The 55,756-nt window shown below is 56.4% G+C and carries 46 protein-coding genes and 1 tRNA gene; 16 read left to right on the forward strand and 31 right to left on the reverse strand.

Translation table 11 applies throughout. The features are described from left to right. Positions 1-158: 158 nt before the first annotated feature. From rlmB to ispD, 4 genes are all read right to left on the reverse strand, one after another. Complete coding sequence (gene rlmB, locus HMPREF3164_RS06070) at positions 159-1,145, reverse strand: 23S rRNA (guanosine(2251)-2'-O)-methyltransferase RlmB (RefSeq protein WP_070449617.1); 987 nt, start codon at positions 1,143-1,145, stop codon at positions 159-161. 61 nt (positions 1,146-1,206) lie between these two features. Continuing rightward, complete coding sequence (cysS, locus tag HMPREF3164_RS06075; protein ID WP_070449620.1) at positions 1,207-2,637, reverse strand: cysteine--tRNA ligase; 1,431 nt, start codon at positions 2,635-2,637, stop codon at positions 1,207-1,209. 78 nt (positions 2,638-2,715) lie between these two features. Further along, positions 2,716-3,240: a 2-C-methyl-D-erythritol 2,4-cyclodiphosphate synthase gene (ispF, locus tag HMPREF3164_RS06080; protein WP_048751420.1), complete on the reverse strand. Its 525-nt coding sequence runs from the start codon at positions 3,238-3,240 to the stop codon at positions 2,716-2,718. Between the two features lie 35 nt (positions 3,241-3,275). Next, positions 3,276-4,046: a 2-C-methyl-D-erythritol 4-phosphate cytidylyltransferase gene (gene ispD / locus HMPREF3164_RS06085; RefSeq protein WP_070449623.1), complete on the reverse strand. Its 771-nt coding sequence runs from the start codon at positions 4,044-4,046 to the stop codon at positions 3,276-3,278. A 286-nt stretch (positions 4,047-4,332) separates the two neighbouring features. On the opposite strand from ispD, the gene HMPREF3164_RS06090 reads away from it, so the two are divergent. Further along, positions 4,333-5,037, forward strand: coding sequence for a hypothetical protein (locus HMPREF3164_RS06090; protein WP_070449624.1), 705 nt, complete (start codon positions 4,333-4,335; stop codon positions 5,035-5,037). A gap of 90 nt (positions 5,038-5,127) precedes the next feature. Here HMPREF3164_RS06090 and HMPREF3164_RS06095 read toward each other — a convergent pair whose 3' ends face one another. The 5 genes from HMPREF3164_RS06095 to HMPREF3164_RS06115 form a co-directional block, all read right to left on the reverse strand. After that, positions 5,128-5,814 (reverse strand): response regulator transcription factor, encoded by a 687-nt coding sequence (locus tag HMPREF3164_RS06095; protein WP_004006589.1) that lies wholly within the window; start codon positions 5,812-5,814, stop codon positions 5,128-5,130. A gap of 41 nt (positions 5,815-5,855) precedes the next feature. After that, positions 5,856-7,013, reverse strand: coding sequence for a sensor histidine kinase (locus tag HMPREF3164_RS06100; protein ID WP_070449626.1), 1,158 nt, complete (start codon positions 7,011-7,013; stop codon positions 5,856-5,858). A 169-nt stretch (positions 7,014-7,182) separates the two neighbouring features. Beyond that, positions 7,183-7,920 carry a phosphoglyceromutase gene (locus tag HMPREF3164_RS06105; RefSeq protein ID WP_070449686.1) on the reverse strand — a complete coding sequence of 246 codons (738 nt, stop codon included), beginning with the start codon at positions 7,918-7,920 and terminating at the stop codon, positions 7,183-7,185. Positions 7,921-8,121: 201 nt separating this feature from the next. Continuing rightward, positions 8,122-8,457, reverse strand: coding sequence for a DUF2516 family protein (locus HMPREF3164_RS06110; protein ID WP_004006586.1), 336 nt, complete (start codon positions 8,455-8,457; stop codon positions 8,122-8,124). Positions 8,458-8,464: 7 nt separating this feature from the next. After that, the gene (locus tag HMPREF3164_RS06115) at positions 8,465-9,658 is read right to left on the reverse strand and encodes a trans-sulfuration enzyme family protein (protein ID WP_070449628.1); all 1,194 of its coding nucleotides are present in this window, start codon (positions 9,656-9,658) and stop codon (positions 8,465-8,467) included. Positions 9,659-9,790: 132 nt separating this feature from the next. Between HMPREF3164_RS06115 and tmk the strand changes: the two genes are divergently transcribed. Together tmk and HMPREF3164_RS06125 are read left to right on the forward strand one after the other, a co-directional pair. Continuing rightward, a complete protein-coding gene (tmk, locus tag HMPREF3164_RS06120; protein WP_239664713.1) occupies positions 9,791-10,552 on the forward strand; it encodes a dTMP kinase in 762 nt (253 codons plus the stop codon). Further along, positions 10,549-11,688: a DNA polymerase III subunit delta' gene (locus tag HMPREF3164_RS06125; RefSeq protein ID WP_070449629.1), complete on the forward strand. Its 1,140-nt coding sequence runs from the start codon at positions 10,549-10,551 to the stop codon at positions 11,686-11,688. Before tmk ends, HMPREF3164_RS06125 begins: the two co-directional genes overlap by 4 nt. A gap of 119 nt (positions 11,689-11,807) precedes the next feature. Here the strand turns inward: HMPREF3164_RS06125 and HMPREF3164_RS06130 are convergent, their stop codons facing one another. The 6 genes from HMPREF3164_RS06130 to manA form a co-directional block, all read right to left on the reverse strand. After that, positions 11,808-13,163 (reverse strand): PFL family protein, encoded by a 1,356-nt coding sequence (locus HMPREF3164_RS06130; RefSeq protein ID WP_013398474.1) that lies wholly within the window; start codon positions 13,161-13,163, stop codon positions 11,808-11,810. Between the two features lie 17 nt (positions 13,164-13,180). Beyond that, positions 13,181-13,450 carry an ACT domain-containing protein gene (locus tag HMPREF3164_RS06135; RefSeq protein ID WP_004006581.1) on the reverse strand — a complete coding sequence of 90 codons (270 nt, stop codon included), beginning with the start codon at positions 13,448-13,450 and terminating at the stop codon, positions 13,181-13,183. Between the two features lie 152 nt (positions 13,451-13,602). Beyond that, positions 13,603-16,062 carry an RNA ligase gene (locus HMPREF3164_RS06140; protein WP_070449631.1) on the reverse strand — a complete coding sequence of 820 codons (2,460 nt, stop codon included), beginning with the start codon at positions 16,060-16,062 and terminating at the stop codon, positions 13,603-13,605. Positions 16,063-16,232: 170 nt separating this feature from the next. Further along, positions 16,233-16,565 (reverse strand): HepT-like ribonuclease domain-containing protein, encoded by a 333-nt coding sequence (locus HMPREF3164_RS06145; RefSeq protein ID WP_070449689.1) that lies wholly within the window; start codon positions 16,563-16,565, stop codon positions 16,233-16,235. A gap of 2 nt (positions 16,566-16,567) precedes the next feature. Then, positions 16,568-16,858 (reverse strand): nucleotidyltransferase family protein, encoded by a 291-nt coding sequence (locus HMPREF3164_RS06150; protein ID WP_013398471.1) that lies wholly within the window; start codon positions 16,856-16,858, stop codon positions 16,568-16,570. Positions 16,859-16,940: 82 nt separating this feature from the next. Continuing rightward, on the reverse strand, positions 16,941-18,122 hold the full coding sequence (gene manA, locus HMPREF3164_RS06155) for a mannose-6-phosphate isomerase, class I (RefSeq protein ID WP_070449632.1): 1,182 nt from the start codon (positions 18,120-18,122) through the stop codon (positions 16,941-16,943). 150 nt (positions 18,123-18,272) lie between these two features. Here manA and HMPREF3164_RS06160 point away from each other — a divergent pair, with 150 nt between their 5' ends. Further along, a complete protein-coding gene (locus tag HMPREF3164_RS06160; RefSeq protein WP_070449635.1) occupies positions 18,273-19,676 on the forward strand; it encodes a phosphomannomutase/phosphoglucomutase in 1,404 nt (467 codons plus the stop codon). Positions 19,677-19,824: 148 nt separating this feature from the next. On the opposite strand, the gene HMPREF3164_RS06165 is transcribed toward HMPREF3164_RS06160, so the two are convergent. The 3 genes from HMPREF3164_RS06165 to HMPREF3164_RS06175 all read right to left on the reverse strand — a co-directional run bounded on the left by HMPREF3164_RS06165 (position 19,825) and on the right by HMPREF3164_RS06175 (position 24,221). After that, the gene (locus tag HMPREF3164_RS06165) at positions 19,825-20,994 is read right to left on the reverse strand and encodes an FAD-binding oxidoreductase (protein WP_048753340.1); all 1,170 of its coding nucleotides are present in this window, start codon (positions 20,992-20,994) and stop codon (positions 19,825-19,827) included. A 504-nt stretch (positions 20,995-21,498) separates the two neighbouring features. Next, on the reverse strand, positions 21,499-22,011 hold the full coding sequence (locus tag HMPREF3164_RS06170) for an RrF2 family transcriptional regulator (protein WP_070449638.1): 513 nt from the start codon (positions 22,009-22,011) through the stop codon (positions 21,499-21,501). A gap of 359 nt (positions 22,012-22,370) precedes the next feature. Next, positions 22,371-24,221 (reverse strand): phosphoenolpyruvate carboxykinase (GTP), encoded by a 1,851-nt coding sequence (locus tag HMPREF3164_RS06175; protein WP_048754571.1) that lies wholly within the window; start codon positions 24,219-24,221, stop codon positions 22,371-22,373. Positions 24,222-24,703: 482 nt separating this feature from the next. Here HMPREF3164_RS06175 and HMPREF3164_RS06180 point away from each other — a divergent pair. The 5 genes from HMPREF3164_RS06180 (at position 24,704) to HMPREF3164_RS06200 (ending at position 29,259) form a co-directional block, all read left to right on the forward strand. Further along, a tRNA-Arg gene (locus HMPREF3164_RS06180) sits at positions 24,704-24,776 on the forward strand. Positions 24,777-25,282: 506 nt separating this feature from the next. Continuing rightward, positions 25,283-26,629 carry a hypothetical protein gene (locus HMPREF3164_RS06185; RefSeq protein WP_070449640.1) on the forward strand — a complete coding sequence of 449 codons (1,347 nt, stop codon included), beginning with the start codon at positions 25,283-25,285 and terminating at the stop codon, positions 26,627-26,629. 21 nt (positions 26,630-26,650) lie between these two features. Beyond that, positions 26,651-27,838, forward strand: a complete 1,188-nt coding sequence (locus HMPREF3164_RS06190) for a cell wall biosynthesis glycosyltransferase (RefSeq protein WP_070449642.1) — start codon at positions 26,651-26,653, stop codon at positions 27,836-27,838. A 217-nt stretch (positions 27,839-28,055) separates the two neighbouring features. Next, positions 28,056-28,376: a 2Fe-2S iron-sulfur cluster-binding protein gene (locus tag HMPREF3164_RS06195; protein WP_004006570.1), complete on the forward strand. Its 321-nt coding sequence runs from the start codon at positions 28,056-28,058 to the stop codon at positions 28,374-28,376. A 1-nt stretch (position 28,377) separates the two neighbouring features. Beyond that, positions 28,378-29,259, forward strand: a complete 882-nt coding sequence (locus tag HMPREF3164_RS06200; protein WP_013398462.1) for a DUF4232 domain-containing protein — start codon at positions 28,378-28,380, stop codon at positions 29,257-29,259. A 291-nt stretch (positions 29,260-29,550) separates the two neighbouring features. Here the strand turns inward: HMPREF3164_RS06200 and HMPREF3164_RS06205 are convergent, their stop codons facing one another. From HMPREF3164_RS06205 to HMPREF3164_RS06215, 3 genes are all read right to left on the reverse strand, one after another. Beyond that, positions 29,551-30,207: a malonic semialdehyde reductase gene (locus HMPREF3164_RS06205; protein ID WP_244864654.1), complete on the reverse strand. Its 657-nt coding sequence runs from the start codon at positions 30,205-30,207 to the stop codon at positions 29,551-29,553. Between the two features lie 183 nt (positions 30,208-30,390). After that, positions 30,391-30,975, reverse strand: a complete 585-nt coding sequence (locus HMPREF3164_RS06210) for a malonic semialdehyde reductase (protein ID WP_070449646.1) — start codon at positions 30,973-30,975, stop codon at positions 30,391-30,393. Between the two features lie 323 nt (positions 30,976-31,298). Further along, positions 31,299-31,883: a malonic semialdehyde reductase gene (locus tag HMPREF3164_RS06215; RefSeq protein ID WP_070449648.1), complete on the reverse strand. Its 585-nt coding sequence runs from the start codon at positions 31,881-31,883 to the stop codon at positions 31,299-31,301. Positions 31,884-32,073: 190 nt separating this feature from the next. Here HMPREF3164_RS06215 and HMPREF3164_RS06220 point away from each other — a divergent pair, with 190 nt between their 5' ends. Continuing rightward, on the forward strand, positions 32,074-37,665 hold the full coding sequence (locus HMPREF3164_RS06220) for an Lhr family helicase (RefSeq protein ID WP_070449653.1): 5,592 nt from the start codon (positions 32,074-32,076) through the stop codon (positions 37,663-37,665). A gap of 97 nt (positions 37,666-37,762) precedes the next feature. On the opposite strand, the gene HMPREF3164_RS06225 is transcribed toward HMPREF3164_RS06220, so the two are convergent. Beyond that, positions 37,763-38,389: a TetR/AcrR family transcriptional regulator gene (locus HMPREF3164_RS06225; protein ID WP_070449657.1), complete on the reverse strand. Its 627-nt coding sequence runs from the start codon at positions 38,387-38,389 to the stop codon at positions 37,763-37,765. Positions 38,390-38,756: 367 nt separating this feature from the next. On the opposite strand from HMPREF3164_RS06225, the gene HMPREF3164_RS06230 reads away from it, so the two are divergent. The 4 genes from HMPREF3164_RS06230 (at position 38,757) to HMPREF3164_RS06245 (ending at position 43,203) form a co-directional block, all read left to right on the forward strand. Continuing rightward, positions 38,757-39,851, forward strand: a complete 1,095-nt coding sequence (locus HMPREF3164_RS06230) for a pseudouridine synthase (RefSeq protein ID WP_070449661.1) — start codon at positions 38,757-38,759, stop codon at positions 39,849-39,851. A gap of 76 nt (positions 39,852-39,927) precedes the next feature. After that, a complete protein-coding gene (locus HMPREF3164_RS06235; protein ID WP_070449665.1) occupies positions 39,928-41,190 on the forward strand; it encodes a glycoside hydrolase family 76 protein in 1,263 nt (420 codons plus the stop codon). 185 nt (positions 41,191-41,375) lie between these two features. After that, positions 41,376-42,677 carry a tRNA guanosine(34) transglycosylase Tgt gene (tgt, locus tag HMPREF3164_RS06240; protein ID WP_048754561.1) on the forward strand — a complete coding sequence of 434 codons (1,302 nt, stop codon included), beginning with the start codon at positions 41,376-41,378 and terminating at the stop codon, positions 42,675-42,677. Positions 42,678-42,702: 25 nt separating this feature from the next. Further along, on the forward strand, positions 42,703-43,203 hold the full coding sequence (locus tag HMPREF3164_RS06245; protein WP_048753498.1) for an SRPBCC family protein: 501 nt from the start codon (positions 42,703-42,705) through the stop codon (positions 43,201-43,203). A gap of 145 nt (positions 43,204-43,348) precedes the next feature. On the opposite strand, the gene HMPREF3164_RS06250 is transcribed toward HMPREF3164_RS06245, so the two are convergent. From HMPREF3164_RS06250 to HMPREF3164_RS06285, 8 genes are all read right to left on the reverse strand, one after another. Beyond that, on the reverse strand, positions 43,349-44,059 hold the full coding sequence (locus tag HMPREF3164_RS06250; protein WP_070449668.1) for a hypothetical protein: 711 nt from the start codon (positions 44,057-44,059) through the stop codon (positions 43,349-43,351). Positions 44,060-44,346: 287 nt separating this feature from the next. Continuing rightward, a complete protein-coding gene (locus HMPREF3164_RS06255) occupies positions 44,347-45,183 on the reverse strand; it encodes a hypothetical protein (RefSeq protein WP_070449671.1) in 837 nt (278 codons plus the stop codon). A gap of 415 nt (positions 45,184-45,598) precedes the next feature. Continuing rightward, on the reverse strand, positions 45,599-46,393 hold the full coding sequence (locus HMPREF3164_RS06260; protein ID WP_246822623.1) for a DUF6318 family protein: 795 nt from the start codon (positions 46,391-46,393) through the stop codon (positions 45,599-45,601). A 171-nt stretch (positions 46,394-46,564) separates the two neighbouring features. Next, positions 46,565-47,758 (reverse strand): MFS transporter, encoded by a 1,194-nt coding sequence (locus HMPREF3164_RS06265; RefSeq protein WP_070449678.1) that lies wholly within the window; start codon positions 47,756-47,758, stop codon positions 46,565-46,567. Positions 47,759-48,028: 270 nt separating this feature from the next. Further along, positions 48,029-48,529 (reverse strand): acyl-CoA thioesterase, encoded by a 501-nt coding sequence (locus HMPREF3164_RS06270; protein WP_070449680.1) that lies wholly within the window; start codon positions 48,527-48,529, stop codon positions 48,029-48,031. Between the two features lie 494 nt (positions 48,530-49,023). After that, positions 49,024-50,568, reverse strand: coding sequence for an amino acid permease (locus tag HMPREF3164_RS06275; RefSeq protein WP_070449683.1), 1,545 nt, complete (start codon positions 50,566-50,568; stop codon positions 49,024-49,026). Between the two features lie 188 nt (positions 50,569-50,756). Then, entirely contained in the window at positions 50,757-52,211 is a 1,455-nt protein-coding gene (locus HMPREF3164_RS06280; RefSeq protein WP_070449692.1) for an amino acid permease, read from the reverse strand. Positions 52,212-52,577: 366 nt separating this feature from the next. Further along, positions 52,578-53,303: a queuosine precursor transporter gene (locus HMPREF3164_RS06285; protein ID WP_013398444.1), complete on the reverse strand. Its 726-nt coding sequence runs from the start codon at positions 53,301-53,303 to the stop codon at positions 52,578-52,580. Positions 53,304-53,502: 199 nt separating this feature from the next. On the opposite strand from HMPREF3164_RS06285, the gene HMPREF3164_RS06290 reads away from it, so the two are divergent. After that, entirely contained in the window at positions 53,503-54,396 is an 894-nt protein-coding gene (locus tag HMPREF3164_RS06290) for an alpha/beta hydrolase (RefSeq protein ID WP_048754553.1), read from the forward strand. Between the two features lie 142 nt (positions 54,397-54,538). Continuing rightward, the gene (locus tag HMPREF3164_RS06295; RefSeq protein WP_048754552.1) at positions 54,539-55,225 is read left to right on the forward strand and encodes a TetR/AcrR family transcriptional regulator; all 687 of its coding nucleotides are present in this window, start codon (positions 54,539-54,541) and stop codon (positions 55,223-55,225) included. Positions 55,226-55,345: 120 nt separating this feature from the next. Here the strand turns inward: HMPREF3164_RS06295 and HMPREF3164_RS06300 are convergent, their stop codons facing one another. Next, positions 55,346-55,654: a type II toxin-antitoxin system VapB family antitoxin gene (locus tag HMPREF3164_RS06300; protein WP_004006550.1), complete on the reverse strand. Its 309-nt coding sequence runs from the start codon at positions 55,652-55,654 to the stop codon at positions 55,346-55,348. Between the last annotated feature and the right edge of the window lie 102 nt (positions 55,655-55,756).

The following is a 55,756-nucleotide window of genomic DNA, read 5'->3' on the forward strand; positions in this document are numbered from 1 at the left end:
CCACCGCAACCCAGTGGGTGATGAGATAGAACACCAATAAAAATACTAGTCAGACGCGTCATTTATTTAGGTTTGCCACTATAGCCTCATATTCACCGCGAATGCATAAGCATGTGGGGAATCCGAATAGGTTCCACACGCACATCGGATAAGAGCGTTTAGTGAGACTCGGCGCGATGGCGGGATACGTCATAGAGGGTAATGCCCACTGCCATTGCGGCGTTAAGAGATTCCATAGCCGAATCAATAGGAATCGATACGATCTGATCGCAGGTCTCCGTCACCAAACGCGAAAGGCCCTTACCCTCGGAACCAACCACCACGCACAGAGGCTCAGAAGCGAGCTGTAGATTCGGCAGGTCTATGTCTCCCCCACCGTCCAAACCAATCACAAAAATACCCTGCTCTTTTGCCTGCTGCAGCACGCGCGTCAGATTCGTTGCCATCGCCACCGGAATACGGGCCGCCGCACCCGCACTCGTTTTCCAGGCGCCCGCAGTCACCGCAGCAGAGCGACGCTCGGGAATGATGACCCCATCGCCGCTAAAAGCCGACACACTACGAATAATCGCGCCCAAATTTCGAGGATCGGTAATACCATCCAAAGCTACGAAAAGCGGGGGTGACTTGAGTTTACCGGCATGCCAGCGCTCCATGACGTCCAGCACCAAATCGGTAGCATCCGGATACTGGTAAGGCGGAATCTGCATTGCGATCCCCTGATGCACGGCGCCATCCGTAAGACGGTCCAGCTCGCTGCGGGGAATCTCCAGCATGGGCAGGTTTTTCTTATTCGCCGTCGTCATAATGTCGCGTACGCGGTCATCGACCTCAATACGGCTCATCACGTATAGGTGCTTCGCTGGAATATTGGTGCGAAGTGCCTCCAGAACCGCGTTGCGACCGGTAACAAGTTCATCACTCACGCGCTTGCCGCCCAGACGAGTCTGGAACTTACGGTTCGTACCGGTAGCCGCACGGCGCTCCGCCGCGCGCTTCATCTTATACGCCTTGTGGTAAACGCGGTCCTCAGCCTTCGGGGTAGGGCCCTTACCTTCCAACGCACGCCGACCGTGACCGCCGGTGCCCTTCGTTGCACCCTTTTTCTTTGCGGTAGCGCCGGGGCGCGAACCTGCCTTAGCCATATCTGTATCCTTTAGTTCAACATCTGTCATACCCGCTTCGGAGCGAGTTTTGGGGGATGTGTTATGCGTTAAGGCTCCACGTAGAGCCCTGCGCGCCGTCCTTGACCGTAATGCCTGCGGCGGCAAGCACATCGCGCATCCTGTCGGCGGTCGCCCAATCCTTCTCGGCACGGGCACTCGCGCGCTGTTCCAAAATAGTATGAATAAGCGCATCTAATGCCTGATGCTCCGCACCGGAAGCCCCCGAACCGTCAAGATTCATGAGCGAAATCAGCCCCAGCACATTCACCATAGCCCACACCGCATTTGCAAATTCAGAGGCGTCCGAACCGGCGGCAAGCGCGGCGTTACCGGCGCGAGTCTGCTCGTGAAGCACCGCAAGCGCACGCGGAATATTCATATCGTCATCGAGCGCATCCGCAAAGTCCTGCGGTACGCGACGTTCCTGCGGATTCGGGGTCATAAGCTCCAAGGTGGCGGCGAGGAACGCCTCCACACGCTCGATAGCAACCCGTGCCTCTTCTAATGAAGTGGGACGGTAATCCAGCACCGAACGATAATGCGCCGAACCCAAATAATAGCGCACTACCAGCGGGCGAGCCTGCTGCAGCATTTGCACGGGAGAAATGGTGTTGCCTATTGACTTCGACATTTTCTCGCCTTCGTAGGTGACCATACCGTTGTGCATCCAGAAGTTAGCGAAATCATCGCCCGCCGCCGTGGACTGCGCCAGTTCATTCTCGTGATGCGGAAAACGCAGATCCAGCCCGCCACCGTGGATGTCGAACCGCTTCCCCAGATATTTACCCGCCATCGCAGAGCATTCCAGATGCCAGCCGGGACGACCGCGACCCCACGGCGAATCCCACGCTGCGGTCAGCGGTTCACCTTCCTTATACCCCTTCCACAGGGCAAAATCGCGGGGATCACGCTTACCGCGCGGGTCTGCGTCGGCGGAATCCTGCATATCATCCACGCTCTGGCGGGTGAGCGCGCCATAGTGTTCCCAAGAACGCACATCGAAATAGACATCCCCAGAATCATCAAGCGCCGGGTATGCATGCCCGCGGTCGATAAGACGCTGAATAAGCTCAAACATCTCAGGAATGTGACCGGTCGCGCGCGGCTCATAGGTTGGCGGGTCAATACCCAACGTCGCATATGCGCGCGCAAAAACTTTCTCGTATCGATACGCGAGTGCCCACCACTGCTCGTTGGGGTGTTCCCCAGTGTAGGTGGACTGTGCAGATTCAACGGACTTCGCCAGAATTTTATCGTCAATATCCGTAACATTGCGCACGGTGGTGACTTTGAGCCCGCGGTAGCGCATCCACCGCGCAAGCTGGTCGAAGACCAGGGCGGAACGGATATGCCCCACATGCGGTTCGCCCTGCACGGTGGCACCGCAGTAGTAGATGCGTGCCTCGCCGGGGACTACCGGTTCAAAATCTCGGATGCTTGATGTTGCTGAATCATAAAAACGCATAGTCACAGTACCTAGTTTACGGGGTATAGCACCCGAGCGGCGGGTACCGCCGGATTCTCATTTAATAATCTTCCGTCAGGGGAACTACACCACCGGGTAAAGGAGTGCGGTGGCAACGGCTGCAACGCCTTCGCCGCGTCCGGTCAGACCCAAACCGTCGGTCGTGGTCGCTATAACAGTCACCGAAGCCCCAGCCGCTTCACTCAGAACACGATTGGCTTCTGCGCGGCGCGGCGAAAATTTGGGGCGGTTACCGATCAGCTGCACGCTGATGTTGCCGATCTCGAAACCTGCCGCTCGCACGATTGCCGCCGCCTCCGAGAGAATACGCACCCCGGATGCGCCAGCCATATCTGGACGATCCACCCCGAAGTTACTGCCCAAATCTCCGGTACCGGAGGCGGCAAAGAGCGCATCGGCGGCCGCGTGCGCAACGACATCGCCGTCGGAATGCCCGCTGAGCCCGCGTTCGTCCGGCCAGTACAGCCCCGCGATCCACAGCTCGGTGTTTTCCTCGCCAAAGGCATGTACGTCTACGCCGGTTCCTACGCGGGGTATGACCGGCTCTTGGGAACCGGGGCGGTTCTGCGTGCTGGGAATATCTGTCATGAAGGTGCCTTTCATCGCGGTTTTGTGTTTAGCCTTTAGGAGCCGGCGGATTCCGGGGCGGTTGGGTAAAGTGCGCGCGCTATGCGAAGGTCGAGCGGGGTCGTGATTTTGAAAGCGTCGGTATGCCCAGTCACGGTATGTACCTGTTCTCCGTATGCCTCGACCGCCATCGCATCATCGGTAATCTGCTCGGCGACTGAAGCCTCAAGCGTGCGACTGTGCTCGTGTGCGGCGCGCAGGGTATCAAGCCTGAAGCCTTGCGGGGTTTGTACGGCACGCATAAGCGCGCGGGAGAGGGTGCCGGTGACGGTGCCGTGCGCATCTACGGTTTTAATGGTGTCGATCACGGGAACGACGGGGATAACGGCCCGATGCCCGGCAGTCAGCGCTTGGGCGACCGTGCGGAAAACCTGGGGAGGCGTAAACGCGCGGGCGCAATCGTGAATAAGCACCCGCTCGATGGATGGGTTTTCGGCGGCGAGCGCATCGAGGGCGGCGATGACCGATGCGGTGCGGGTGTTGCCGCCTTCCGTAACGAGAGCATCAAATTCGGCAGCATCGGCCAGTAATTGCGGGCACCGGTGTGCGCAGTCAGTCGGAACTGTTACGACGATACGTTCTGCAATACCCGAGGCACGCGCGCGCTCAAGCGCCCAGTACAGCAGGGTTTTTCCGTGCACATCGACGGCGGCTTTGGGCATCTTTTCTTTGAGGCGGCTGCCGGAACCCGCGCCGAGCACGACGATGGCGGTGCGAGCTGTCGGGGAAGCATTCGTGGCTAGAGCCTCTGGATAGTTTTCAGTCACATCTAAGAGGGTACCCGATAGCGTGCTTCTGAGGTTTTGAGATGTTTGCGCAGGTTTATGACGCTGAGCGAGACTCGCAAAGTTCCACGGTGTTTTCCCGAGGACGGCATAAAACCGGCGTCATGTGCAGGTCTCATACTGACGATTTGTCATCACATTGCTAAACTAGAGTGCGAGAGTCAAATCTTGTGTCGCTTCTGTGCGCTCGAAGGACTGCGCGTGCAAGGCGGCTTTATATGCACGCACACAGAGTCGCAGGGCTCATCAGAATCTAGGAGGACGCGCCGTGAAGTTCGCCGTTTCCCACTCTCTTAAGCGCGCCGGTGCGGGTGTGGCTATTGCAGCCGCGCTCATATCAGCAACCGGCTGCGGTTATATCTATACCCAGCCGACAACCCTGCAGTATGCTGCATCCGACGGGGTTAAGGCCGATCTTAACGGCGTTGAGCTTCGCAATATCATGATGGTTTCATCCGGCAAAGGTGCGGATGGTCGTCTGCTCGGCACTATCCTGAATAAGAGCGATCACGATATTACCGTTACCTTCGCGTTCCCCAGCGGCGAGAAATCCGTCAAGGTTGCCAAGGGTCGGCAGATACGTTTAGAAAGCAATGATTCTCAGGTGATCGTGCCGAAGATTTCGCAGACTCCCGGTGAGACCCTGGCGAATACTCAGGTTTCTTCGAACGATCAGTCCACAAACCTGAATATTCCGATCTTAGACGGAACTCTCAAGGAGTACGCTTCCTATATGCCGAATGCGGCGAGCTCGCGTGCATCCTCGCAGTCTTCTCATGCGGCGACTCCCAGCGCCAGCACGCCTGCGAAAACCCCAACGCCGAGCGCATCGGCAACTGCCGTTCCCACGAATACGGCGACCGCTGTGCCTACGGCTCCTGAACCGGCAGAGACTCCTTCATACGACGAATCTGAGGAAGTCCCAGCCCCGGCCCCTACGGCGAGCGTGCCCGTCTACGAGAACGTGCAGTAGCGCTGGCGAGGGGTTCGCGCCTCTCAAGGTACAGGAAAAGGCTCTTTATGTCATATAAAGAGCCTTTTCCTGTATGGAGATGGCGATTCTCTACGCCTCAAATTTATAGCCCAGCCCGCGCACCGTAATCACATAGCGCGGGGAGGATGCCTTCGGCTCGATCTTAGAGCGCAGGCGTTTAATGTGCACATCTAATGTCTTCGTATCGCCCACATAATCCGCGCCCCAGACCCGCTCAATCAGCTGGGCGCGCGTCATCACGCGACCGGTGTTGCGAAGCAATATCTCTAAAAGTTCAAACTCTTTCAGGGGCATGGAAACTTCCTCACCGTCCACAGTGACGACGTGACGCTCCACATCCATACGCACCGGACCAGCCGCCAAGGCTTTCTGATCCTGCTCATCGCCGTGGTCTGGGCTCTGCCTCCGCAGCACCGCCCGGATGCGCGCCATCAGCTCTCGCGAAGAGTACGGCTTGGTCACATAGTCATCAGCCCCCAGTTCAAGCCCGAGTACCTTGTCAATTTCGGAATCCTTAGCGGTCAGCATGATGATCGGAACCGAGGAGGATGCGCGAATTTTCTTGCACACCTCCATACCGGACATTCCGGGAAGCATCACGTCAAGGAGTACTAGGTCTGGGTCTTCTCTCTCAAAGGCAGGCACCGCATCCAGACCATTGTCGACTACAACGGGCGTAAAACCTTCGCGCCCGAGCAGGAAAGACAGCGGGTCATAGAGCGCCTCTTCATCCTCAACAAGCAGAATTTTCGTCATCGTTACCTCTGTTTTATGTCCTGTAGCTAGTGTAGCTCAGCTCACGAGTTATCGGCGGATTCCAGGATCTCAGGGGTCGAGTGATCTGCCTCGGCAAGCGGCAGACTCAGCGTAAATGTGGAGCCCTCCCCCAGGGTCGAACCCACGGTGACCATGCCACCGTGCTGCGCCATCACGTGCTTGACGATGCTCAGCCCCAGACCGGTACCGCCGGTTTGCCGTGAACGGGCCGGGTCTACGCGATAAAAACGCTCAAAAATACGTTTCTGGTCTTCCTCAGAGATTCCGGCGCCCTGATCTGTCACCGAAATCAGCAGGTTCTCCTGCGAGGTTTCGACCGTGACATCAACGCGGGTATCTTCGGGAGAATACCGCACCGCGTTCTCAATGAGGTTGTGCACCGCGATCCCAAGCAGTTCGGGGTCTGCATAAACCTCACGGTCGGCGTGGGCATCCGTGTGGATGGTGATGTTCTTGGCTTCGGCGGCGAGATTGGAACGATCAACCGCCTCCCCCACCAGGCTGTTGATTGATACTAATTTTCCGCTGCCGATCACATCGGCGGACTGCAGGCGGGAAAGTTCGATAATATCGCGGACCAGCGCGGTCAGACGCTTTGTTTCTTTGTGCAGACGACTCGTGAAATAGTCGATAGATTCCGGGTCATCGCGGGCTTCTTCAATGGCTTCTGCGAGCAGGCTAATTGCCCCTACCGGAGTTTTCAGCTCATGCGAAACGTTCGCCACGAAGTCGTTGCGTACCCGTTGCACACGCGAGATTTCGGTGCGGTCATCGGCGAGCACCAGAATATATTCGTTTCCCACAGGAGCCACGCGCAAGTCGATCACCAGGGATTCGTCCTCGCCCCGGGCGATCTCAAGTTCTTTTTCCACGAAAATACCGCGGTGCCGCACGGTGCGGATCATCTCGGCAAGCTCAATCGAAAGCACGGTGTGCCCGCGCACCAGCCCCATGGCGTAGGCGCCCGGCGAAGCCTGCACGACGCCTCCGACCTCGTCTACCACCACATAGGCACGCCCAATAACCGCGAGCACCTGCGCCGCTCCATCGCTCAGAGCAGGTTCGGCAACGGTCGTGCGATGTCGTTCACGCTCGAACCGCCTCAGAATACCCATGCTTAAAAGACCTAGAGCCAGTCCGAGAACGCCGGAGGAAAAAGCGATAAGACCTGCGTTCAACGGGCTATTCCTTCCTAAAAGTGCCTATCTGATGGGCGGTGTCGTGTGTCTTGAAGCGAAAACCTGGCCGCCGCAGTGCCGAGGCAATCTGAAAACGATGAGAACCCACCGCCCCGGTCAGTTCAACACTACCGGAACGATGGGTTCTCCTACCATGCGCGTTAAATAATTACTTACCCTGGTTTGCGACAGCCGCGATAGCATCCTTCGCAGCTTCAGGGTCAAGGTACTCGCCCGGCTTGAGAGGCTTAAAGTTCTCGTCCAGCTCATAGTACAGCGGAATGCCGGTCGGAATGTTCAAACCAGCGATATCCTCATCGGAGATGTTCTCCAAATGCTTCACGAGCGAGCGCAGGGAGTTACCGTGCGCCGCGACCAGCACAGTCTTACCGTCGGCAAGGTCGGGCTTAATATCTGATTCCCAGTACGGAAGCATACGACCGAGAACATCCTTGAGGCACTCGGTGCGGGGTGCGTTCTCAACATCCGCATAGCGGGGATCGTTTGCCTGCGAGTAGGGGTCGCTATCGTCCAGCGGCGGAGGTGGCACATCGTAGGAACGACGCCAAGTCATGAACTTCTCGTCACCGTATTCTTCACGGATCTCAGACTTGTTCTTACCCTGCAGAGCGCCGTAGTGACGCTCGTTCAGACGCCAGGTACGCTTGACCGGAATCCAGAGGCGGTCGGCCGCATCCAGGGCAATATTTGCGGTGTTGATAGCGCGGCGCTGCAGCGAGGTGTGCACGATATCGGGAAGGATGCCGCGCTCTTTCAGCAGTTCACCGCCGCGCTGAGCCTCAGCACGACCCTTACCAGTCAGATTAACATCGACCCAGCCGGTGAACAGGTTCTTTTCGTTCCACTCCGACTGGCCGTGACGCAGGAGTACTAATTTGTATGTCATAGCTTCTATTTTTTCATGCGGGCGGCGGTTTGTCATGCTTATGCCAGCAACACCACACCGCCATCTTGCCCTACATCTCGCGGCAGAAGACGAATCGGTACGCGGCACACCCCTGCATAGATGCGCCACGCGCCGAAAAGGTCAAAGTCACCCTATACTCGGGTGAAAGATACGGGCTGCACGCCTTGACGAAACGAGCGCCTAGTAGCGGCGGTTACCGCCCACAGCAGGCCAGACTCCCGCTAGGAAAACACTCGAAATAGTGGCGGCGACCAGTTGGAAAAGTACCACGCTGCTCGTAGCGCTGGGGTTATATGTAAAGCTCAAGGCGCTCCAAACCCCCAGCAGACCAACCGCAGCGGAACCACCGGTCATAGCCATCCAGAAATTCTTGGAACGTTTGCCGTTGAACGTGTACATATTCGCGGGTGCCATGACGGACCGCACAAAGGCAAGAATACAAATCCACGCCACCACGAGGGCAAGCAACCCATCAATAATCAGGGTGGCATAAAACAAAAGCTGAGGAGCAGTCATATTTTCCTTACTGGATGACCTGCTCGATGGCGGTCACCAAATCCTGGTAGAGATCATCAACATTCTCAATGCCGACCGATAAACGCAGCAGCGACGGCGGAATGGAGTCGGGTTCGCTCCCGTGCCGACGACGGCGTTCAATCAGGGATTCTACACCACCAAGGCTCGTTGCCGGAGTCCACACGCGCAAAGCCTCTACCACACGCTGCGTTTGTTCATCGCTGGCACGCAAGACCACGCACAGCACCGCGCCGAACCCGCCGTGCATCTGCTTCTTAGCCAGCTCATGCCCATTACTGCCGGGCAAACCGGGGTACCGTACCTCTTCTACCGCCGGATGCTCACTCAAGCGCTCAGCCAGCCTCTGCGCGTTGTGCACCGAACGCTCAACGCGAAGCGCCAGGGTTCGCAGACCGCGTAAGCCGAGCCACGCCTCCACGGGTCCGGGAATAGCCCCGTTGGTGATGCGATGGTGCAGCATTGCCTGATAGAGGTCCTCGTTCGAGGTGACCGTAATGCCCAGGAGCACATCCGAATGCCCTGCCAGGAACTTGGTCGCAGAGTGAACCACCACGTCAGCACCGAAGGAGAGAGGCTTCTGCAAAATCGGGGTGGCGAAGGTGTTATCGACAGCGGTCACCACACCCAGACGTTTCGCCGCAGCGCAAATAGTAGGCAGGTCGGCTACCTCAAGCATGGGGTTCGTGGGGCTCTCCAGCCAGGCGAGTACCTTCGGAGCTGCATAATCCACGGTTTCGGGGGTTACACCGGTGCGGGCAGCAGCATCTTCGAAGGCGGCGATCACCGAAGCGGTATCTTCCAGATCGATGCGCACGACCTCAGCAATACCGCGTTTCTGCAAATCCTTGCTCATAGTGATAGAGGCCATGTAGGCATGTTTAGGAATGAGAATAACCGACCCGACCGGTACCAAATCCAGAATCGAGGCAATCGCTGCCATGCCCGAAGGGAATAAGAGACCGTGTGTGCCACCTTCCAACCCGGCGACAACCTCTTCCATAGCTTCCCAGGTGGGGTTGGCGAACCGCGCATACACTTTATCGGAGACGGTATCAACGGTACCGGCTCCACGGTAGGTTGAGGACAAAATAATCGGTGGGTTCACCGGCGCATCATGCTCATGCGCGGGACGGCCACCGCTCACCACATAGGTCTCTGCTGACATCTTCTCTTCACTCATGCTTTTAAGAGTGGCACAGCGAAGGCTCACATGCACGCCGAACACCGCAGAAAGTCATGTTCTGGCTCGGCAACGCCGTGAAAACGTTCGCCTTCCTTTATCGCGTTCGGCAGGCACGGTACCCTTAGTAGGGTGAACGATTCCCTGCACTACACGCCACAGAGTACGCCCGCGCAGCCGGGTTCAGCGCCCGATCGCCGCGGGCTTTTTATCGTCTTCGAAGGCGGTGACGGTGCGGGCAAAACTACCCAGCTTGCCCGGCTTCAAACCGCTCTAGAGGCTCAAGGCTACACCGTGATTGCTACCCGAGAACCAGGCGGAACACCCCTTGGCGAGGCTCTGCGGGACCTCGTTCTTAAACACGGTTCCAGCGAGGTCGATGCTCGTGCCGAGGCACTGATTTTTGCTGCATCCCGTGCGGCGCATGCGGCGCAGAAGATTCGTCCCGCGCTCGCTACCGGGACGGTAGTACTCAGCGACCGTTATCTCGATTCTTCCGCAGCCTACCAGGGCATTGGGCGTAATCTGGGCAAAGATACCATCACGGATTTAAGTCGCTGGGCAACCGAAGATCTGATACCGCACGCCACAATTCTGCTGGATGTTCCCCTCACCGATGAGTCCCAGCGCATGAGCGACCGCGGCACCGTAGACCGGATTGAGGCGGAAGGCGCTGATTTCAAAGCCCGCGTGCATGCTGCTTTCGCTGATATTGCGCAGCAGAACGCCGACGGTGCGCATTATGTAGTGGATGGTTGTGGAAGTGTGGATGCGGTGCACGAACGGGTGCTTGAGGTTGTTCGCCCGCTCTTGAAATCCCGAGAGTTAGCCCGCGATAACGGTGATACCGATGAGAATCTTACCCCCGGTGGTTTCGGGGAGGACGCCCTATGAGCCTGTGGGATGAGCTGATTCTGCCCGCGGGCACGCTTGACCAACTGCGCCGCGACGCATCCGCCGAACGCCCCACGCATGCCTGGCTTTTTACCGGGGCGGCGGGGGCACCGCATCGGCGAGCTGCCCTTATTTTCGCGGCGGCATTGCTGTGTGAACAGCCCGATCCTGCCGATCGCGGGTGCGGCACCTGTAAGGGCTGTGTGACCGTGCTGAACGGTTCGCACTCGGACTTTACGCATTTTCGTACCGAGGCGGTCAGCATCAGCATTGACGATGCCCGCGACCTTGTGATGAAGGCGCAGGATAGGCCGTCGGTCGGGCGGTGGCGCGTGATCCTTATGGAAGACACCGAACGCATGCCCGAGCGCACCTCTAACGTGCTCTTGAAGGCTATCGAGGAACCGCCGCCGCACACGATTTGGCTGCTGACGGCTCCCTCCCCCACCGATGTGCTCGTGACGATTCGTTCGCGCTGCCGTCCCGTACAGCTGCCGGTTCCCGCCATCGCCGATGTTGCAGCCAAGCTCGCTGCCGACGGGGTTGAGGAAACGTTGGCACGCCACGCGGCAACCCTCGCGCAGGGTGATGCTGAGGTCGCCGCCCGACTGGCACACGACCCCACAGCCCTGCAGCGGCGCGAAACCCTGCCGCTTCTCATTATGAACATTCGTTCTATTTCTTCTGCATATGCGGCAGCGGACAGGCTTATCACGCTCGCGGAACAGGACGCCGCCGAAGCCGCTGCAGCGCGCGACGAGAAGGAACGCGCCGAACTATTGGCGATCCTGGGCATCACCGAAGGGGCGCGCATCTCCCCCAGCCTGCGCTCGCAGGTGCGGCGGCTAGAGGACGAGCAGAAACGGCGTGCGAAGCGCATCCAATCGGATACGCTGCTGCGGTCGATGACGGAGATTCAGACGGTGCTGCGCGATGTGCTCACCCTGCAGCTAAACTCCGGGTCTGCCCTCATGAATGAGCACGCCCGAGATGCGCTCGCCGAGTTCGCCGCACGCACGAGTGCCGCGCAGACCCTGGAACATGTGCAGGCGCTTGAGGTTGTGCTCGGCAGGCTGCGTACTAATGCGAACGCACGCCTGCTCATTGAAGGGTTTATGGGTAGGTTTGTTCACTAGCTAGCCGTGTCCCGTCCCCTCATAGCAAGAGCCTTGGCGTGAAAAAGCGAATTTTCTAACGCTTTATTCACTACCAAGGCTCTTTTTAGCACCGGAAAGAACGGAAGTCGCAGACGCTCCTAGTTCCTAAACCCATGCACCGGCGAGGGTATCCTGCCGCAGCGAGCGATGAACGCCTCCGAAGATGGGGTATGCACCGGCATAATCGGGGCGCGCCCCAGCAGCCCGCCGAATTCGACGGTATCGCCCACGCCCAGACCGACGGCTGGAATCACGCGCACGGCGGTGGTTTTGTGGTTCATCACACCGATAGCAGCCTCATCGGCAATCATGGCGGCAAGCGTCGCGGCGGAGGTATCGCCCGGCACCGCAACCATATCCAGCCCGACCGAGCAGATCGCGGTCATCGCCTCCAACTTATCGAGTGTAATATGCCCGGCGGCAGCAGAATCGATCATGCCAGCATCCTCAGAGATCGGAATGAACGATCCAGAGAGCCCGCCCACATGCGAGCAGGCCATGAGCCCACCCTTCTTGACCGCGTCGTTGAGCAGGGCAAGCGCCGCCACGGTACCGTGAGTTCCCACAGTTTCCAGACCCATTTCTTCAAGGATATGCGCGACTGAATCGCCGATCTCAGCAGTAGGCGCCAGCGAAAGATCCACAATATTGAAGTACACGCCCAAGCGTTCGGCGGCTAAATGACCGACCAGCTGACCCACGCGAGTAATCTTGAAAGCGGCGCGTTTGATAGCCTCGGCGCACGCATCAAAACGCTCGCCACGCACTTGCTGTAGGGCACGCTGCACCACACCGGGGCCGGAAACGCCCACCGAAATAGTGGTGTCCGCCTCCTGTACTCCGTGGAAAGCGCCCGCCATGAAGGGGTTGTCGCTCACGGCGTTGGCGAAGACCACAAGTTTGGCGCACCCGAAGCCGTTGGTATCTGCGGTGAGGTCAGCGGTTTCACGAATGATTTCGCCCATGCGTTTAACGCCGCTCATGTTAATACCGGCGCGGGACGAACCAATATTCACCGACGAACACACGACATCAGTCTCAGCGAGCGCAGCGGGAATAGAATCCATGAGCACGTTATCGGAGGGGGTAGCACCTTTGTCGATCAGCGCGCTGAATCCGCCGATAAAGTTCACGCCCACGGCTTTTGCTGCGGCGTCGAGTGTGCGAGCATACTCAAGATATTCGCTCTCTCCGCTGGCCGCCGCTACCACGGAAATTGGGGTTACGGCAATGCGCTTATTTACAATCGGTATGCCCAGCTCAACTTCGATACCTTCACATACGCTCACCAGGTTTTTAGCGCGAGAGGTGATTTTGTCGTAGATTTTGCTGCGTGCCACATCGCCGTCAGAGTCGGCGCAGTCCAGGAGCGAGATACCCATGGTAACGGTGCGGATATCGAGTTTTTCTTCCTCGATCATGCGGATGGTTTCGAGTATTTGGTCGTTCATCATAAAGGTTATCCCGCGCCTTAGATGCTGTGCATCGCTTTGAAGATAGTTTCCGCTTGAATACGGATTTGCACCTTTTGGGCGTGTTCGACGGCTGTCATAGACTCCTGCAGGTCGATGAGGTTCTGTTCGGTGTCGTCAAAGGAGCAGTGCATAATCATGGTGAAGTACTCGCCCATAATGGTTTGAGAAACGTCAAGCACATTCACATGGCGTTCCGTGAGCTTGGTGGTGACGGCGGCGATAATGCCTTCGTGATCGATTCCGGTTACGGTCAGAATAATTTTCACGGTGATTCCTTTACTCGTGTAAGCCCGGTATTCGCACGTTTGCTGGCACGAATGCTTGTTTAGGAATTGTAACGCACGTATAGCTATGCAGACCCGCGCAACATGCTTGAGGCGGCGCTCACGTTCTCGCGGGCGCCACCTCAGCTTGTGGGCTAGTCCAGCCGTCCGTGCGTGTTAACGCCGTGCAGCAGGTCTTTCAGATGCGGTGCCAACCGCGGTAAATCCCATGCGCGGTGCCTGCTAATGGTGGAGACGATATAGTCGCTGAGGTTCAGCCCCAGGCGTTCGGCGTTGCGTTCCAGCTTCTCACGGTCGGCCTGGGTGCCCCTGCGCTGTTCGGATGGCTCGCGCAGGTAGTCCACCAGTGCGGGAATTGCGCGGGCGCGTTTCGTGGTGGAGTACCCGGGCGCCTTGATTTTAACCATATAGCCCGTAGAGTCACGGATAACCCAGCCCTCAGCGTCGCTTGTACGCGCATCCTGAAGCAGGCGGGTGAAATCGGCGTCGTCTTTGAGGGGAATTTCTTCGACCGTAGAGATACGTACGGAGCCGTAGTCTTCGGTGGGGCGCGGCTGCGCGAAGGCTTTCGGGGAGAGCCACAGGTCTTCAAAGCGAGCCGGTTTCACTCTGAACTGCGCGGTGTTTGCGATCATATCGAGCAGATAGAGTGTGACGTGTTCGTAGGGCACGATGTGCGGGTCGCGGAACGGATCGACCACCTCAACGGTTAGGGATGAATCCATGCGGGTGAGCGCTTCAGTGAGCCGGGCGCGTTCTTCCTGGGTGAGGACCGCGTGCAGGATGCTTTCGGCGTGGCGGCTGTAGGCGGTTACCCCACTCTTGCTGTAGACGGTGAGCATACCTTCGAAGACCGTGATAATCGCTAGATATCCGTTTTCTTTGGCGCGTGCAATGGCCGGGTAGGCGAGGCGTTTGCGAACGTGTGCCTCGCTTTCATGCCCGGGCTCGTCCATATTGAAGAATTTTTCGTACCCGCGCCCCACAATTTTGCCGGTTTCGGCGTGGATAAAGAGTCCGCGCGCTTTGGCGGTGGTCTTATCCCAGGCGCCTTTGTAGAAGGCTTTACGCGTGAAGTTGCACGCGAGCACGCCTGCAGGTTCGGTGGCGCGCACGTTCACGTTGGGGTTGGCGCGCATCTCCTCTAGCAGGCGATGCCCGTCGTTGAGAGGTTCTGTGGCACCGTCTGCGGTATTTTTCGAGGCGCCCACCGCTCTACTCCCCGAGGCGTAAGGGTCGGGGACGAGGGAGCTCGATGGAATTTTCACGATTTCGCGCTTCCACACGGCTTTTTCGGGTGCACCGGTTGCGCTGTCCTCGCGGCTGAACACCACGGCACTCAGCTCGCCGCCGGTAAATTCAACGCTGCTTTCTAACGGAATGAGATTACTGTATCCTTCCGAACCGAGTGCCGCCGGGCGGTGACCGTAAATTTGGGTGATACCGGCGGCCCGGCTTAGGTCGTTGAGCGTGTCTTCGTAGCCTGCGTACTGGGTTTTACCCGCCCGCGCCTGCGAGTACGGATTAGAACCCAAATAGAACGTTTCATCTGCATACAGCCCCGTGAGGTACCCCTCTCCCACCCCTTCCAGCGTGCGATGGGAATCCGCGAAGAGCTGCGGTGCAACCCCGGCGTGGGTCACGAAATAACGCTCCTGCCCAAGAGTAAAGGGCATCATATTCACGGCAGTGTTGAGCATGGCGATCACTCGGCTGTTGTACACGCCGTGGGCGGCGAGCGCATCCAGGGTTTCGCGGGCGTCACGGTAGCGGCGCACGCCCCTAATAGTGTGCATGATGGAGCGTTCGTGGTTGCCCATCACCAGGTGCACATTAGGCAAGGTACCAAGGGCAGGTTCAAGGATGTCAAAGACTTTTTCGGGGTTTTGCCCGCGATCGAAGAGGTCACCGGCGAATATCCAGCAGATGTTTTCATCGCTCAGCCCGGTTTCGGGTGAGAGGGCGCTGATAAGCTTTTCGAGTTCACCACCCATGCCCTGAATATCGCCGACCACGACTACTTTATGGTAGTTATCGAGCGCACGCACCGGGGTAAAGAGCTCGGCGAAAACCTGGTCGGGGGCGATGTACCCGGCGACCACATCCCGGTAGTTTTTGAGGGTGCTGCGCCAGTTCTCGCGCAGCTCACGGTGGTTGTTGTAGGCGGTCTCAATAACCTCTTCGGGTACGCGCTTGGTGTATTCGCGGGTTCTGTTGCGCGTATACAGCTCGTCGAGGGTGAGTTCGCCTTGAAAATCGACGAGGTATGCGGTGTAACAGTATTTGCGCGCAAATTCGAGGAAAGTTTTCATGTTACGCAGCAGCACGTTCATATTGTCGATAAATACGGTGTTGCCGTGCCGCATATTCTCTTCCACACAGTCATTCACCCGGCGGATAGCCTTCGACTCGGCGCTGGTGTTTTGCGATAGGGCTAGTGCGGGCTGATTATCGAGCGTGTAGGTGATGTATCCGCATTTGCGGCGCTCGGCATCCCAAGAATGCGTCAGGTCTGCAAGTTCGGGATGCGCGGCGATCCAGGTGCTCTTACCGGAACCCGCCGCACCGGCTAAGAGGAAGATTTTACGTGCCATCGGTGCTGTCTTTCGTCGTCGGAGGTTGTGGTTGGGTAATTTATGTCAGGGTTTTGCCGGATATTCCATTCCTGTATCTCTGAAATATTTATATGTTACATCTGAAGGTGCACCGAGGCACAAAAGAATATATCTAAAAATTATATTCTTAATATTTTAGTTCTATGAAGCTAAAACTCTTGTTCCAGCAGAGAAGGTAACCAATTTTTTACAGTATCCCACACGATATCGAGGTTTATATCAAAGTACCCATGAGCCAACCGGTTCCTCATATTTCGCATGCTGCGCCACGGGACCTCAGGAGTCGTACGAGTATAGTCTTCGTAATTATCCATGATTTTTGTTGCAGCTTCGCCGATAATAATAAGATTTAGGATAACTGCCTGTTGAGTCTTTTTATCTTTTAAAAAATCTTGATGAGTCATATTTTCCGTAAAAGAATATGCATCACCGGCTGCCTGTTGTATGTGCTCTATGTAATCAGAAAGACGATTTTTGCTCATCATTACACCGGCTGAGCCTCAGCAAGTACGCGTTCACGGAATTTATGGGGCAAATCTTGGGGAGTGAGAACTTCTACTCGGGTTCCAAGCGCCTGCACCAAATCTGCTTCCAGATCTCCGAGATCTAGAAGAGTAGCTCCAGGCAGAGCATCCACGAGGACATCAAGATCGCTCTCCTCATGATCGGTACCATGTAGAACAGAGCCAAAAACACGGGGATTTACTGTAGGATATTTTTTCACAATCTCGCGTATAGCACGCCGATGTGTTTCAAAAGCTAACGAAGGCCGCATAGCGCTACTCCTTTCTTAAGATACAAGTCTTATAGTAAATACTCACAAACTTGCTCTCAATATTCCCCACACAATAAACACGCTACACATACCGGGCGATATACAGTTCGCCTTCCCCCGTGATGGTGACGGAGGTGGCATCCCCAGCGTGCAGTACCGACTCGGTGCCGCGCAGCGTTATGTTCTGCTCGCCCACAGAAATTGTGACCGAACCGTCCACCACCAGCGCGGCAGAGGTGCCTTCAAAGGTGTATCCAACCGGGTTGTCAGCGAGCACCCGTATATGCTGCACACTCATGCGTTCATCCCACATGGCGTATTGTTCCACGCCCGATCCGTTCGCCGCCGGGCGCTGTACTACCGGCACATCCTGATGCTCTCCGAGCACCTTAATAAGTTCTTCCGTATCAATATGCTTTGGGGTAAGACCTGCGCGCAGCACATTATCCGAGGGATTCATGAGCTCAATCGCCGTACCAGAAACATATGCATGCACCTGACTATCCGGAGTAAAAGCAGAGTCCCCCGGCGCAAGATTCATCAGGTTCATCACAAACGCGACGAGTAGCCCCTTATCACCCGGATACTTCTGCGCCACCAGGTTCACCAGGTCGGCTGCATCCGATACCGTTGCAGAGACACCATCCTGTGTCATCAGCTTTTGCGCCGCAGTTACCAAACCCGCTATGGCGCGGTCAGCGGCATCCTGCGGAAGACGAATAATCTCGGTCAGCAATTGTTTTGGGCTCAGCTGTACACGAGAACTCAGCCAATCGGCGCCAAAAGCTTCAGCCAGCTCCCGCAGCTCGCCCTGCGGGCGCACGCCCGTCAGTACCTTCATGGGGGTTAAGGCAATTACGTTCTCAGGTTTAGAGTACCGGTCTTTATAGTTACGATGCGGCGCATCAGCCGGAATCCCGCGCGCCTGCTCATCCTCGAACCCGGCGACGGCCTGCTGCGGCGTAGGGTGAACCTGAATCGACAGAGGAGCATCAATAGCCAAAATCTTAAACAGGAACGGAAACCAGTCGCTCGCGCGGTCAGGGCGCAAAAAACGGTCCGGATGCGCCGCCACCAGCTCGTTCAACGGCGACACAGACCCACCGACCATGGCCTCAGACGGAGCCGCAGGATGCGCCCCCACCCAAACCTCAGCCTCCGGCTTTTCTGTGGGTACGGGCACACCGCGCATGCGACCCAGAACTTCGTGCGAACCCCACGCATAATTCTGAATCTTATTCTTCAACGGAAAAATTTCGCCCATGTCGCCTTGGCCTTTCTAGGAACTTTTACACGCAACATCACCAAAACTACGGCATACGTGATATAAAACCCATAAAATTCAGGGAATTCTCTGGATACTCCCACCAATTATAGAGGTACATTTCGAAGATATACCCGCTAAAATAAACGAGTGACTACTATTAACCTCAAAGACTCATTTAAGGCGTACGACGTTCGCGGTATCGTCGGCGAAACTATTACCCACGAAACTGTGCGTGCAACCGGTGCCGCTTTTGTTGATGTGCTCGGTCTGGCTGGTCAGACCGTTTTGGTGGGCGGTGACATGCGCCCCTCCTCCCCCGAATTCATGGATGCATTCGCTGAAGGTGCCACCGCACGCGGCGCAAATGTCCAAAAAATCGGTCTCATTTCAACCGACGTGCTCTACTTTGCATGCGGTATTGAGAATGCGGCAGGCGTTACTTTCACCGCAAGCCACAACCCCGCCGAATACAATGGCATGAAAATGGCTAAGGCCGGGGCGGTTCCTGTATCCTCCGAAACCGGTCTTTTCGATATTCGTGATCTTGCTCAGAAGTACCTTGACGAAGGCTCTATCCCTACCGTTGAGAATCCCGGCGTCGTCACTGAAAAGGACGTTCTCAAAGCCTACGCCGAGTACTTGCGTAAGCTCGTGGACCTCTCCAATATTCGCCCCCTCAAGGTTGTTGTGGATGCAGGTAACGGCATGGGCGGTAAGACCACACCCGCCGTCTTGGGGGATGCTCTTCTGCCCGCGCTTCCACTTGAGATCGTGCCCCTCTACTTTGAGCTTGACGGCACTTTCCCGAACCACCCGGCTAACCCGCTTGAACCCGCTAACCTTGTCGATCTGCAGAAAGCAGTTGTTGAGCACGGCGCAGACATCGGCCTTGCCTTTGACGGCGATGCCGACCGCTGCTTCGTGATTGATGAGAAGGGTAACGCGGTCACCCCCTCCGCCATTACCGCGCTCGTGGCAGAACGTGAAATCGCGCGTGCTAAGGCGGAAGGCAATGAGCAGCCGGTTATTATTTATAACCTCATCACGTCCAAGGCCGTACCCGAGCTCGTCGAAAAGCTCGGTGGGCGCGCTGTGAAAACCCGTGTGGGTCACTCCTTCATCAAGGCAGTCATGGCTGAAGAATCCGGTATTTTCGGCGGTGAGCACTCCGCGCACTACTATTTCAAGGACTTCTTCAACGCAGACACCGGTATGCTCGCCGCGATGCACGTGCTCGCGGCCCTCGGCGGCGGTAACCAGGCGCTCTCCGAGATCAGCGCCAGCTACTCCCCCTATGTCGCGTCCGGTGAGATCAACTCCGAGATTGAGGACAAGGCAGCCGCGGTAGACCGTGTACGCGCGCACTACGCTGGCGCGCCTGTCAAGGTCGAAGACTCCGACGGTACCACCTTCACCAACACCGAAGAAGGCTGGTGGGCAAATCTGCGGCCTTCCAATACTGAGCCGTTCCTGCGTCTGAACCTTGAAGCACCGGATATCCCCACGATGGAGCGCGTGCGCGACGAGATTCTGGCTCTGGTGCGCCAGTAGTTCTTTGAGCTCACATTATTTTGGGCGGATGCCGATTATTATCGGTATCCGCCCTTCTGCTATGCATTGGCGCTGGGTTATACAATCGCCTTACAGCCCTGGCGCGTTCCCTATTCCGTATCCAAACTTTTACACGCCAAAATAGCCTTTATGAGCGCAGCATCCACTGGTCCGGACCAAAGATCTCGTAATTGATATTCTGCGCCGGTACACCTGCATCCACGAGAGCGGAACGCACGCCCTTCATGAACGGCAGCGGACCGCACAGGTATACGTTCGCCTCCGCAGGTATGCCCAGCTTTGCGATGTCCACACGGCCACGGTAATCGCCAGTTTCTTCGTCTTCTATGAACGAGATGAGCTTGCCGTGAGGAAGTTTTTCGATCAGCTCGGTCATTTCCTCACGCAGCGGCCATGTATCAAGGCGACGGTCAGCGTGAACCACGGTTACCTGACGTTGAGAACCGGACTCAATCAGCTCATTGAGGAAGCTAATCATAGGGGTTACGCCGATACCCGCTGAGAAAAGGTAGAGGGGCGCATCCGCAGAGCCGAAGCCCTCCAAGGTGAGGTCACCATAAGGGTTGGAAATCTCGACGACATCGCCAATCTTGAGCCCGTGAATGATCGAAGTCATTTCGCCGTTCGGATCGAGCTTCACTCCGATACGACGCTGGTTTTTATCGGACGGAAGCAGGGTGTATTGGCGGGGCTGGCGCAGACCATCACGTGCCTTCGTAATAATGGAAATGTACTGGCCTGCTTTCGCCTCAGTCATAGGGGTGTTATCGGCAGGTTCAAAGGTCAGCACGACCACGTTATCGCCGGTTTCTTGGCGATCAACAACTTTGAAGGGCGCGTGGGTAACATTATTTGCCTGGGATGCATAGAGTCCCTTTTCGATCTTGATCAGGGCGTTCGCCATGAGCCAGTACACTTCGCTCCAGGCGTCCACAACCTCTTCAGTTGCGGCTTCGCCCAGATCTGCGGCAATCGCCTCAAAAAGATACTTGTAGACAGTTGGGTATTCATTCTCTTGAAGCCCTAAGGATGCGTGCTTATGCGCCACACGGGAAAGCACCTCATCAGGGTAGGAATCGGGGTGCTCCATAATGTAGGAAGCGAAGACCGCGATGGACCCAGCAAGCGCCTTCGGTTGGGTGCCTTCGAGCTGAGACGACCGAGAAAAGAGACCATCCATCAGGTCGGGACGGGCGGCGAACATACGCTCGTAGAAGTCTGGTGTAATGTGCCCGATACGCTCTGCGACAATCGGCAGGGTCGCCTCGATAACCGGGCGTGATTTTTCGGAAAGCATGAGGGGTATGCGCCTTTCTTCCTTGGACTTTAGCGATACTTTGTCTGTAAACCTTTTTACACTATCACCATTTACTGTTCGCTAAGACGATGTTTTCTTGCGGCTTGAAATATTGAGAATAGCCTTGTGACAGGCGGTAACTTTTGTATAGTAGCGTTTACGTGAATATTTTCGCCGTGATATACCGTGATGTGAATAAAAATAATTTTGCACCCTGGCACTAGGTTTCACGCAGGGTGAACAGAAGTATCGTTCTATAACGCATAAACCGGTGCACCAGTCACCTATCCCTCTTACGGAGGCGGTCTCAGGTTACATATCTGCCTTCTTAAGCGGACACCGGACACATACGGTCAATGTATATTCTTACGGTGCCAACCCTTGACAGAGGCAAGCTATCAAAAGAGAAAACTCCACGCTTTCACGGTTTATCCGCGTACTTTCTCTCGCACAGTGCATCTACTCTCTGAGCAACAAACAATTTGCCGCCCAGAGACTTTGTCTTTACCGCAACGCTACGACAGTCCGGGGAGGTACGGGCGGCAGCTCTCGCTCCGTAGGCTCGTGCACGAGCGGCCCCAACCCCAGTTCCACAAAAACGGGTCCAGCAGGCCGCGCCCCAGCGGGAAGTTCAGAGATAACAACGTCGTCAACAGAAGCGTAGAAAGCTTCACGGGCGCGGGCTAAAACCGTTCGCAGACGACAAAAACTATCTAGGGGGCAGTTGCCGTTTTCGTCTTCGCATTCGATCATAGGAATATCGCCCTCGGTACTACGAAGTACCTGCCCCACGGTCGCTTTGCGCCCCGTCTCCGATAGCAGGACGCCGCCGGATCGCCCACGGGTAGATTCAAGCAGCCCTTGATTGACGAGGAACGCCACAGATTTTGCGACGTGATTATAAGGGGTTCCGACTCCCTCCGAGATCTTCTGGGTCGAGAGTTTTTCCCCTTCCTGCAAGGAAGAAAGAAGCATCATAATACGTAGTGATACGTCTGAAAAAGCCGTCAGGCGCATGCTTCGTATCTCCTTTCAACAGTTTATTGAGGGCTAATAATATAGGGTTTGTCCGTTCTACCGGAAAATTCTAGTCTTCGCACCACCCGCACGAAAATTAGGTATGGCTTTACTGCACACAAAATGCGGAGTCTGTATAGCAATATTTTAAGGCATTGGTGGATATTTACACCTTTTCTGCATAAACTGTGCACCATCCCACACACCCGAGTATGCCATATCATGCTGTACGCGCTGCACACCCGATCGGTGGGATGTATTTTGCAACAATGTAAGAGCAGGCTTTCACAAACGGTGGGGTGGGATACGCATTGTCAGCGCATCCCACCCCACCATGGTGTCATATTGCCGAATGTTCCTTAGTCTTCAAGAGACTTTGCCAAGGCGTCACGCTCAGCTTTGACCTCTGCGGGGAGCTTATCGCCGAACTTCGCTAACCATTCGTCAATGCCGGGCAACTCGGCCACCCACTCGTCCTTTGAAACGGCGAGTGCTGCGTTAAGTTCTTCATCGCTGATGCTCAGACCGGTTAGGTCGAGATCTTCCTTCGTGGGTACGGTGCCCAGGAAAGTCTGCGTGCCGCCGCCCTTGCCGTCGAGGCGGTCGAAGATCCACTTGACCACGCGGGAGTTTTCACCAAAGCCGGGCCATGCGAAGCCACCGTCGGGGGTGCGGCGGAACCAGTTCACGTAGTAGACCTTCGGCATGTTCTCGGCACCGTGCTTCTTACCCAGGTCGATCCAGTGCTGGAAGTAGTCGCCCGCGTTGTACCCGATGAAGGGAAGCATTGCCATGGGATCGCGGCGAACCACGCCGACGGCGCCCTTTGCAGCTGCTGTGGTCTCAGAGGAGAGGGTGACCGCGCGGAAGACACCTTGTTCCCAGCTATCGGATTCGGAGACCAACGGCACGGTAGTCTTGCGGCGACCGCCCAGCACGATGGCGCTCAGCGGCACACCCTCGGGGTCGTAGTACTCGGGGGCGAGCATATCCACCTGGGATGCGGGGGTGCAGAAACGCGAGTTGGGGTGCGCTGCGGGACGCCCCGATTCAGGAGTCCAGTCCTTGCCGGTCCAGTCGGTCAGGTGCGCGGGTGCCTCGTCGGTCTTACCTTCCCACCATACGGAGCCGTCATCGGTGAGCGCCACGTTGGTAAAGATAGTATTGCCCTTAGAGATTGCCTTCATGGCGTTGGGATTAGTGGAGTAACCGGTGCCGGGCGCCACGCCGAAAAGCCCCGCCTCGGGGTTAACGACGCGAGCCTGGTGATTCTCGTCAAATTCGATCCACGCGATATCGTCGCCGACCATTTCGGCTTTCCAGCCGTCGATGGTGGGGTCCATCATCGCGAAGTTGGTTTTACCGCAGGCAGAGGGGAACGCAGCGGAGATGTAGCGGGTAACGCCCTCAGGGTTGGTGACCTTGAGGATGAGCATGTGCTCAGCCATCCAGCCCTCATCATGACCGATAACCGAGGCGATACGCAGTGCATAACATTTCTTGCCCAGCAGTGCATTGCCGCCATAACCCGACCCGAAGGACCAGATTTCGCGGGTCTCGGGGAACTGCACAATGTACTTCTCGGGGTTGCAGGGCCAGGACACGTCTGCCTGCCCGGGCTCAAGCGGAGCGCCTACGGAGTGAAGCGCCTTCACGAAGAAGCCCTGAGTTTCGTCCAGTTTCGCGAGCACATCCTTGCCGATAGTTGCCATAATGCGCATTGAGCACACCACATAGGCGGAGTCGGTAATTTCGACCGCCATCTTGGGGTTCTTTGCTTTCAAAGAGCCCATGACGAAAGGAATGATGTACATGGTGCGCCCGCGCATCGAACCTTTGAAAAGACCGGTGAGCGTCTGCTTCATCTCCACGGGGTCACGCCAGTTGTTGGTAGGACCAGCGCCTTCTTCGGTCTGTGAGCAGATAAAGGTGCGCTCTTCCACACGTGCCACGTCGTCGGGGTCAGAGAACGCTGCATACGAGTTGGGGAACTCATGATCGCTTAGCCGTACGAAGGTACCTGCATCGACCAGTTCTTGGGCGAGTCGGTTGTACTCCTCTTCGGAACCATCAACCCAGTAGATACGGTCGGGCTCGGTGAGTGCTGCAACATCGCGCACCCAGGCTAAGAGCTCGGGGTGGGTTGTGGGAGCGTTCTGCAGGCTCTTTTCAAGTTCTGCAGAAAGAGTACCGGTTGAGATGTCAGTCATTGACCTATTTCCCCTTTGAGTCTTGAGAATTGCCGGGCACCTCACTGGCACGGCAGGCAGTGTGTTGTGAGGATGTTTTAAACTAACGAGGGCGTGTAGCTTCCTTAAAATACACGCCCGTGGAATTTTCCACATCCTCGTGTTCATCTAGAATAGCGCATTTAGCTGATGAGTCGAGTATTTTATATTTGACCCACTGCAGCGCTCTTGTCCTTAAGTTGGTTTGCCTGTGGATGCGGCGCAGCTTCACCGAATAATCCCGAGCGTTCCCACGAATTCCAAAATTTTTTGAAAAATTTTCCCACCCCGCAAAAACATTGAAATTACGCGGTTTTTATGCCATTTTTAGGAACTTTGCGAGTAATAGTTGAGGGTTTTTGTTAGAACTAACACTCTTTTTCGACTTGCGCGCTATCAAGGGTGCCCGTATAGTATTGTTTGTTGCTGCGACGGGTAGTTATAAGCCCGGTCGCGAGGAGCATGCGCCTGTAGCTCAACGGATAGAGCGTCTGACTACGGATCAGAAGGTTGGGGGTTCGAATCCCTTCAGGCGTACGAACGAAGCCTTTCCTGTCAAGGAAGGGCTTTTTTGCTGTCTATCAAAGCCTGCAGACGTGGCAGTTTGAAAGTCCTCGGCGAGTAATCGCCGGGGATTTCGCCGTTTCTATACCCTAAAACAACTATTGAATAGCGTATAATTGACGAGTATAGAGAACCACGATCCGATCCTTCTGAGTCACAACATGCAGGCATTCACATCTACAAACAGCTTCACCTCAGGCACTATACCCATGCCTTCAGAAGCGGTGACTATCGGGGGTCTCAACGCAAAACCAGCCTATGAAATTTCGGCTATCCATACGATCAGTGCAACCAGACGCATCGCGTAAATACTTGGCCTGCCCCTCAGTTTCCGGTGTGCCACCAGCTCTAACACCGCTTTTATCTGCTAGGGGATTAAAAACACCGTCATCCCAAGACAGGCTTCAAAAATACCGGTAATCTGGATACACCCCAATTTTCCAGGGAAAGTATTTCAACAGCGAAGGAGCGTCAACATCATGGTTCAGCTCACGATACCGCAATCCCTAGTGGGTTCCCTCATAGATATTGCTCAGCTAAAAGATATTACATACTATCCGGCAAATCACCGATGCGCCCACTGGGCAGTCTATAGCGAAGATCAGACCGAGCTTCTGTGTCCTTGTGCACCCGCCGAATCTGCATCCGTCGAGAAGCTGTTCAGCGCCGCATCCGAGATACTGTATAAGAATTTTCGACACCGTATTGAAAACGCCGACGATATTGTTTCTTTCTCAACTCAAGAGCACGAAGAAGTTAGTGAAGAAGTTAGTGCAGCTCAGGCCGACGAGGTTGTCACCGGTTCTCTGCCGCTAGTTCCCGAAACCACGATTAGCGCCGCGGTGGATACTCCCGCCGACATGATGGAGGCACCTGCGAGTGATGATAACGCAGATACGACCCAGACTGGCCCCATACCCGTTCCTACGGTGCCCACTCCCCTAGGGCAGGCCCAGCCGGTACCTTCTCATGAACAGCCGCAAGTCCCCACGCCCGGTATCGCCCGTATGCCTTCTCCCGCGATGTTCAAGAAGAAGAGTACACTCACCTATACTCCTCCGCGCATTGAAGAATATCTGCAGCAGCTGCGCACGAACCAAGCAGCGCAGTCCTCAGCGGAAAATACAACCCCGCAGCCCGAGACGGCTTCTTCACAAACGCCAAAGCCAGCGGGTTCACAGACTTCAGCATCCGGTGCGCAGCATCCCGCCCAGGTATACGGACACACGCAGAAGACCGCGCTGCCTTCTTTGAATGATCCCATCACCAAGGCCGAACGCACCGCCAACTATCGTGTAGATCCGGGACGGTTGGACACCTTCAAAAAAGACAATATCGATCTGGTGACTATCCGCGAAGTTATCACACTGGGTCGCGCCGAACGCATTAACGGTTGGATTATTCGGTTCCGCCACAACGATTACCGAGTCGATGTCAATACAGCGTCTATGACCGTTATCACCGCTCTTGACGAGTTTGATGATTTTGATGGACGAAGCGGCACAGAATACAGCCCCGAAGCCGCTCGCGAGCTTCTTGGCGTCCCCGATATTACCGCCTGCGATTTCACCTCCGGCGCGCAGAATTATCTTAAAACCCACGGCGGCGAAGCCTTCGATGCGATGGTCTCCGCCATCAGCTCCCCCGAAAAGGTAAGGGTAAACCTCGATTGGACGCGCGAATATCACGGAAGCGGTATACAGGTTACGATATCGCCCGATAACCGCATCGTCATGAGTATTCGACAATCCGTCACAGATACCGACGCCAACGGTGCTGAAGATACCCCGGAAAATTCTCTAGAATCAAACGCCACAGCCTCATAGGGGTTAGGAGGAAAGCACCTTATGAACAAGAAAATAGACATTCCCGTCGAGCTTTATGCCCGTCTGCAGGAGCTCTCCCACCTAGCGCGATACGAATACACCGAGCAAGAGGGCAGCACCTGGACTATACAGAACCCAGAGGGTGAAAGCCTGCTGGATGCGCGGCGCAAAATCTCCCCGGAGGCTGCGGAGCTTTATTTCACCATCATGCCGCTTCTTGCCTCAGAATTTATTGCCCAAAACGAGGCGCTGGTGACCGCCTATCGCAACGCCCCCAAGCCTGCGGCGGTCAAGCCCACGATTAAACCCTCAGGTCAGCAGCTTATTCCCCTGCTTGAGGTTCCGCACGAGAACCAACGCATTGCCGAACAGATTGAGAATGATTTCTATGGCGATGTTCCGCCGGGCGACCGCATCTACCCGGTACTGCCGGGTGTCATCGATCATATGATGCGCAACAACCTGGGGTACGCGCTCGTCCTTGAGCTCATTACGGCCCCAGACAGCGAACGCCGCGACGAATCTGCCCAGGAAAACCGTTTCGGACGTGAGGTTCAGCATTATTCAAACCGGCGCCTCGGGTACACCGCCGTTCTGAACGCGAATACCTCCGAGGTTATCTCGGTACATCCTTTTGATGGCTCTACACTCACCGCCCCCAGCGGACACTACGAGCTCACCCCTGATGCCGAGAAACAGCTGAGCGCCCTGGGACTCACAGCAGAACTTGTGGAGCGCATCCTCGAAGAGGCGAATGATCGCCGCCCAATTCCGGGTACAAACCGTACCGTATACTCCCTGCACGGCTATTCGGTAGAGTTCTCAAACACCAACCATAAGATTGTCAGCGTGCGCAAGGGTGTGGTGAAAACACGCAACCCCTTCGAATCGCAGCCCAGGATGCGCGGCACCAAGTCGCAGCGTGGCGTTAAGATTCCCCACGATATTCACGCTTTTAAGAATCTTCTGGAAAGTCACGGTTTTACGATTACGATGGGTGGCAAGCACTACGATATTCGTCACGAAAAATTGGCGCCGGGTATGAAAGCTACCACATCTGTGACCCCCTCCGACAGCCAACGTTGGCATCTAAATTCGGCCCGTCAGATCCGCGAGATTTTTGGTGTGGACCTGCGATACGCCAATCCCAAAGATACCTGCCGCGGTATCGTGCATGCCCTGGAAACAGAGGAAGATTTCGAGGAATAACCTCCAGAACAAAGGCACTCTCATTCACCATTTTCGACTCGTTCCCTAGGGCGCACGGGTCACGGATGCGCTGTGCACGGCACCACTGCATCATAGGGTTAACCTTGGTACTCTTCTCGCGGGTACGCCTCTGTCATACCCCCGTCGCAAAGTTTTACGGGGTAAGCTCTGAGTTTACAATAGAGGTGCATCTACACAATGTGAGGAGGACACGCGCGTGAGCGTGAAGATCAATGTAACCGGAGAAGACGGTGACAGCCGAGAGATCGAATGGGAGGATCACCAGACTCTATTAGAAGCTGTACAGGCGAACGGGTTCCCCGTGCTCGCAACATGCGGTGGCAACGCATCCTGTGCCACGTGCCATACCTTTATTGATCCAGAACACTACGCGGCTTCAGGCGATCGTACCGACGCTGAGGAGGATCTCCTCGACATGGTAGACGACGTAGCTAACGAATACTCGCGCCTCTGCTGCCAGGTGGAATACGCACCCGGCATGGATGGCGCCTCTATACAATTGCAGGCGGCGATGTAATATGACGAGTTCGGCTAAGATACTCTACTCCGCAACCGCACTTCTTTGCGCCCTTACGCTGGCAGGTTGCGGCGTTTCCGATGCCGATCATTCTGCGCAGACTGACGCTTCACCGAGCGCATCCGCCAGCGTTGCTCAGGGTAAAATTACCCGTGCTTCCGACCCGGCGCATTCTGTGTCCCCCGGTTCTATCAGTACTGCGGGCGGGGATAGTTCTCAAAGCCCTGAGGATAACCCCACAGATAATAACGACTCTCACTCAAACGATGAACATTCCGAGGATGGGGCTAAGAAAAAAGACTCCAATTCTAAGGATTCTCACGATAAAAAGAGTTCATCCGGCGAGGAAAGCAAAGATGCGGATGGCTCTTCATCGAATAACGATGGAGATAACGGCACTGAAGAATCGTCCAGCCCAGAAGCTAAACAGCCAGGGCGTTCAGCAACCGGTTCTTCAGGTTCACTCCTAGCGTCAGCCTGCCAGATCACCGATCTTTCGGTTTCTGTTTCCGAAGATAAGGGCACCCCCGGAGCCCGGAAATTCATTCTGACGTTCACGAACGTTTCTGAGGAGCCCTGTGTGCTCAAGGGTAACCCGACGGTTGTCTATGCAGATTCTAATTTCAGTCAGATTGGCTCACCAGCACGCCCGGCGGCAGGTTCGACGAACCCCACCGGCACGCTTCTGCACACAGGTGAATCTACAAACGCCCCAGTGACCTCGGTCAACGCTGGTCCGCTGGGTAAGAACTGTTCACCGACGATGGCACACGGATTCTTAGTTCAGGTTCCCGGTGACGGCAACTGGACGACGGTCTCTGCTTCTTCTGAGGCGTGCACCGGCAAGGTTCAGCAGCTGTCCGTGGGACAGTTCGGTTCGTAACCGATCAGCACACGAATAATTCGTTTCGAGAAGAAGCGATAACAGCAAGAGGCGGTTCCTCATCCGGGAACCGCCTCTTCAGCATCTACACAATGCTTTATTTATACACGAGGTTTACCTAAGTTTTCCACCTCATCACCCTGATACGGAAATATTTCTTACCTATCTATGAGATAGACCACCAGATGAAAGGAAAACGCTAGGAACTCGCTCGCACGTGGTATACGCCGCCACGTTTCAGGGCTGCCGTAAGCGCAGGAAAATCTCGTGGCGGGACGCGAAGCACGGAAATTAAACAGTGCGCGTGACATCCTCAAAGTCAAAGCGCAGCCCGCGTGCCCGATAGGGGCCCAAACCATAGCCGAGATTCACCACGAGGAAAGGCTGTTGATCTGCACCGCCGAGCAGAACGGGGTCGGCGGCAAGAGCCTCAAAATCTACGCCGGTGATAGGCCCGGCATCTAAACCTAGCGCACGCACCACGGTAATAAAGTACCCCGCCTGTACCTGTGCGTTTAGCCTGCCCAGCGGAATGCGTTCTTCTTCAGCCTCGAAGAACTCCTGCGCTGCCACGGCGTGCGGAGCGAACTCGGCGAACCGTTTCTGCCAATTCTTGTCGTACCCTAGAACCGCATTCACGGGCGCGCTGGCGGCAGCATCGCGATTACTTTCGTGAAGATATCCCAAAAGGCGTTCTTTCGCACTCTTCGACCGCACCCACGTAATGCGCAAAGGCTGATTGTTGTAGGCGGTAGGCCCGAGCGCGGTAAGCCGATAAATCTCATGAAGCTGCTCTTCAGTCACCGGATCATCGCTGAACTGATACGAGGTGCGGGGCAGTTCATATAGCGCCTCACGCTGTTCACGGGACAGGCGTGACTGGCGGCTCGGATTCGCGAGATAGGGTTCCGGTTCGATGCCCCGGTCGGCAGCACTGCGTGAGCTCACGTTCTTTCCCTTTCGGCGAGTATGCGGCATATGGAGCAAGAGGCACGTTACGCACCACTCCCCTTTTCTATAGTGCACCCGCCTCAGCTTCAACGCATAGCCACAGGGGTTTTCCCGATAGATTCCGTCAAACTTCGTCACAAAACCGGTAGGCGGTGCATCCTGGTGCAGATGCACGAGCCGCTAGAGGCTGCGGGTCACCTCGTCGAATCCGAACCGAGTATCGCGCGGGTACTGGGTAGGAACACCGTACCCTAGATTCACCACAAGGATGGGATGCTCGTCGGTTCCCGCAAAAAATTCTTCGTACAGCCCCTCAAAATCGGCCCATAAGGGACCGGCGTCTAGACCAAGGGCGCGCACAGCGGTCATAAAGTAACCGGCCTGCAGGTTGGCGCTCTGCTGAGCGGCAAAGGTAACAATTTCCTCGGTCGTGCAATAGTTCCTGATAGTCTCTGCCGCGCGGGGGTTAAACACATCTGCACGGTCTATCCACGCCTTATCGTATGAGAGTATGGCGTTGACAGGTGCCTGACGAGCCTTTTCTTGATTAGCCTCGATCAGGTGCTTGACAAGGCGCTCACGTGCCTCGGGGCTCTTGATCCATGTGATACGCAAAGGCTGACTATTAAAGGCCGTGGGTCCCAGATAGGTGAGCTCCTGAATCTCCCGAAGCTGATCATCAGTGACGGGTTGATCGGTAAATTTACGCATAGTTCGGGGCTCACGGAAAAGAGCGGTGATTTGGTCCTCAGATAAACGGGTCATCTCTCATATCCTTTCCTATAACGTCAGGTTCTCTCGACATGGTGAATCTATTCGTCCCCCGCAAGGCTACCGCGCCGTTCTTTCCATCATGCACCGGTTCGCACCATAAAGCTACCCCCAGAATTCACGCCACGGCAGTTCCCCATTCCCTCAAAGCCCAGCAAAAATCGGTGGCTGCAGCATCATCAGATACGGCAGCCACCGGTACACCACATATTCGCAGGCCTCCGGACACATATACCTAGCTACCGGATTCCTGCGGTTTACTCTCGCTGGGGACCGAAGGCGCACCTCGGCGGCTCAGCGAGCGCGAAACACGGCTTTTAGATGCTGCGGGTTACGTCATCAAACTCAAAACGGGTACCGCGCGGATACTCGGGAGCCACACCATAACCCAGGTTTACGACGAGGAAGGGCTGCTGGTCGGTACCTTCAAAGAATTCAGCGGCGATACCATCGAAATCCGCGCCATTCATGGGGCCCGCATCCAGGCCAAGAGCGCGCACGGCGGTCAGGAAGTAGCCAGCCTGAAGTGCAGAGCTCAGCGCGCCCGCAGGAATACGTGCCTCTTCAGCCTCGTAGTAGGATTCAAAGGCAGCGGCCTGGGGTGCGAATTCCCCAAAGCGTTTCTGCCAGTTCTTATCGAAAGCCAGCACAGCGGTTACAGGAGCCTTGAGGGTCTTCTCCTTATTCCCATCCATCATGTGCTTGACAAGGCGCTCGCGAGCTTCGAGAGTCTTCACCCAGGTAATGCGCAGGGGCTGGCTATTGAAGGCCGTGGGCCCCAGGTAGGCGATCTCCTGGATCTTCTTTAGCTGTTCGTCGGTGACGGGCTGATCGGTGAATGCGCTCACGGTGCGAGGTTCGCGAAAGAGAGCGGTGATCTGGTCTTCGGTCAAGCGGGTCATACCTGTGTCCTTTCAGTGAAATAAATTACTTTACGTGTAAAATTTTATGATGTACGTAATGTACATATTCAATTATTATGGCCCCATCACACGGAAAAGTCTTGTATTCGCGCACAATTGCCCCTGTAATATGTGCCACGCTGAGAAAACTTTCAAGGAGAATCCGGGGCATATACGGGATAATAGGACCATGCCCGACGCTCTAGAACCTTTCTCACCCGCCACTCAGCAATGGTTCCGCAACGCTTTTGGCACCCCGACCGCCGCGCAGGAAGGCGCCTGGGAGAGTATCAGCAAGGGCGAAAACGCGCTTATTATCGCCCCCACGGGCTCCGGCAAAACCCTTGCCGCTTTCCTATGGGCACTCGATGCGCTCTACCGCGGCAAAAGCGCAGAACCGGACCAGCGCGAGCTCACGACATCGACTCAGGCACGGAAAAACGGGGACGCTCGGGAAACACAAAAGACTATGAAGCAGCGTGCGGGCGGTACGCGCATCCTGTATGTTTCACCTCTGAAAGCTCTCGGGGCGGATGTGGAGCGCAACCTGCGCGCGCCGCTTGCGGGGATTGCGCATACAGCGAAGGAATCCGGGCAAACCCCACCCGATATTACCGTGGGTATTCGGAGCGGTGACACCCCGGCGCGCGAGAGGCGGCAGCTGATCAGCAACCCGCCCGATATTCTGCTAACCACCCCCGAATCGCTCTACCTTATGCTGACCTCTGCGGCACGTTCGACACTCACCGGTGTGACAACTGTGATTGTAGACGAGGTACACGCCCTGGCGGGAACCAAGCGCGGGGCGCATCTGGCTGTGTCCCTTGAGAGGCTCGATCAGCTGGTGGAGCGGCCGGTGCAGCGCATCGGACTGTCGGCAACCGTGAACCCGCCCGAAGCCGTCGCCACATTTTTAGGCGGAGTGCACCCGGTGACAATCGTGGCGCGGCAGGTGCCCAAACGTTGGGATCTGCGGCTCTCGGTACCCGTGCCGGATATGGCGGCACTCGGCGGGGCAAACGATTACGGGCAGGGCAGCTATGCGCCCGGGGAGCAGCGGGCACCACGCGGACAGGATTCGCCCGGTTCAGCCCCGGACGCACTAGAGTTGCCGGTTCAGGCAGCTGATGATGCGCCATCCTATACTCTTGCGGATGCTATCGGCACCTTCCCCGGCGAAGAAGGATTATCTCTTGAACTGCCGAACAGCTCCGCCGAACAAGACGGTACTGCGAGCGCGGCAGCAAGTGCAGGGGCACGGAAGCCGGGCGGTGAGGGCGAGCGCGCATCCGGGTATCGTGCCTCGATTTGGCCTTATGTTCAGGAACGCATCGTGGACGATATCGAGAATAATCGTTCTACAATCGTGTTCGTGAACTCGCGTGGGCTCGCCGAAAAACTTACCGCGGCTCTCAACGATATTCATGTGCGCCGCGAGCTCTCACGGCGCGAGCTCGCGGGTGAGCCCCTGCCTGACATTGGTGAGGAACCAGACATTGCGCCGCTGGCGCGGGCGCATCACGGTTCGGTGGCGAAGGATCAGCGCACGCTTATCGAAGAATCCCTCAAGAATGGTTCGCTGCGGTGTGTGGTCGCCACAAGTTCCCTGGAGCTCGGCATCGATATGGGGCATGTGGATGAGGTTATTCAGGTGGCGTCTCCGCCGTCGGTGGCTTCCGGTCTACAGCGGGTGGGTCGTGCCGGGCACCGCGTGGGCGAGGTTTCGCGCGGGCTTTTTTATCCGAAGCATCGCGGGGATTTGTTGGGCTCTGCCGTGGCTCTGTCCGGTATGCTCGCCGGGTCTTTAGAACCGCTTACCGTTCCCGCAAACCCGCTGGATGTGCTTGCCCAGCAGACCGTCGCCGCCTGCGCTCTGGGACCTATCGGGGTGGATGCCTGGTACGAGGCGCTGCGCCGCACCGCCCCTTTCGCGAACCTTTCGCGCGCGCTCTTTGACAGTACTTTAGAGATGCTGGCGGGCAGGTACCCTTCCGATGAGTTTGCGGAGCTTCGCCCGCGCATTATTTGGGATCGCACCGCCACCGCTGATGCGCCAAGCGGCACAATTGAGGGGCGGCCCGGTGCGCAGCGGCTTGCAGTAACTTCGGGCGGGACGATTCCCGATCGTGGGCTTTTTCCTGTCTACCTGGCCGGTTCTGAGGATTCCAAAGCACCTAAACGGGTGGGCGAGCTGGACGAGGAGATGGTCTACGAATCGCGGGCGGGCGATGTTATCGCCTTGGGCGCGAGCAGTTGGCGCATCGAGGACATTTCGCACGATGCAGTGCGCGTGAGCCCCGCACCCGGTGAGCCTTCACGTCTGCCGTTTTGGCATGGCGAGCGGGTGGGCCGCCCGGTGGCTCTGGGCCGTCGGTTGGGGCAGTTTACCCGCGAGTTAGCGAAGTCTGCGGGTGCTGAGTCCGCTAGCGAAGACACCTCAGCGACGGCTGCGATACGCGCCGAGCTGACCCGGTTAGGGCTGGACTCTTGGGCGAGCGATAATCTGCTCGCTTATATTCGGGAGCAGCGCGAGGCTACCGGCGTGGTCCCCACAGATAAGCGGTTTGTGGTGGAGCGCTGCCGCGATGAGCTGGGAGATTGGCGTGTTATTTTGCATTCGCCGTACGGGTATCCGGTGCACGCACCTTGGGCTGTGGCGGTGGGCACCCGCGTGCAGGAACGGTACGGTATCGACGCCAGCGCACTTGCGGCAGATGACGGTATTGTGCTGCGTATTCCCGCGGTGGAAGATACCCCGCCGGGTGCTGAGCTTTTTCTCTTCGAGCCCGATGAACTAGAGGAGATTGTCAAGGATCGTGTGGGCGAATCGGCGCTTTTCGCATCTCGTTTTCGAGAGAGCGCCGCCCGTGCCCTGCTTCTGCCGCGCCGCGATCCGGGCAGGCGCACTCCCCTATGGCAGCAGCGCCAGCGTTCGGCGCAGCTGTTGGATGTTGCGCGCAAATACCCCGAGTTCCCAATCCTGCTGGAAACCGCCCGCGAATGCTTGCAGGATGTATATGATGTTCCTGCGCTTCTTCAGCTGCATCGGGATATTGCCGCGCGGCGCATCAGCCTGTCGCAGGTGCAGACCGAGGGGCCTTCGCCTTTTGCCCGCACCATGCTTTTCGAGTACGTGGCGGAACATATTTACGATACGGATGCGCCCGCCGCCGAACGCCGCGCTGCCGCCTTGGCACTGGATCCGGCGCTTTTGGCGGAGCTGCTGGGTACCGCTCAGCTGCGCGATCTGCTGGATCCACAGGTGATTCTTGAGGTTCAGGAGCGTCTTCAGCGCACCGGGGCGAAGTATCGGGCACGCGGGGTTGAGGGCGTGGCGGATCTTCTGCGCCAACTCGGTCCGCTCACGGCGAGGGAGCTGGCGCTACGGCTGCGCGGGAATGAGGGGTCCGGGGTTGAGGCCGTGCCCGAGGTCTCTTGGAGCACTCCAAAAGGCAGCGAAAGTCGATCTAAAAAGGCTGATATTTCACATGAAACCGGGGATTCAGCCGAAAATACCGCCGAGGGTCTACTGGAAGAAGACCTTGAAACTACCCCGCACGCCACCGCCGAAGAGGCGCGCACGCTTGCCGAAGAGCTGGTCGCATCCCGCAGGGCATTCGTTATCAATCCGCACTCAAATATAGCGGGTAGCACGGAACCGATCTATGCCGCCGTGGAAGATGCCGCCCGGCTGCGCGACGGGCTAGGGCTGCCGCTTCCGGTCGGGATTGCTCAGGCGTACCTCATGCCAGTCGCCGCGCCGCTCGAAGACCTAATCTCGCGGTATGCGCGCACGCACATCCCCTTTACCGCAGCCGAGGCGAGCGCCCATTTCAGCCGCATCACGCCGACGGGTTCGGGTGCTATTCTGCCGGTTTTACGCGCTTTAGAGACGCAAAATCGACTGTTCTCGGGCGAATACCTGCCCGAGGAACTGCGTGTATCTCGCGCGGAGGCAGCCGATACGATACCGCTCTCCCCCGCGCCCACGGCAAGCCTGGAATGGGTGGATGCCGAGGTACTTCGCCTGCTTCGTGCCCGGTCGTTGGCGGCGCTGCGCCGCGAGATTGAGCCGGTACCGCAGCGTGCTTATGGCGCGTTCCTGCCCGCCTGGCAGGGAGTGCGTGCGCAGACGGTCAAGGTTTCGCGCAGGCTCGCGGAAACCACCGAGTACGGTGCGTATTACGAGCCCGAACGCACGGTTCAGGTTCTTGTCGAGAGCAAAGGTTCATCCACCGAGGCATTAGAGGGTCGCGAGGGCTTGCTGACGGTCATCGATCAGCTGGCCGGGGTGCGTGTGCCCGCCTCTGCCCTGGAGACCCTCGTCTTGCCAGCTCGGGTGCGTGATTATTCGCCGCAGCTGTTAGATGGTCTGCTGGCCAGCGGAGAGGTGCTTTGGCGCGGTGAGGGCGAAATCTCCGGCAATGACGGCTGGGTGAGCCTGCATCTTACCGAATCCGCCGAGCTGACCCTGCCCGATTCTTCCCGCACGCAGGCCTTGGATGAGCTGGGCTCGGTGGAGCACGCCGTCTTTGAGGCGCTTTCTGGCGGCGGGCTGTTCTTTATGCCGCTTCGTGAGCGCGTGAACGACATCTTGACCTCTCGCGCCGCCTCGGGCGAGGTTGTGCATTTTCCGGAGGCTTCGGAGGTGTCTGCCGCACTGTGGCGCCTGGTGTGGGCTGGGTTGGTCACGAACGATACTTTCGCCCCGGTACGTGCCATGCTGGCGGGCGGGTCGAGCGCGCATCCGGTGCGGCCCGCCGCTCCCTTGGCGCGCCCGGTGCGCAGGCGCGGTGCCGCGCGACTGTCTGCGGCACGTACTTCTTCGGGTGCTTATCCGCGCAGGTATAGCGGCTTGGGCGGCACTCGTTCCGGCTCTTCTGATCCGCAGGTTTCGGCCCGGGATTCTGGGCGGTTCAGCCATATTAGCCTTCCCCAGCCACCAGGCACCGAGTCCTCGCAAGAGGCAGATGCCACCGTTACCGCCTATGCACGCGCGGAACTTCTCTTAGACAGGTACGGTGTGCTCACCCGCGGCGCGCTCGCCTCTGAGGATGTTCCCGGCGGCTTTGCGGCCTTGTACCGCGTCTATGCGGCTGCCGAGGAACGTGCCCTGGTGCGGCGCGGATACTTCATTGAGGGGCTGGGTGCGGCTCAGTTCGCCTCCCCAGCAACAGTGGATGCGGTGCGTTCCTACGCTAATATTGGCGCTGATAATCCGCAAAATACCGGGGTAAAACGAATAAAAAACGAGGAAGTATTCGGTTTATTTGAGGGTGTTCTGCTGGCGGCTACAGATCCGGCGAATCCTTATGGTGCGGCGCTCACGTGGCCTTCCGTCCCCAGCTTGCTCTCGGTCTCTTCTACATTCGGCGGTGCGGAAGAGGCTGCGCGCGAAGGCACAGAGACCGCCCAGTCCGTGCGGCATCGTCCGGGGCGTAAGGCGGGTGCCTGCCTCATCCTGCTCGATGGTGAAGCGGTCCTCTATCTGGAACGCGGCGGCAAAACCCTGCTGTCTTTCACGGCTGATCCGCTCAAACTTGAGGCTGCGGCCCCGCTGCTGGCGCGCATCGTGCAGGCGGGTATTGCTGAGAAAATCGTGGTGGAAAAACTCAACGATTGTGATATTCTGGCAACCCCGGAACCGCCGACTCACCGGGGAGCGTCGAAGACCGATTCTGGCCGGCTGCCCGAGCATCCGGTGGTGGCGTTACGGCGCACGCTGCTTGCGCAGGGCTTTTACACAACTCCGCGCGGTCTGCGGATGCGCCGCTCCCTCTAAAATGCCGAGGTCTTTAAGTGCAGAAAGCCCCTGCATCGAGGAGAACCGAAATATTTTCGGTAACTCCCGATGTGGGATCTCGTTGAGAAGCTCTAGCTTAGTAACCGCCGGTCATGGTGTCTGCCACGCCAACGCAGATGTCGATAGCTTCATCGACGCGCATGGCGCGTGCACCCGCCGGAATGTTACCGCGCGGGCTGCCCTGCACCACATGCCGGGCGAAGTAATCGACTAGATGCAGCCATCCGCCTAAAATCATGCGGGTGCGGTCATTAACGGGCATTTCAGTGCGTTCGAGCATCCATTCCAAGTATTCGTCAGGAGTACTGGGAGCATCGCTTTCACTGCCGCCTTCAGCAACATGGGCGAAGTAGGAACGCAGCTCAACACGAAGAGCCTCCACCGGGTTAGGGTGGTGCTCGCTGAGCGCTTCAAGGACAGCCCGTGCTTCGCGCCGGGTTACCGCCGCCGCCAAAGACTCTTTGCCGGGGAAGTAATGGTACAGCAGTGCCCGAGTAATACTGGCCTCACGAGCGATGCTGCTCATGCAGGCTGCCACAACACCGTACTGCGCAAAATGAGCCGCCGCGACCTGCAGGATTTGTTCTTCCCGTTGCGCCGGAGTCAGACGCTGACCGCTCTGCCACGTCTTCTTAGCTGCTTTTTCAGAGGCTTTTTGTGCGGGTTCGGTGTGCTTAGCTTCGTTGCGTGCATTGTGTTCCATATATCCCTCTAATCGTTCGATTTCTCGAACCTCTTTTTTTAATAGTACCGCGCTAACCCTAAGCCGCTACCTATAAAACTTAATATGAAGTTTAATGCTTATACGCTGATTTTGCCGCGTTATTAAGCAGTTCCATGCTTCACGGTAGTGAAACAAATTTTATGATTTTATTTATTTATTAGACACTTTTGCGAGGAATATTTCGCATTAACTTCACACTGTTCATATACCACCCAAAATATGAGAGGGTCGTGCCATGATGGCCTAAGTATGTGCTGTCTTCAAGGCGCGGTCCTTATACTTTCACGCAGGAAGCTAGAGGTTTCCACCGAACAGGCCAACTCACAAAGCACGCTACAATCAACCTATGCCGCGACGAGTCAATCGCCACCTCTTCACACCACCCCTGCCCCAGCGCGCGGGCATAGACCCCGTATCGCTGACTCTGCCCGCGCATCCAGTACTGCATGAGACGACCCAGGGGCCGGATGCACACCCCAGCACGGTGGCTCAGTACCTCATCAGTCGATTCTCGCCCGAAGACCCCGCAACAATCCTCGACTGTTTCGCCCGGCACGAGGTGCGCACCGATGACGGCGCGATCCTCACCGATCAAACCCCATATCTGCCCGGTCTGAGAATCTGGTACTACCGCCCACTTCCCGAAGAACCGCCGCTACCGGATGACCTTCCGATCCTCTATGAAGACGAGCACCTGCTCGCCGTAGATAAGCCGCACTATCTGCCCGTCACCCCGCGCGGCGCCTATGTCGTGCAGACCGCACTCACCAAACTGCGGGTACGCGAGAATAATCCTCTGCTCACGCCCGTTCACCGGCTGGACCGCCCCACCGCGGGGATTTTACTCTTCGCCAAAACTCGAGACGCACGCGGCCCCTTCCAGATGATGTTTCAGAACCGGCAGGTCACCAAAACCTACCTTGCTATCGCCCCGGCACCAGGTGAAGACCTGCGTGAGAGCATGCTGGGCGAAGGCGTGCAGGTGCGCAGCCGCATCGACAAGGATCGCAATATTCTACAGGTGCGGCAGTACTCGGCACGCGAATGCGAGCGCGCAGGCCTTAGCGTGAACGCGGAAACTCTGGTGCGCATCCGAGAAATCTATCAAGCGCCACAAAGTGTTCCTCTCAAATCTGGCGAACAAAACCCGTATCTGTCCTATCCGGTGCCCGGCGAAGAACTCGCCCTCTACGAACTCACTCCGCACACCGGCAAAATGCACCAGCTGCGGGCGCACCTGAACCTGCTCGGAACCCCGATCTTCGGCGACGTTCTCTACCCGCAGGTTCTGCCAACAGCACCAAACGATGCATCTGTGCCGCTACAGCTTCTAGCGCATCGTCTTGACTGTGTACATCCCTTCACGGGCAAACCGCTCACCCTGTACAGCGCACGCACGCTTTCTCTCGCACCGCGAAATGTGGCACGACCCCAGTACTAATAATGCGATAATGTGGTAGCACCTCGCCTCTCGTGGCAGTATCGTAGGTAGCTTTCATAAGCAAGGAAGAAAGAACGTGACCTCCAACCACCCTTCTGAATCAGTCCCCAGCACCGAGCATGCGCAACGCGCCTCGCGTGCCGCCGACTCTATCCTTAGTCGATACACCCGCCGCGTTTTTGGCGTACCCGGAACCCTGCTCGGGGCAGTGCAGATGCCCGAATCGCGTGGTCTAGGAGCACGGTTTGCCGAATGGCATTACTGGTGGCAGGCGCACTTACTCGACTGCATTATAGATGCGGGCGAACGTGCCGTCCGTGAAGGCGACACCGAACAAGCCCAGAACATGCTCGCCACCGCCAGGAGCGTGGTACGCGGCATCCATACCCGCAACCTGGGATTTGCAAACGACTTCTATGACGATATGGCATGGTTGGCGCTCGCCGTGGGGCGGCTCAATAGGCTTAGTAAAACAATAACCGGCGCCTCGGACGTTACGGCGCAGGATGCAGGATCGGTACTCTTTGAAAGGCTTAACACCGGCCTTCATTCCTGTGGCGGCATGAGCTGGTCCAAAGGCAAACGAGACTTCTGCAATACTCCGGCAACCGCTCCCGCGGCCCTTGCTTTTGCGCGCATCGGGCAGATAAAAACCGCGCAGAATCTTATGTCCTGGCTCAACGACGTTCTTTGGGACGGCGACCGTATGCTCTACTTCGATGGTGCTAACCTGCGCCCGCAGGATGTGATGGTTGATGACGTCACTGGCCGCCGTAATGTTCCCTTTGACGTAGAACGCAATATCTACACCTACAATCAGGGCACAACCTTAGCGGTGCTTCTGACGCTTGCGGAATCCTCGGAAATTTCAGACGACCGCCGTGAAGAATACCTGCTGCGCGCCGAACGCCTGATCGTCGGAATCGTCAAAAACCTCAGCGAAGATTTCGAGTTCTCGGACGGTTCACATCATCTCGTACTTCACTCCGGTAGCGACGGTGACGGTGCGCTCTTCACCGGTATTCTGGTGCGCTACCTGGCGCAAGCGGCAATGTCCACTATGCTCAGCCCGGAGGCACGATCCCTGGCGAGCGCCCTCGTGTACGGCAGTGCCCGCGCGGTGTGGGAGGGACGCCGCGAATTCGACCCCACCCTGCCGCTGAATGAACCTGGTATTGACCCGAACGAAATTCGTGACCGGACGGTCGCCATTTTCTCACCGAAGTTCACCGTATCCGCGCGCGATGCGATCGCCGCAGGTAAGCCCGTGGAACTATCCGGTCAGCTTCAGGCGTGGATGACTCTGGAGGCCGCCGCCCACCTGAGCGTGGAAGACTAATGCTTTTCCGGCTCTGGTGGGGTGCGCCGCTTATCAGGCTCGTCCCGTCATGCCCCTAGACATGGGGTGAGACGGCGCGGGTCTGCAGATGCTCTGACGTGCCGCGCCTGTATAATAGCCGTGCGCACTCCTCCCCGGAGTAAGCGCATTTTCCCTGGTCGTACCCGTATATTTCAAAGGCACAGATGAACAACGAGTTCCCCCACCCCGACTTCGGTTTTACCGTCACGAGCCGCCTTGCCGAGACCGCATCCCCGTCTGCCGAGCGTGTTGAGGCTAATGGCGGGCAGTTTTTGGGGCGCACGGGTGTGATTCGCACCCCGCACGGCGATATTGAGACTCCCGCCTTCACGCCCGTGGGTACGAAGGCGACCGTTAAGGCGGTGCTTCCCGAAGCAATGAAGGAACTCGGGGCGCAGGCGCTTTTGGCGAACGCCTACCACCTGTATCTGCAGCCCGGACCCGAGATTCTAGATGCCGCTGGCGGGCTGGGGCGGTTTATGAACTGGGACGGGCCAACCTTCACCGACTCCGGCGGGTTCCAGGTGATGAGCCTGGGTTCGGGGTTCAAAAAGGTGATTGACATGGGAACCGTTGCCGATGCGAAGGGTGCCGACGGGCGCCCGATTGGCGACGACGATGTAGCTCACGGCAAGGAGCGCCTGGCGCATATTGATGATGACGGCGTGAATTTTAAATCCCATATCAACGGGTCTATTCACCGTTTCACCCCCGAAGTTTCAATGCAGGTGCAGCATCAGATCGGGGCAGATATCATGTTTGCCTTCGACGAGCTGACTACTCTGTACAATTCCCGCGGATACCAGGAAGAGGCGCTGGAACGCACCCGTCTGTGGGCGCTGCGCTGCATTGCCGAGCATGAACGGCTCACGGATGAGCGCACGGGCAAACCCTACCAAGCACTTTTTGGGGTGATTCAGGGCGCGCAGTATGAGGATTTACGCCGCAAAGCCTGCCGCGATTTAGGTGATATGCCTTTCGATGGGTTCGGTATCGGGGGTGCCCTCGAAAAGGAGAACCTAGGCACCATTGTGCGCTGGTGCGCCGAAGAACTCCCGGAGGCTAAGCCCCGCCACCTGCTGGGTATTTCGGAACCGGACGATATTTTTGTGGGACTGGAAAACGGCGTGGATACCTTCGACTGTGTCTCGCCCACCCGCGTGGCGCGTAACGCGGCGCTCTACTCCCCCACCGGACGTTTTAACGTGACGAATGCCCGGTTCAAGGCAGATTTCTCGCCCATCTATGAGGGGTGCGATTGCTATACGTGCGCACACTATACGCGCGCCTATCTGCGGCACCTGTTCAAGGCGGATGAGCGGCTGGCGGCAACCCTCGCTTCCATTCATAATGAGCGGTTTATTGTGCGCATGGTCGATGATGCGCGCGCCGCGATTGCAGACGGCACCTACTTTGAGTACCGTGACGAATTCCTCGGTAACTATTACTCTGGTAAGAAGCCCTAAATCAACGACCGTCACGGAGTGTACGATGAGCATCACTAAGGTTCCCGACGAAGAACTTCTCATCTTCGACCATGAGATTGCCGCCCCCGTCGAGCAGGTGTTCGGGGCGTTTCTGAACCCGAATCTGCTGCATCGCTGGTATGGTCCGACGGGGTGGCGTACCCGTGCCGAAGATATTGTGCTGGAACCTTATGTCGGCGGCATGCAGCGGCTATCGATGATTAACGAGCTTGATGCCTCGGTATCATGCGTTCTGCAGAGTCGGTTTCTGGCTATTGATCCGCTCAAGGAGCTCGAATATGCCGAACAGCTTCCGGACCATTTAGGGAACCCCGGAGGCGTGGTTGTCTATCAGCGGTTCCGCTTTTTTCCCGAAACGGTTATTACCCCCGAGGGCGTGGGCGAGGGTACGCGCATCACCGTGGAGATCGGCCCCATGCCGGTTTCGGTACACGAGGAGGTACGCGCCAGCTGGCGGTCTACCTTCGCGCGGCTAGATGCTCTGCTCAAAGAGGATGCGGCATAGGCTCAGGCAGCCTTGAGACTTTTGCCGCAGGGAAAGCACCGTAACTAGCCGTCAAATGACCACGCACAATACGGGTGGGGAGCGGACAGTTCTGTTATAAGAAACTGTCCTCTCCCCACCCGTATTTTATGAACACTGGCGAAGCTTAATCTTCGGACTGATATTCCGGGTTCTTTGGGTCAAGTTCGTTATAGGCACGCATGGCAGCTTCTGGGTCGTCCAGACGCGCCGTGATCTTGATATTATGCCCTTCCACAACGCATTCGGGTGCACCGCGATCGGGGGTATAGTCCAAGAACGGACGCCAGTAACAGGTGGCATCCTGAATGCGCATAACCCAGTGCTGGGTCTGGTTATCGGGCGTGGGGGTGCTGTTGATGTACTGGGTCATGATCGACATGGCGTAATCGCAATCCACCACGCCATCAACCACACGTAACTGTGCATTGCTGCCCCGCAGATGGCCCTGCTGAGGAATTGACCCGCAAGTCTCCCCTGCACGACGCACATTCGTGGGATTACCCGCGTTCGGGTCAGCCGATGCGGTGGTGACCGTACCCGTCTTGACCGCTCCCGGGGAGGTCCACACCTGGGCGGAATTCGAGGGGTTCGGGGTGTTGCTTGCACTTGCGGAAGGCTGCATGGTGGAGTCATCATTGACCACTGGAGTGCGCTCAGGCATAACAGGTTTCGCGCTTGTACTCGGGGTTGCCGATGCGCTGCGGCTCGCAGAGCTGTTTTGATGCGGGGAGGAGGCGCTGGCAGTGTTCTGCGCGTTCGTATCGCCGCCGCCCGAGCATGCGGTCAGCGCCAGCAGGCAGGCGGCACCAAGAGTCACGAAAGAACGAGTTTTCATAGAGATCTCCTCAACAGTGGGGACATAGTTTTATTGTACAACCGTGCAGGAATTCTCAAGATCTTCATGAAGGTTGCGCCACTTCCCCGCAGCGGCCCTGCTATGCCGCGCTTGCCGTTCCATCCTTCGGCTTCATGCCTTCTTGCATCAGCATCATGATTTATTCCACGTAAAAAGGCTCTTGATGCGAATAAAGCGTTGAAAATCCCGTTCCATTCGTATCAAGAGCCTTTTAATGGCGTACCCCGGGCAATTATCCAGAGAGGTTCGGAGAGTTATCCCTCTGACTATGACAACAGCTGATCGAGGATGCCCGGAAGGTCATAATCTGTATGAGCGTTATTAAAGGTCGTCTCTTTCTTGTCGATTTTCATCGGCTGGGTGTTAAACCCTTCCCTCGCATACCAGTCGTGACCGGCTGTAGCCGTGTTGAGAGCGTCCCACCATTCCGGTGTAGTAGCGCCGCGAGTATCTTTTTCGTTTACCCACCAGAACATGGGCTGCGATTTAATGTTCTGCGGCGCCTGAGTCTCCATGCGCCCATTCTTTCCACCGCCACCGCCAACCATGATGGAACCACCGCCGGAACGCCAGGTTCCCTGCTGATCGGCATCAAGCTCATAGGTGATAAATTCGGCGCCGCCAGAGTATCCCATAAGCCACACTTGCGACTCATCTATATCTGAATCGGCGATAAACTCCTGGGCAAAACTGCGGAAGTAGTCGCCATTCCCATCAGCGTTTTCCCACCAAGTGGCGTAATCATTTGCTTTATTTGGGTCGAATTCATCGGGCGTATCTACGGAGACAAAGACCTTGTTGTGTTTCTGAGCTGCATTCGCCATACCTTGCATGGTGTCACCTTTAGGGTTGTAGAAGAAAGAGCTATCTACGTCGTCCTGGTTATAGTCACCATCGAAGTAAAACACCACGCCCACGGGCTGTGACCAGTCGATATTATCGGCGTAAACGTGGTACTGCGAACTCACATTTTGGGGCGAAGTATAGGTCAGGTTAGTTCCCGATTGCACCTCTGCCTGGGCGGGGGCTGCCATGACCGAGCCAATCAGGGCGGGAACTGCGAGCGCAGTTAGGGCTGCAGTACGCATCTTTTTCGTAGACATAAGTACTCCTCAATTTTTATAACGATAGTTTTTCATAGTGTGTTGAGGAATATAATGCTTTCCGTCTTTTGATACAGAGTGCATACGAGGAACACTATCATTAAAGTTTTTATAGTGATATGAAATATAATTAGTATTATTTTCTTTCACGAGCTGTAAACATGGTTCTCTAAGTGCTTTCTGGATATTCTAGCGTTCGCACTAAGCCATATACTATTCTCAAAATTTACATACCCTGCTATCCTTTTAAACTTTGAGAAAACTATAAAATATTATTCATATATACTAAAAAGGTTCTTAGTGTGAACAATGCAGAATATCTAGTGTTGTGTTCACACCAAGAACCTTTTTCTGCGGTCTCAAACCAGAGAAAAGCTACTGCGTGAGACAGCATTTTTCTCAAATAAATAACAGGCTATTTATCAAAGGGTCTTCCAACAACATCGGTAGCGATACCTTCAAAGAACCCTTCCATCTGCCAGGCACCATCAAGATACCTCGCCTTAAGGGTTCCATCGGAGTAAACACTCTTTCCCCAACCATCGGTATTCTCAGGAATTTCATGCACTTCTCCGTTACGCACGTAGAAGTCTCCATGAAACATTTGTAATCGATAAGGCCAGGAATATTCTTCACCCTTTTTCTCGGGGTGATCGGATTCTAGCATATATACGAAATTACCTGACTCTTCCCAATACTTACCCTCACGCGTTTCTTCCAAAAGAGCAATACTTTTAAAAAGCTTCTGATCGCCCTCAGTCATTCCAGACTGCTTAATATACGTATCGTCACCCGTTTTCATGGCATAACTTATTCCAGCCGATGCATATGCCCAGCTATAGTACAGCCCGAGTTCAGAGTTCTCACTCATTTCTTGAGGCCTTTTAGGATGCGGCCACCCATATCCCTGCTTTTCGCGCGTGGAATACATATAACCCTCGCCCGTATACTCCATATCCTCACTATTAAGCTCCACATCGAATCCTCGCTGGAAGCTATTCAGCCTGCTTGGACTGGCACTGGGCGAAGCGCTTGATGAAGTTTCTGATGACGACGAAGACGTGGAACTCGCGGATGAAGAGCTTGCGAGAGGCGAAGCAGAGCTTTCGGTATTTGACGTATTCCCACCACATGCACTCATCAAGACAGCCCCAGCACCAGAACCAAGGAACAGGAGCGCGGTACGACGATTAACAGCTAAAGATAACATTGCTTAACCCCTCTCTAGGGTGTATTCAGTGAGAAACTAGACATATATAAAGTATCATAGGTCACATATATATGGTCGGATTGCCTCAGACTCTGCACTGTGACCTTAACTACTCCTTATGCTTCCCCTCACCCTAAACTCTCTGCCTACCGACTCCTCTTCTAACCGTATCTAAGCGTGATGGATGCGCCCCGTGCGGTTACGCGCCAGAGCATACAGCAGCAGGTTCACCACCGCCGCACCGGTTGCTGTCGCGCCGCCGATCATGACAATAGTGCGCGCATCCCCCAGTATTCCCGGCGTACCGAGTAGGTCACCCACAAGCACCATCGAACTAAACAGCGAGCCGATAAGAGCCCAGCACTGCCCCTGACGATGCTCGGGCACCTGCATATACACCATGTCACGAATACCCATATTGTGGATCGAGTTGAAGAACCCGCCTACCAGAAACCCAGCTCCCACAATCCAAGGATTCGCTGCCAACCCTTCCAGCAGAATCGCGGCGCCGATAAAGAATCCACCCCACAAAATCGCGTTCACCAGCTGCGGTTTGTACCATCCGCGCCCATAGAAAATACTGGCGATGAGCGCCCCGACAGCCCACATCGCCAACACGAGCGAATACTCGAATGCAGTGTTCGTGATGGATTGCAGGTAGAACACCCCGGCGATGCCTTCCATCGTGGTGGAAGCAACCACGACCGCCATCACAGGTAAGAAAATCACGAGGGCGCGAGCGCTAGAAATAGCCGAGAATCCTAGAAAAATATCTTTAAAACTATCGCGTTTAATCGCATCGGAAAGTTCGCGATCGCGCCGTGCTGGCACGTTAAACCAGGCGATGGCTGCTGCAATCAGCAAGAGCGCCGAAGAGCCTACTATAGTGGCGGTCATGTTCCAGGTAGTGAAGAAGGCGCCCACAGGCGGGGCTACGATCGAGCAGAACGAACCGATTCCCACAATAGAGGCGGATGCGCTCGACGGGGTCATACCCGGCGCCTTCGGCAGTAGTTTGAATTCGGCGGCGTTGGTGAGATTTCCGGCGGCTCCATTGAGCACGCTCATGGCAATGATGGTGACCGGATGCGGGAAAAACGCGATGACCACTACGCAGAGCGCGGAGACGGCCAGGGAGCCAGACCAGCAGGCTCGACCCGAAAAACGATCGGCAACCCAGCCTGTGAAAGGACCACAGAGTATGCCGGTGAAGAACCCGCTGACGGCCATGACGGTGAGCCACCAGGGCTCGGCAATGCGCGAGATATAAACGATGAGGATCAACCCGAAGGATGCGTCCGCGAATCCATCGATCAGGGTGATGAGAAGAAGGGGAGTTTTGAAGTATTGAGTTAGTTTTTTCATGCTTTCGTTTCGGTTCAGAGGGATAGTTGCCTATGCCTCTGCGCCGCCGAATACTATCTGCTGCACGATACGCACCTCCTCACGTGGTATTTTGCCTTGCATTCTCGCGGGTAACCCGCCGGACATGTTTTCTGCATCACATTGTATACGATAGGGTGACCGGACCGCCGGACTTCGCCCCATACCCCCTCCGCGCATACCCTATATACCGCGAGCAGATAGGATTTCGACGAAAAGATAACGGATTGCTATCTGCTCGCGGTTAAAGCGCTACAGCATATGCTGTGCCAAAAGTTCGCGCTGCTCGGGGGTGAGGCGAGAGAGGCGGGCGGCAGGTGCATCCCAAAAAGCCAGCACAGTGAAGGCGCGCACGCACTCGGCATGATCCACCGGAGAATAGATACTATAGCCCACTCGCACCGAGGCGGCACTCACCTTTTCGACGCGCACATTTATCTCTAACGGCTCACCCGTATAGGGAAGCTGCCCCAGATAACGCACCCCGTGTTCGGCGATCAGAGCCTGCACTCCATCGGGCATAGTTTCAAAAAGCGGAATGGGCGGCGCGGGCAAATTCTGCGGTTTCTGCCCCGAAGACGGTGGCGGTCCGAAGACGGCAATGCGTGCCTCTTCGAGAAGGCTCAGTATTGCAACGTTATTGACGTGCCCGTAGGCATCCATATCGCCCCAGCGCGGCGGCACCTGCACGGTCAGACCGGATTCGCCAGTTATCGAAGTTGCTGGGTTCGCAGTGGATTGATGTGCGTTCATGTCTTTAACTCTACCTTGTGCATTTTTATGCATAAATACGTATATGGGTAAAGTTTTATGGTCATATCTTCACCAACATACAGTCATCCTGACTTCATGCAGTATGCGGCAAGAAAATCTCGCTAGAACGCTATCTAATACCACCAAGACGTCTTAAACGGTCTTAAATATGATGTTCCCCGGAAGCATCACCGCCTCCGGGGAACACCCAACACACAGACATTTGAACGCATACAAGATCATACGGTTCACCAATAACTATAGACCCTCTTGTAAGCCTATGATGCATTATTGCGGGTTTGTTACAGAAAAACTTTTTGTGAATTTCGCGGTCTTTCGAGAATACCCACAAAACCTTCAAGTACTACATGATAGATAAAATCATCATTACTTGAGGTTTCCCCTGTAAATTATTATGGTGATGCTGCGGCAGAGCACCCATCACCTCGCACTTCAGCGACGAAACCCAGCATGCGCCGCATCAGCAAAGCGCTCTAGCGACCGAATTCGGAGGTTGTCTTCAACGCCTCCTCTTCCTCCTCTAAGGCTGTGGCGTGCTCAGCGGAAGCCTGCTGTGCCTCGGCAAACGCATCCTCATCAACCGTGAGTGTGTGTTTCACACGCGCAAAGTACACAATCGTCAGAACCAGGAAGTACCCCACGCCCACAATCGCGGGAATGAGCGAACCGCGCACCATAAACAGGGCAACCCACACGGCGAAAAGCACCATGATGCCCACGCCCGCTGTAACGCGCCCGCCCCACAGGCGGAATGCCGAGCTTTGACCCTCAACCCGCCGGTACACAATGTACGCGAGCAGAATCAGCACCCACACGGTAAGCGCACACACCATAATCAGGAAGATCATGGAGAGGAATGCTTCTTGCGGGCTGAACAGCGCCAGCAGAATAGCGATAACAACGCCGCTGGTGGAAACCCATACGGCACGCGAAGGCACCCCGGAGGCGTTCACCGCAGCCAATGCGCGAGGCGCCATACGGTCGGTCGCCAGCGAGTGCATCAGGCGGGCACCGGCATACAGGTTAGCATTTGCCGAGGACAGCGCCGCAATAAGCACCACAAAGTTCACGAAATGCGCCGCGCCCGTAATGCCCAACTGATCGAAAACCAGAACGAACGGGGAGGTTTCAACCTTCTCCCCCAGCTCGCCCGCCGAACGCCACGGAATAATCGACACCACAATAAACAGCGCCAGCACATAGAACGTTGCCAAACGAATCATCATAGCCTTCGCACTGGAACGCACCGATCGGGCAGGATCCTTGGCTTCTGCGGCGGAGATAGAGATCATCTCAATACCGCCGAATGAGAACATCACGACCGCCAGTGAAAGCCAGACCGCGCCGAACCCGTGGGGCATGAACCCGCCATCATTGACAAGATTAGCGGTGCCGACCGCCGCATGTGAGGGCAGTCCGAAGAATACCAGGCACAGACCCACCAGAATAAAGGCGATCACCGAAATAACTTTGATGGACGACAGGAAAAATTCGAGCGCGCCAAAAGATTTCACGCTCGTGATGTTCAGAATAATAATTGCGACACCGAATACCGCGATGCCCGCCCACAGAGGCAGCTGCGGCCACCAGTAATTCAGGTAGGTGGCCACAGAGACCAGTTCCACGCCGGTGATGACCACGGTTGCGGTCCAATAGGCTAATCGTGTGAGAAACCCGGCATAGGGGCCAAGGTACCTGGTGGCGATGGCGCCGAAACCGCCTCGCACCGGATAACGCACCGCCATCTCGCCAGTGGCCGCGCCTATGACGGAGGCGAGCGCCGAGCCGATAGCATACGCGAGAATAACGGCTGGTCCGGCCATAGCGATTGCCCGCCCGGACCCCAGGAATAGGCCGGTGCCAAGCGCCGAGCCCATAACGATCATGGTCATCTGTCCGTGCGAGAGGGAACGCTTGAGTTCGGCGCGGGCGGATTTATTGCGTGGTGCTGCCTCGTTCGGATGCGCAGCGCTGCTTCTATGCCCCTTAGCAGGTTGAGGGGTGTGGCCGTCGGTCATGTTTAAGCCTTCTTCGGGTTCTGAGTGCCTGGACTGTGATGTTGTAAAAATGTCAAAGAATGAGTGTGTTTCTAGGGTAGTACATCGCCCGTATTAACCGCGAGCAGATAGTATTTTGACGAGCAGATAACAATCCGCTATCTGCTCGTCGAAATATTATCTGCTCGCGAGAGGAAGGTGATGGGCGGTTATGCGTCTTCCTTCTGTTGTTCGGCAAGCGCATCAAGATCGGCACGCGGAAAACCGCCGCGTTTTTTCGCCAACACCACGTAGAAAACGGAGATAATGGCGAAGAACACCACGCCCGCCTGCACGGATACTACGGCGCTCGAATCAGGAAGCATGAAAAGGGCGACCAGCGTGGCAAGCACCCCGGCAAGCCCCACACCCGCCGTAATGCGCCCACCCCAGACAGTGAACCCCGAGGAGTTCCCCTGATGCTTCTTGTAGGCCTGATAGGTCAGCAGAATCATAATCCACACCACCAGAACGCATAGGGTGACCAGGGCCATCAGCAGCTCGAAAATATTACTGATTTCTGCCACCGCCATGACAGATGCGATCACCACACCCAGGAAGGAGAGCATAAGCGCGGTGACGGGCACGCCGTTATGGTTCGTGGTGCCCGCAAACGTGGGTGCCATTTTATCGCCCGCAAGCGCGTGGAGCAGGCGGGTTGCCGCATACAGCGAGGCGTTCGCGCCCGAAAGCGCGGCGATCAGAATCACGAAGTTGGTAATATCTGCCGCATAAGGAATGCCCAGTTCAGAGAACACCATCACGAAGGGCGATTGGCTGAGGTCTTTGCCGGTCTGCGCCGCCTGCTGCCAGGGCATCAGGCACAGAATAATCAGCATCGAGAGCACGTAGAAACTGGAGAGCCGCCAGATCATGGCCTTGACACTGGTACGCACCGAACGCGCCGGGTTCTGCGCCTCTGCGGCAGAGATGGAAAGCATCTCAACACCGCCGAAAGAGAACATCACAATTGCCATCGAAACCCAGACGGCGCCGAGTCCGTTAGGAAGCAGCCCGCCGTCGTTCACGAGGTTTGCGGTACCCACCGCAGTGTGTCCGGGCAGGCCAACGAACACAAGAAGCAGCCCCAGCACAATAAAGACGATAACCGCAATTACTTTAATGGAAGAGAGGAAAAATTCGAGGGCGCCGAAGGATTTAACGCTCACTAGGTTCAGGATGAGAATCAGGATGCCGGAGGCTGCCACCGTCACCCACAGCGGAATTGCGGGGAACCAATACGAGAAATATTTGCCAACCGCCACGAGTTCGGCGCCGGTCAGCGGCACGGTAGTTGCCCAATACGCCCAACGGCCAATATACCCGGCGTAGGGGCTGAGGTATCTGGTTGCGATAGTGCCGAAACCGCCGGGAACGGGGTGGCGAACCGCCATTTCGCCCGCACATGCCGCGATAATAGCGGCGATCATGGAGCCAACAGCGTAGGCGATGATAGCACCGGGTCCCGCAATTTTGATGGCGGAACCAGAGCCCAGAAAGAGGCCGGTCCCCAGGGCGAGACCCATCGCAATCATAGTCATTTGACCGTGCGAGAGGGAACGTTTCAGTTCGCCGTTTTCTGCCGGTGCCGTCTTAGGTGCTGAGGCGTCCTGTGCTTTACTCATCAGGTGGTGCTTTCCATTTTTTCGTTCATCGGTTGGGCGCCTGCCCTCGTATGTCGCGTCGAAACCGAGCGCGGCTCGGTACCCGGTCTGCAGCAAATGTGGCAAAGGCGTATCGAATAACTATCCCGCGTCGAGCATCATCTATGCAACTTTTTGCATGGGTTTGTGCGTGGCGAAACAGATTTTCCCTATGATTCTCAGAGTTTGGTTATTTTTGGGTGTTCCACGATGTAATGCAAATTTGTGCATAAGATGCGCCACCCACCGCACAAGGATACAGCGCCACAAATATTAATGGCGAGAAGCAGACAACCCATCTGCTTCTCGCCACATCATCAATTTTTCACGGCGATGTGGGGTATTAACCTAACCGTCGTACTCGATCTCGTGCCGTTTGAACCAGCCAATCACCGGGTAACTGATAGGCATGAGCACAATCTCAACCAGGCACTTATACACATACCCGACCAAGGTGTAGCTGATGAATTGATCCAAGCTAGTAATCCCCAGAATAGGCGAAGCAATCGCACAGAAAATAATGGTATCCGCCAGCTCGCCCACGAGGGTTGAAGCGATCATACGCGCCCACATAAACCGCCCGGAGGTGGCCTTCTTCATGGCAACCATCACCCATGCGTTCAGAAGCTGACCCGTCAAATACCCCAGCAGCGACCCGGCAAAAATCTGCCATACGGGACCGAGAATAATGGCGAACGCCTCTTGATTCTCATAGTAGCTGGCGGGCGGCAGGGCAACAGTCAGCAGGAAGCATCCGGCAGCGAACGCCGCCGCCACAAACGAGGCGATAATAGCCCGGCGAGCGCGCTTAAACCCGTACACCTCAGAGAGCACATCGCCGAGTACATAGGCCAGCGGGTACAAGAAGAAACCACCATCACTGGGGATAAAGTTGCCGTTCGTGAACGGCGGAAGCTCAAATGGGAGCGGCCCGAATTCGATACCTTTCGTAGCCGCAATATTCGAAATAATCAGAATCACGCAGGATGCGCCCAGCAGCAGATCAAAATAGCTGCGGCGCTTCGCCCACGGCGGGGTAGTAATATCCTGCGGTGCCTTAGCGGGTGTAGACATAGTTCTCCCTGAAAGGTTTGATGTGAATGTTGTTTTGAGATTATGCTCGTCTGCCACCCGAGCACTCACTATTTTACCCAGTAACTCCGTTTGAGTGAGAACCTAAAAAGGCTCTTGAGGTGATAAAACGTAGTTTCGCCGCTTTATTCGCATCACGAGCCTTTTTACGGTGCAGGCTGCCGCCTCTTAAACTAGAAATATGGGTCACCAAGAACCTGCTCGCTCATCCGTGCGCCGCACAACCGCGCACATCCCGCGTTTGCCCCGAAGCATTTCGGCGGCGATGCGCGGTGCCCGCCGCGCCGGTTCAGTTCTGGAACCCCTGCTCGTTTCCTCCAGCGAACTCATCGGGTACCTCCCCTATCGTGCCTACGGACGAACCCTGCACTATCGGGTCGATAACGTGCACCATCTTGAGGCTGTCCAGGCCGAACCGCCCGGAATTCTTTTCTTCTTCGACGGCGATTACCTGCTTCGTTCCAACAGCAGGCTGCTCAGCCGCACCTCCAGTTTGCGACGCGACCTCGCCGATATTGCCCGCGAACACCGCATGCTGTGCGTGCCCGTGCTGGCACCAGGGACCCTTGAAGCACCCGTTTTCAATGACCCCACAACCACTTGGTGGGTGCGTGCCCGCAGGAACGGTCGTGTTTTTCGTGCCCTTGCCGCCGACCTCGCCGAACGATACGGATACGATCGCACGCGCATTTGGCTTGCCGGGTATTCGGGCGGGGCGGAATTTATTACCTACGAACTGCTGTCGCATTCCAACGACTGGCTGCTGGGCGGGGGCGCATCTATGATCGGCGGAGGCGGTTCCGACGGTATTCCGCAGCGTTTCCGTGGGCCCAGCCGCTCCCTAAACGGGATGCTGCTCAGCTGGCATGTGGGAGACCGCGACGGCAAAGCACCGGCTTCTGCGGGCCAGATCTGGTCAGCGCAGCGTGCAGCTCATGAGGGTGAAGAGTTTTACCGGGGACGGCAGGCACGCACTATGCTGCGTATTCTGCCAAAGCAGGGGCATCGTGGGTATCCGCTGACCTCTTTGATTCGGGACGATTTGCGTGCCGCCACACGGCTGGGCTACCTCTAAGCCGGGGCTTCTAAATTTTCCGAGCACAGTATTTTCATTCCTAGTCAGGGCGTGATGCGCTCGTTGAGAAATATCTCAAGTTTTTCGGTAATTTTTTGTGCCACAGTCGCAATTTATTGACGTTCTGCGGTAAAGTGTCACTATGCCTCGTATTTCTGCCGCAACAAACGCCGCTCAGCGCGAAAACACCAAACGTGCCATCCTCGAATCTTTCGGGAAGCTCCTCTACTCCCGAGGACTCCCCGGACTCACCATGACCGACGTCGCCAAAAACGCCGGTATTGGGCGCACAGCAGTCTACAATTACTTCGCTGACATGGGCGAACTCCTGGTTGCCTACGCCCTTGACGAAACCGAACGGTTCCTGCACGAACTTGATGAAGGGATCACCGGAGTCACTAACCCCATCGATCAGCTCGCCGTCTATATTCGCTTGCAGATCGAAGACCTCGCCCGCAGGCACCTTCCCCCCGGACCCGCCATGCGCTCCATGCTCTCACCCGAATCCTACGCGCGCCTCGGCAAACACGTAAGCGAACTGCAAATGGTTTTGGCAAACATCCTCTCCGACGCCATCACCGAAAAATACATCCCCGAAAACGACATTCGCGAACTTGCGATGCTCGTACACGGTTCGCTCTCCTCAAGCGCCGGACGCGCCGAAGACGCCCCCGACGCACAAACCCGCGAACGCCAGATTCAAAGCACCATCAGGTTCATCCAGATGGGGCTGGGCGCCCGGTTTGATGCGGACGGAAATCCCCTCAAAATCGAAGAAACTCAAGCAAACAAAAGCGAGAAAACGACCAACCTGACCGTCGCATCCTAAAGACACTCGCCCCCGTCCGGCAGAAAACGAACCAGCATTAAACTCGAAGACCCCTGACCGCTACGTCAGGGGCTTTCTTCATCTCCACAAGTTGGCTACGAGGAGCGAACGCGCATCCGGCTAAAAACCCGGAACCTGATCCAAATCAAGCACCCGCGCATACATCACCGCACGCCGATGCAAAGCATTACGCAACGCCCGATGCACCCCATCCTCCAGATACAAATCATCACGCCACTTCACCACATGCGGAAACAAATCCCCATAAAACGTGGAATCCTCCGCAAGCAGCGTCTCAAGGTCAAGCGTCTTCTGCGTCGTAATCAGCGCATCAAGACGCACCTGCTGCGGAGGCACATTACCCCAATCAGCATGCGACAAATGATGCTCAGGATACGGGCGCGAAGAACCAACCTTCTTGAAAATCATATCTACATTCTAAAATGCCGCTCCCCCAGGCCGAAAAGCCACGCCCACAACACACGGCACAACGCCACATTGACTTCCTCTACCCCGTGAACGGGGTAAATT

The sequence above is a fragment of the Rothia sp. HMSC08A08 genome, assembly GCF_001808385.1.
GTDB lineage: Bacteria > Actinomycetota > Actinomycetes > Actinomycetales > Micrococcaceae > Rothia > Rothia dentocariosa.

What these genes read in the sequence shown, in the direction of transcription:
- rlmB (WP_070449617.1), bottom strand. Translation starts at nt 1,145, where the DNA reads ATGGCTAAGGCAGGTTCGCGCCCCGGCGCTACCGCAAAGAAAAAGGGT.
- ispF (WP_048751420.1), bottom strand. Translation starts at nt 3,240, where the DNA reads ATGACAGATATTCCCAGCACGCAGAACCGCCCCGGTTCCCAAGAGCCG.
- HMPREF3164_RS06095 (WP_004006589.1), bottom strand. Translation starts at nt 5,814, where the DNA reads ATGACGAAAATTCTGCTTGTTGAGGATGAAGAGGCGCTCTATGACCCG.
- HMPREF3164_RS06105 (WP_070449686.1), bottom strand. Translation starts at nt 7,920, where the DNA reads ATGACATACAAATTAGTACTCCTGCGTCACGGCCAGTCGGAGTGGAAC.
- HMPREF3164_RS06110 (WP_004006586.1), bottom strand. Translation starts at nt 8,457, where the DNA reads ATGACTGCTCCTCAGCTTTTGTTTTATGCCACCCTGATTATTGATGGG.
- HMPREF3164_RS06115 (WP_070449628.1), bottom strand. Translation starts at nt 9,658, where the DNA reads ATGAGTGAAGAGAAGATGTCAGCAGAGACCTATGTGGTGAGCGGTGGC.
- HMPREF3164_RS06125 (WP_070449629.1), top strand. Translation starts at nt 10,549, where the DNA reads ATGAGCCTGTGGGATGAGCTGATTCTGCCCGCGGGCACGCTTGACCAA.
- HMPREF3164_RS06130 (WP_013398474.1), bottom strand. Translation starts at nt 13,163, where the DNA reads ATGATGAACGACCAAATACTCGAAACCATCCGCATGATCGAGGAAGAA.
- HMPREF3164_RS06140 (WP_070449631.1), bottom strand. Translation starts at nt 16,062, where the DNA reads ATGGCACGTAAAATCTTCCTCTTAGCCGGTGCGGCGGGTTCCGGTAAG.
- HMPREF3164_RS06145 (WP_070449689.1), bottom strand. Translation starts at nt 16,565, where the DNA reads ATGAGCAAAAATCGTCTTTCTGATTACATAGAGCACATACAACAGGCA.
- HMPREF3164_RS06150 (WP_013398471.1), bottom strand. Translation starts at nt 16,858, where the DNA reads ATGCGGCCTTCGTTAGCTTTTGAAACACATCGGCGTGCTATACGCGAG.
- manA (WP_070449632.1), bottom strand. Translation starts at nt 18,122, where the DNA reads ATGGGCGAAATTTTTCCGTTGAAGAATAAGATTCAGAATTATGCGTGG.
- HMPREF3164_RS06165 (WP_048753340.1), bottom strand. Translation starts at nt 20,994, where the DNA reads ATGCTTTCCGAAAAATCACGCCCGGTTATCGAGGCGACCCTGCCGATT.
- HMPREF3164_RS06170 (WP_070449638.1), bottom strand. Translation starts at nt 22,011, where the DNA reads ATGCGCCTGACGGCTTTTTCAGACGTATCACTACGTATTATGATGCTT.
- HMPREF3164_RS06175 (WP_048754571.1), bottom strand. Translation starts at nt 24,221, where the DNA reads ATGACTGACATCTCAACCGGTACTCTTTCTGCAGAACTTGAAAAGAGC.
- HMPREF3164_RS06185 (WP_070449640.1), top strand. Translation starts at nt 25,283, where the DNA reads ATGGTTCAGCTCACGATACCGCAATCCCTAGTGGGTTCCCTCATAGAT.
- HMPREF3164_RS06190 (WP_070449642.1), top strand. Translation starts at nt 26,651, where the DNA reads ATGAACAAGAAAATAGACATTCCCGTCGAGCTTTATGCCCGTCTGCAG.
- HMPREF3164_RS06200 (WP_013398462.1), top strand. Translation starts at nt 28,378, where the DNA reads ATGACGAGTTCGGCTAAGATACTCTACTCCGCAACCGCACTTCTTTGC.
- HMPREF3164_RS06210 (WP_070449646.1), bottom strand. Translation starts at nt 30,975, where the DNA reads ATGACCCGTTTATCTGAGGACCAAATCACCGCTCTTTTCCGTGAGCCC.
- HMPREF3164_RS06215 (WP_070449648.1), bottom strand. Translation starts at nt 31,883, where the DNA reads ATGACCCGCTTGACCGAAGACCAGATCACCGCTCTCTTTCGCGAACCT.
- HMPREF3164_RS06220 (WP_070449653.1), top strand. Translation starts at nt 32,074, where the DNA reads ATGCCCGACGCTCTAGAACCTTTCTCACCCGCCACTCAGCAATGGTTC.
- HMPREF3164_RS06225 (WP_070449657.1), bottom strand. Translation starts at nt 38,389, where the DNA reads ATGGAACACAATGCACGCAACGAAGCTAAGCACACCGAACCCGCACAA.
- HMPREF3164_RS06230 (WP_070449661.1), top strand. Translation starts at nt 38,757, where the DNA reads ATGCCGCGACGAGTCAATCGCCACCTCTTCACACCACCCCTGCCCCAG.
- tgt (WP_048754561.1), top strand. Translation starts at nt 41,376, where the DNA reads ATGAACAACGAGTTCCCCCACCCCGACTTCGGTTTTACCGTCACGAGC.
- HMPREF3164_RS06245 (WP_048753498.1), top strand. Translation starts at nt 42,703, where the DNA reads ATGAGCATCACTAAGGTTCCCGACGAAGAACTTCTCATCTTCGACCAT.
- HMPREF3164_RS06250 (WP_070449668.1), bottom strand. Translation starts at nt 44,059, where the DNA reads ATGAAAACTCGTTCTTTCGTGACTCTTGGTGCCGCCTGCCTGCTGGCG.
- HMPREF3164_RS06255 (WP_070449671.1), bottom strand. Translation starts at nt 45,183, where the DNA reads ATGTCTACGAAAAAGATGCGTACTGCAGCCCTAACTGCGCTCGCAGTT.
- HMPREF3164_RS06260 (WP_246822623.1), bottom strand. Translation starts at nt 46,393, where the DNA reads ATGTTATCTTTAGCTGTTAATCGTCGTACCGCGCTCCTGTTCCTTGGT.
- HMPREF3164_RS06265 (WP_070449678.1), bottom strand. Translation starts at nt 47,758, where the DNA reads ATGAAAAAACTAACTCAATACTTCAAAACTCCCCTTCTTCTCATCACC.
- HMPREF3164_RS06270 (WP_070449680.1), bottom strand. Translation starts at nt 48,529, where the DNA reads ATGAACGCACATCAATCCACTGCGAACCCAGCAACTTCGATAACTGGC.
- HMPREF3164_RS06275 (WP_070449683.1), bottom strand. Translation starts at nt 50,568, where the DNA reads ATGACCGACGGCCACACCCCTCAACCTGCTAAGGGGCATAGAAGCAGC.
- HMPREF3164_RS06280 (WP_070449692.1), bottom strand. Translation starts at nt 52,211, where the DNA reads ATGAGTAAAGCACAGGACGCCTCAGCACCTAAGACGGCACCGGCAGAA.
- HMPREF3164_RS06285 (WP_013398444.1), bottom strand. Translation starts at nt 53,303, where the DNA reads ATGTCTACACCCGCTAAGGCACCGCAGGATATTACTACCCCGCCGTGG.
- HMPREF3164_RS06290 (WP_048754553.1), top strand. Translation starts at nt 53,503, where the DNA reads ATGGGTCACCAAGAACCTGCTCGCTCATCCGTGCGCCGCACAACCGCG.
- HMPREF3164_RS06295 (WP_048754552.1), top strand. Translation starts at nt 54,539, where the DNA reads ATGCCTCGTATTTCTGCCGCAACAAACGCCGCTCAGCGCGAAAACACC.
- HMPREF3164_RS06300 (WP_004006550.1), bottom strand. Translation starts at nt 55,654, where the DNA reads ATGATTTTCAAGAAGGTTGGTTCTTCGCGCCCGTATCCTGAGCATCAT.